Raw genomic sequence first — 57671 nt, 5'->3', positions numbered from 1 at the left:
TGGGGTCGGCGAGTTCGACGGACACCGCCTGCGGTCCCGTCGCGGCGATCCGTATCCGCACCGCCCGCGCGCCCTCGGCGTGGACCGAGAGGCCGCTCCAGGAGAACGGCAGCACGGTGGCGCCCAGCGTGTCGTCCTCGCGGATTCCGGCGAAGGCCATGATGTGCAGGGAGGCGTCGAGCAGGGCGGGGTCGACTCCGAGCCGGCTGACATCCTGGTGCGCGTCCTCGGGCAGCTCCACTTCGGCGAACAGGTCCTCGCCGCACCGCCAGGCGGCCTTGAGCCCCTGGAAGGCCGGACCGTAGCCGTAGCCGTAATCCGCCAGCCGCTCGTAGGCGCCGTCGACGTCGATGGTCGTGGCGTCGGCCGGCGGCCACTGGGTGAAGTCGTACGACGGTGCCGCCGCGCCGGTGCCCAGGAACCCCTCGGCGTGCAGCGTCCAGGACTGGTCGTCGCCCTCGGGCCGCGAGTGGACGGTCAGTGACCTGCGGGCGTCGCCCGGGCCGGACTCCCCCGGCTCCCCGACGGACACCTGCACCTGGACCCCGCCCTCCTCCGGGAGGATCAGCGGAGCGTGCAGGACCAGTTCGTCCAGCACGTCGCAGCCGACCTGGTCGCCGGCCTGCACGGCGAGTTCGACGAAGCCGGTGCCGGGGAAGAGAATCGCGCCGCCGACGCGGTGGTCGGCGAGCCACGGGTGGGTCGCCACGGAGAGCCGGCCGGTGAGGAGGACGGCCTCGGACTCCGCGAGCGTGACGGCCGCGCCCAGGAGGGCGTGATCGGGGGTGTCCAGGCCCGCGGAGGCCACGTCGGCGTGGTCCTCCGGGAGCAGCCAGTAGTGCTGGCGTTGGAAGGCGTAGGTGGGCAGGTCCAGGGCGTGGCGGGGCGCGGGGCCGGTGAAGGTCTTGCGCCAGTCCAGGACCATGCCCGAGGTCCACAAACGGCCCACCCCGGTAAGGAGTTCCGCCGCCTCGGGGCGATCACGGCGCACCAGCGGCACGATGACCGTCGAACTGGCCGCGCTGGTAGCTGTGTTGGTGGCTGCGTCGGCGTTTGCGTTGTCCGCTTCGGTGGCGGATTCGAGGCAGGGGGTGAGCATTCCGGACAACACCGTGTCCGGGCCGATCTCGACCCAGCGCGACACCCCCTCACCCGCCAGCCAGCCGACGCCGTCGGCGAAGCGCACCGCCTCCCGCACGTGGCGAACCCAATACTCCGGGCTGCACAGGTCCTCGGCTTGCGCGAGGGCACCCGTCACGTTCGACACGACAGGAATCTGCGGCGCCGCATACGACAGCCCCGCTAGTACCTCCCCGAACTCGGCCAACATCGGCTCCATCAACGCCGAATGGAACGCGTGGCTCACCCGCAGCCGACTCGTACGGCACCCCCGCCCCGCGAACACCTCCGCCAGCTCGGCCACGGCGTCCTCGACCCCGGACACCACCACCGACGACGGACCGTTCACCGCCGCAATGGACACGCCCTCCGGCAGTTCCGCACACACCTCGGCCTCCGAGGCCCCGATCGCCACCATCGCCCCACCCGCCGGCAGTGCCTGCATCAACCGACCCCGCGCCGCCACCACCCGCGCCGCATCCTCCACCGACCACACCCCCGCCACACACGCAGCCGCCACCTCACCGATCGAATGCCCCACCACGAAGTCCGGCCGCACCCCCCACGACTCCACCAACCGGAACAACGCCACCTCGAACGCGAACAACCCCGCCTGCGCCACCACCGTGTCATTCACCCGGCCCGTGTCAGACCCCCACAACACCTCCCGCAACGAGAACCCGAGATGACGGTCCAACTCCGCCACCACCTCGTCGAAGGCCGCCGCGAACACCGGAAACGCCCCACACAACTCCCGACCCATCCCCAACCGCTGCGCACCCTGCCCCGTGAACACGAACGCCGAACGACCCGAACCCACCGCCCCGCGACACACACCCGCCGCCCGCGCCTCACCGGCCGCCAACGCCTCCAACCCCCGCACCAGTTCGACGCGGTCCTGCCCGACGACCACCGCACGGTGCTCCCACGCGGCACGCCCCGCCAACGACCACCCCACATCCCCCACCGACACACCACTGCCAACCCCACCCACCCACTCACCCAACCGACCCGCCTGACCCACCACCGCCGACTCCGAACGACCCGACACCACCCACGCCACCAACCCCGAACCCGAACCCGACTCAGCCCCATCGGCCTCCACCGCTCCCTCCAGCGGCGGCAATTCCGAGCTCACCACCGGTGCCGGCTCAGGCTCGTCGGGGGCTTGTTCGATGATCACGTGCGCGTTGGTCCCGCTGATCCCAAACGACGACACCCCCGCCCGCCGCACACGACCCACCCGCGGCCACTCCCGCGACTCCACCAACAACTCCACGGCACCCGAGGCCCAGTCCACCTCACTCGACGCCGCGCCCGCATACAACGACCGGGGCAACACCCCCCGCCGCAACGCCTCCACCATCTTGATCACACCACCGACACCGGCAGCCGCCTGCGTATGACCGATGTTCGACTTCAACGAGCCCAGCCACAAAGGCGAGTTCTCCGCGCGACCACGCCCATACGTCGCCAACAACGCCTGCGCCTCGATCGGATCACCCAACGACGTCCCCGTCCCATGCCCCTCCACCACATCCACATCCGGCGCCGACAACCCCGCCGCACCCAACGCCGCACGAATCACCCGCTGCTGCGCCGGACCATTCGGCGCCGTCAAACCGTTACTCGCCCCGTCCTGGTTCACCGCAGAACCCCGCACCACCGCCAACACCGAATGCCCACCCCGCCGAGCATCCGACAACCGCTCCACCACCAGCATTCCCGCGCCCTCACCCCACCCAGTGCCGTCCGCCCCCTCCGAGAAGGACTTCGAACGGCCGTCGGGAGCAAGGCCGCGCTGGCGGCTGAACTCGATGAAGACGTCCGGGGTCGCCATCACGGCGACACCGCCGACCAGCGCGAGTGAGCACTCGCCCGAGCGCAGCGCCTGCACAGCGGAGTGAAGGGCGACCAAGGACGACGAGCACGCCGTGTCGATGGTGATGGCGGGCCCTTCCAGGCCGAAGGTGTAGGAGATCCGACCCGAGGCGATGGAACCGGTGTTGTTGTTGTTCGCGTAGTCGTGGTACATCATCCCGGCGAACACACCCGTAGCGCTCCCACGCAACGACGCCGGATCAATACCCGACCGCTCCAACGCCTCCCACGAAACCTCCAACAACAACCTCTGCTGCGGGTCCATCACCAACGCCTCATTCGGACTGATCCCGAAGAACGCCGGATCGAACTCCCCCGCATCATGCAGAAAACCACCGTGCCGAGTGTAGGTGGTGTTCGGCCGCTCACCCGTCGGGTCGAAGATGCGTTCCGTGTTCCAACCGCGGTTGGTCGGAAACTCGGAGATCGCGTCCACCCCGTCCGCCACCAGCCGCCACAGATCCTCCGGCGACTCCACACCGCCCGGATACCGGCACGCCATCCCCACGATCACGATCGGGTCGTCACCGTCCACCTGCGTGCGGAACGCCACCGGCGCCAACGCCTGTGCAGCGCCGGTCAGTTCGTCGACGAGGTGGGCCGTGACGGCCTCGGCGCTCGGGTAGTCGAAGACCAGGGTGGCCGGCAGGTGGATTCCGGTCGCCGTGTTGAGGCTGTTGCGCAGTTCGACGGCGGCCAGCGAGTCGAAGCCGAGGTCGCTGAAGGCACGGTCCGGCTCGATCGCGTCGGAGGACGCGTGCCCGAGCACGTCGGCGACGTGCTGCCGGACGAGGGTGAGCACCAACGCGTGCCGCTCGGCGGGCGCCAGGCCCGTCACCCTTCCGGCCAGGCCGGAAGCGGCGGCGCTCACCACGCTCTGCCGGGCGGGCACGCGCACGAGGTCGCGCAGCACCGGCAGGACGAAGCCGGAGGACACCGCCTGGGCGCGCAGGGCGGCGGGGTCCAGCCGGAGCAGCACGGTCAGCGCCTGTCCGGACCGCGTGACGGCGTCCGACCGCATGACCTCGTCGAACAGGGCCAGGCCCTCGGCGTCGGACAGCGGCGGGAAGCCCTGCCGGCCGAGGCGCCGCACCTCCACCTGCGTCAACTGGCCGCCCATGCCGGTCGCCCACAGGCCCCACGCCATGGACACCGCGGGCAGCCCGGCGGCCTTGCGCCGTTGGGCCAGGGCGTCGAGGAAGACGTTCGCCGCCGCGTAGTTGGCCTGGCCGATGCCGCCGAACGTGCCGGCCATCGACGAGAACAGCACGAACGCGGACAGGTCGAGATCGCGGGTGAGCTCGTGCAGGTGCCAGGCGGCCACGGCCTTCGGCAGCAGCACGGTGTCGAGCCGTTCGGGCGTGAGGGCGGAGACGACGCCGTCGTCCAGCACGCCCGCGGTGTGGATCACGCCGGTGAGCGGATGCGCAGCGGGGATGCCGTCGATGACGGCCGCGATCTGCGCGCGGTCCGCCACGTCGCAGGCGGCGATCACCACGCCCGCGCCCAACTCGACCAGCTCGTCGCGCAGTTCAGCGGCACCGGGGGCCTCGGCACCCCGGCGGCTGACCAGGAGCAGCCGTCGCACCCCGTGGGCCGTCACCAGGTGACGGGCCGTCAGCGCGCCCAGGCCGCCGGTGCCGCCGGTGATCAGCACGGTCCCGTGCGCGTCCCAGACCGGTTCGGCGTCGCTGGGCACGGCGCTCGACCTGACCAGTCGAGGCGTCCGCATGACGCCGTCCCGTATCGCGATCTCCGCCTCGCCGGTGGCGAGGGCGGTGGGCAGCGCGGTCCACGGATCGGTGGCGGCGTCGACATCCACGAGGACGAAGCGACCCGGGTTCTCGCTGTGGGCCGCCCGGACCAGGCCCCACACCGCCGATGCAGACAGCACGGCCTCGGACAGGGCTTCGGCCTCGGGTACGGCTTCGGGCACGGTTTCGGGCCGGGCCTCGGACTCGGGCTCGCCGTCCTCCGGCAGGCGGATCGCCCCGTCCGTCAGCAGCACCAGGCGGGACGGCGCGAAACGCTCGTCCGCGAGCCAGGACTGCACGACCTCAAGGGCACGGTGGGCGATGACGGTCAGGCCGGGGCCGTCTGCGCCGTCAGTGCCTTCGGCGCCGTCGAGAAGGGTGGCGTACGGCAGGACGACCACGTCGGGGAGCGGCTGTCCGGCTTCCAGCGCCGCGCCCAGCGCCTCAAGACCGGTGAACGAGGGGGGTTCGGCCGCTCCGGACCGGGCAGTCGCCGGTTCGGCCGCTCCGGCGGGCCGGATGACCGCCCAACTCGGCGCGTCGGCCGTGCCCGTGGGCGCGGGCAGCGTGGCCCAGCTCAGGTGGTACGGGACCTGCTCCGTACGGCGTGCCGCCGCGAGCTGTTCCGGGGAGACCTCGCGGGCGACGAGCGAGGAGACGCTGAACACGGGCTGACCGTCGGCGGTCGCGGCGACGATGGACATCCCGGCCGGGGCCGGACCGCCATCGGCCGTCCGTCCGGCTTCCTGCGGTGTCAGCCGCACCCGCAGCGCCGTGGCCCCGCGCGCGTGGAGCGCCAGGCCGTTCCAGGCGAACGGGACCACGGTGCGATCCTCGTCGTCGGTGTCCCCCGCGGCGACCAGATTGACGTGCAGGGCGGCGTCGAGCAGGGCGGGGTGCAGCCCGAACCGGAGGGCGTCGGCGTGGGACTCCTCCGGCAACTCCACTTCGGCGAAGAGGTCGTCGCCGCGCCGCCAGGCGGCCTTGAGCCCCTGGAAGGCCGGGCCGTAGACGTAGCCGGCGCCGAGCAGCCGCTCGTAGGCACGCGCCACCTCGACGGGCACCGCACCGGGCGGCGGCCACGCGGCGAGGTCGAACGCCGGGGCCTCCTGCTCAGGGGTGAGGACGCCCTCGGCATGCAGGGTCCAGACGGCCTCTTCACTGTCCTCCTCCGGCCGCGCGTGGATCGCGAGGGCCCGCAGACCCGCGGCGTCGGGCGCGCGCACCACCACCTGGACGGCTACGCCGCCGCGCTCCGGGAGGACCAGCGGGGCGTGCAGGGCGAGTTCCCGCAGGCCCCCGCAGCCCACCTCCAGCCCTGCGCGCAACGCGAGTTCGACGAAGGCGGTACCGGGCAGCAGGACGGCCCCGAGGATGTCGTGGTCGGCCAGCCAACGGTGGGTTTCCGTCGAGAGGCGCCCGGTCAGCACGACGGAGTCACCGTCGGGCGACGGCAGGACGGCGCTGAGCAGCGGGTGGTCGACGGCCTCAAGTCCCACCGCGCCCACGTCCGTTCCGCCGCGTGACGCGTCCAGCCAGTAGCGCTTCCGCTGGAAGGCGTAGGTGGGCAGGTCCACGACGTGGCGAGGCGCCAGGCCGGTGACGGTCTTACGCCAGTCCACGGTGACGCCCGAGGTCCACAACCAGCCCATGCCGGTGAGGACTTCGACCGCCTCGGGGCGATCGCGGCGTACCAGCGGGACGATGACCGCCGAACTGGCCGCATGCGTCTCGTCAGTTATGGTGACAGTTTCGAGGCATGGGGTGAGCATCCCGGAAAGCACCGCGTCCGGGCCGATCTCGACCCAGCGCGACACCCCCTCACTCGCCAGCCAGCTGACGCCGTCGGCGAAGCGCACCGCCTCTCGAACGTGCCGCACCCAGTAGTCGGGGGCGCACAGGTCCTCGGCTTGCGCGAGGACGCCCGTCACGTTCGACACCACCGGAATCGTCGGCGCCGCATACGACACCCCGTCCAGCACCTCGCCGAACTCCGCCAACATCGGCTCCATCAACGCCGAATGGAACGCGTGGCTCACCCGCAGCCGACTCGTACGGCACCCCCGCCCCGCGAACACCTCCGCCAGCTCGGCCACGGCGTCCTCGACCCCGGACACCACCACCGACGACGGACCGTTCACCGCCGCAATGGACACGCCCTCCGACAGTTCCTCGCGTATCGCTGCCTCCGAGGCCCCGATCGCCACCATCGCCCCACCCGCCGGCAGTCCCTGCATCAACCGACCCCGCGCCGCCACCACCCGCGCCGCGTCCTCCACCGACCACACCCCCGCCACACACGCAGCCGCCACCTCACCGATCGAATGCCCCACCACGAAGTCCGGCCGCACCCCCCACGATTCGACCAGCCGGAACAACGCCACCTCGAACGCGAACAACCCCGCCTGAGCAATGACGGTGTCGTTCACCCGGGCCGCATCCGAACCCCACAGCACCTCCCGCAACGAGAACCCGAGATGGCGGTCCAACTCCGCCACCGCCTCGTCGAAGGCCGCCGCGAACACCGGGAACGCCCCGCACAACTCCCGACCCATCCCCAACCGCTGCGCACCCTGCCCCGTGAACACGAACGCCGAACGACCCGAACCCACCGCCCCGCGACACACACCCGCCGCCCGCGCCTCACCGGTCGCCAACGCCTCACCGGTCGCCAACGCCTCCAACCCCCGCACCAGTTCAGCACGATCCTGCCCAACCACCACCGCACGCTGTTCCCACGCGGCACGCCCCGCCAACGACCACCCCACATCCCCCACCGACACACCGCTGCCAACCTCACCCACCCACTCACCCAACCGAACCGCCTGACCCACCACCGCCGACTCCGAACGACCCGACACCACCCACGCCACCAACCCCGAACCCGAACCCGACTCAGACTCGGACTCCGCGGCAATCTCCACCGGCGCCGGTCCAACCGCCGCCGACACCGTTCGAGCCTCTTCCCCCTCTGGCGCCTGCTCGATGATCACGTGCGCGTTCGTCCCGCTGATCCCGAAGGACGACACCCCCGCCCGGCGCGCACGACCCACCGGCGGCCACTCCCGAGCCTCCGCCAACAACTCCACCGCACCCGACGCCCAATCCACCTCACCCGACGCCGTTCCCACGTGCAACGACCGCGGCAACACCCCCCGCCGCAACGCCTCCACCATCTTGATCACACCACCGACACCCGCAGCCGCCTGCGTATGACCCACATTCGACTTCAACGAGCCCAGCCACAAAGGCGAGTTCTCCGCGCGACCACGCCCATACGTCGCCAACACCGCCTGCGCCTCGATCGGATCACCCAACGACGTCCCGGTCCCATGCCCCTCCACCACATCCACATCCGGCGCCGACAACCCCGCCGCACCCAACGCCGCACGAATCACCCGCTGCTGCGCCGGACCGTTCGGCGCGAAGAAGCCGTTGCTGGCGCCGTCCTGGTTGACGGCGGAGCCCCGCACCACCGCGAGGACGGGGTGCCCGTTCCTGCGGGCGTCGGAGAGCCGTTCGACCAGCAGCAGGCCGAGGCCCTCGCCCCAGCCGGTGCCGTCCGCCGCGTCCGAGAAGGACTTCGAACGGCCGTCGGGAGCAAGGCCGCGCTGGCGGCTGAACTCGATCAGCATCTCCGGCGTGGCCATCACCGCGACCCCGCCGGCCAGCGCGAGCGAGCACTCGCCCGAACGCAGCGCCTGCACCGCCAGATGCAGCGCCACCAGTGAGGAGGAGCATGCCGTGTCCACCGTCACCGCCGGCCCCTCCAGACCGAAGGTGTAGGCGATCCGGCCCGAGACGAGGCTTCCGCCGCTGGTGCTGGCGCCGCCGTTGCCCTGGCCGTAGTCGTGGTACATCAGGCCGGCGAAGACACCGGTCGAACTGCCGCGCAGCGCGGTGGGGTCCATCCCGGCCCGCTCGAACACCTCCCAGGACGCCTCCAGCAGCAGCCGCTGCTGCGGGTCCATGGAAAGCGCCTCGCTGGGGCTGATGCCGAAGAAGTCGGCGTCGAAGTCGGCCGCGTCGTAAAGGAATCCGCCCTCCGACGCATACGACTTCCCCGCCTTGCCGGGCTCGGGGTCGTAGACGTCCGGGTCCCAGCCGCGGTCGGTCGGGAAGGGCGCGATCGCGTCCACCTCGTCGGCCACCAGCCGCCACAGCTCCTCGGGCGAGGAGACGCCGCCCGGGTAGCGGCAGGTCATGGCGACGATCGCGATCGGCTCGGCGTCCTGACGGGTGACCATCAGCGGGGTCACCGGCACGTTCGCCACCGCTCCGGCGATCTCGTCGTCGAGGTACCGTGCGACGTCGGCCGCGGTCGGGTAGTCGAAGACGAGGGTGGCCGGCAGGCGCAGACCGGTCTCCGTGTTGAGGACGTTGCGCAGCTCGACCGACGTGAGCGAGTCGAAGCCGAGTTCCTGGAAGGCGCGGTCCGGCTCGATCGCGTCGGAGGACCCGTGCCCGAGCAGAGCGGCCACGCGGTCGCGGACCAGATCCAGCAGGACGCCGCGGCGCTCGTCCGCGGGCAGGCCGGCCAGCCGCTGGGCCAGGGCGGTGCCCTGGGACGGTCCGCCGGAGCCGGACACCTGACGGCTCCTGACCAGCCCGCGCAGCAGCGCGGGGACCTCGCCACGGGCACGCAGGGCCGCGGTGTCCACGCGCAACGGCACCAGCACAGCCGGTGCGGAGGACGGCGGCGTGCTCTCTGGCCCGGCTCCGCGCAGGGCGACGTCGAGCGCCGCGAGTCCTTCCTCCGCGGACAGCGGAGGGAAGCCCTGCCGCTTCATACGGTGCAGGTCGGCGTCGCCCAGAGCGGCGCCGAGGCCCGCTTCGACACCCCACAGGCCGTAGACGAGGGAGGTCGCCGGCAGGCCGTGGGCCCGGCGGTGTGCGGCCAGCGCGTCGAGGAAGACGTTCGCGGTGGCGTAGGCGCTCTGTCCGGCGGCGAAGAGCAGGCCGCCGGCGGACGAGAAGAGCACGAACGCCGACAGGTCGAGGTCGCCGGTCAGCTCGTGCAGGTGGTGGGCGGCGTCCGCCTTGGGCCCGAGAACGGCTTCCAGCCGCTCGTCCGTCAGCGCCGTCACCAGTCCGTTGTGGGCCACACCGGCGGCGTGCACGACGGCGGTCAGCGGATGCGCGGGGTCGATTCCGGCGAGCAGGGCGGCCAGCGCGTCCCGGTCGCTCACGTCGCACGCGGCGACCGTGACAGAGGCGCCCGCCGCGACGAGTTCCGCCCGCAGGTCCTCGGCGCCCGGTGCCTGGAGGCCGCGGCGGCTGGTCAGGAGGAGGTGCCGTGCGCCGTGGGCCGCCACCAGATGGCGTGCCACGAGGGCGCCGAGGCCGCCGGTGCCGCCGGTGACCAGCACCGTCCGCTCGGGGTCGAGTCGCGGGGTGTCCGCGCCGGTGACCATGTCGGGGTCGGGGTCGGTGTCGGTGACCGCGGCGGTGACCGCGCCGGTGATCTCGTCGGGTGCGACCCGGGCGAGCCTCGGCACCCGCGCCTGGCCGTCGCGCAGCGCGATCTCGGGTTCGCCGGCGGCCACGGCGGCACGCAGCAGCTCCGGCGCGTGGTCGCCGTCGAGGTCCACCAGTACGAACCTGCCCGGCTGTTCGGCCTGCGCGGCCCGCACCAGTCCCCAGACGGGGGCGAGCGCCAGGTCGATGTCGTCACCGTCGACCGTGGCGACCGCGCCGCGGGTCACGACCACGAGCCGCGAGCCGGCGAAGCGGTCGTCGTCGAGCCAGCCCTGCACGGCCGCCATGACGGTCGCCGCGCGAGCCCGTACGGCGGCGGGGACCGGACCCGCGGTCTCGTCCGGCGGCAGGGCGAGAAGCGCGACCGGGGGGACGGCGGCTCCGTCGTCATCGAGCGCGGCCCGCAGCGCCGCGACATCGCGGTACGCGAATCGCCCGGTCATGCCGAGCCGTTCGGCCGTCTCCGGGCCTTCCGTGTCCGTGTCCGCGGTGAGCAGTACCCACTCCGACGTCTCCGGCTGAGCCTGGGAGACGGGAGTCGCGGTCCACTCCACCCGGAACAGCGCCTGGTTCTGCGCCGCGCCCGCCGCCCGGGCCGCGCCCAGTTGCTCCGACGAGACCGCCCGGGACACCAACGACCGGACGCACAGGACCGGTTGGCCGTACGCGTCGGCCATCTCCATGGACACGCTGTCCTGGCCCTCGGCACGCATCCGCATCCGCAGCCCGGTGGCACCCGACGCGAAGAGGGAGACGCCGTTCCACGAGAAGGGCAGCAGCGTCTCCTCGCCGGTCTCCTCCTCCTGGAGCAGGGCCGCGTGCATGGCCGCGTCGAAGAGGGCCGGGTGCAGGCCGAACCGGGCGGCGTCGGGGTGTGCCGCGTCGGGCAGTTCGACCTCGGCGAACAGTTCGTCGCCGCGCTCCCAGGCGGAGGTGAGTCCCTGGAAGGCCGGGCCGTAGCCGTACCCGCGGTCCAGCAGGCGCTCGTAGCCGCCGGTGACGTCGATGGGCGTGGCGTCGGCCGGCGGCCACTGGGTGAAGTCGTACGAGGGCGCCGCCACACCCACGCGCAGGAGTCCTTCGGCGTGCGGTGTCCAGGGCTGGTCGGCGCCTTCGGGACGCGAGTGGATGGTCAGCGACCTGGCACCGGAGCCGTCCGCGCCGCCGACGGTGACCCGGAGCAGGACGCCGCCGCTGTCGGGCATGACCAGGGGCGCCTGGAGCGTCAGCTCCTCCACGACGTCGCACCCGAAGTGGTCGCCCGCGTGGATCGCGAGTTCGACGAAGGCGGTGCCGGGCAGGAGGACGGCCCCGAGGACGTCGTGGTCCGCGACCCACTCCTGCGTGTCGAGCGCGAGCCGGCCGGTGAAGACGGCCCCGTCGGTCTCCGGCAGGGCCACGACGGCGCCGAGCAGCGGGTGTTCGACCGCGCTCAGCCCCATCGCCTCGGGCCTGCCGCCCAGTTCGGCCGCGAGCCAGGACTCGGCGAGGAACTCCAGGGGGTGCAGCCAGTAGTGCTGGCGTTGGAAGGCGTAGGTGGGCAGGTCCAGGACGTGGCGGGGCGCGGGACTCGTGAAGGTCTTGCGCCAGTCCACGGCGACGCCCGAGGTCCACAACCAGCCCATGCCGGTGAGGACTTCGACCGCCTCGGGGCGATCACGGCGTACCAGCGGCACGATGACCGCCGAACTGGCCGCGCTAGTAGCCGTTGGTGGCTGCGTCAGCGTTATGCGTTGACAGCTTCGGTGGCGGATTCGAGCGGGTGAGCATCCCGGAAAGCACCGCGTCCGGGCCGATCTCGACCCACCGTGACACCCCCTGATCCGCCAGCCAACTGACGCCGTCGGCGAAGCGCACCGCCTCTCGAACGTGCCGCACCCAGTAGTCGGGGGTGCACAGGTCCTCGGCTTGCGCGAGGACGCCCGTCACGTTCGACACCACCGGAATCGTCGGCGCCGCGTACGACACCCCGTCCAGCACCTCGCCGAACTCGGCCAACATCGGTTCCATCAACGCCGAATGGAACGCGTGGCTCACCCGCAGGCGGCTCGTGCGGCTGCCGCGCCCAGCGAACGCCTCCGCCAGCTCGGCCACGGCGTCCTCGACGCCGGACACCACCACCGACGACGGACCGTTCACCGCCGCAACCGACACGCCTTCCGGCAACTCCCCGGACACCTCGGCCTCCGAGGCCCCGATCGCCACCATCGCCCCACCCGCCGGCAGTCCCTGCATCAACCGACCCCGCGCCGCCACCACCCGCGCCGCATCCTCCACCGACCACACCCCCGCCACACACGCAGCCGCCACCTCACCGATCGAATGACCCACCACGAAGTCCGGCCGCACCCCCCACGACTCCACCAACCGGAACAACGCCACCTCGAACGCGAACAACCCCGCCTGCGCCACCACCGTGTCATTCACCCGGGCCGCATCCGAACCCCACAACACCTCCCGCAACGACAAACCGAGATGACGGTCCAACTCCGCCACCACCTCGTCGAAGGCCGCCGCGAACACCGGAAACGCCCCACACAACTCCCGCCCCATCCCCAACCGCTGCGCACCCTGCCCCGTGAACACGAACGCCGAACGACCCGAAGCCGTCACCCCGCGACACACACCCGCCGCCCGCGCCTCACCGGCCGCCAACGCCTCCAACCCCCGCACCAGTTCGGCGCGGTCCTGCCCAACGACCACCGCACGGTGCTCCCATTCGGAGCGGCCCGCCAACAACCACCCCACATCACCCACCGACACACCACTGCCAACCCCACCCACCCACTCACCCAACCGAACCGCCTGACCCACCACCGCCGACTCCGAACGACCCGACACCACCCACGCCACCAACCCCGAACCAGCCCCAGACCCAACTTCCAGCGGCGCCAACTCGGCCTCGTCGGGGGCCTGCTCGATGATCACGTGCGCGTTCGTCCCACTGATCCCGAACGACGACACCCCCGCCCGCCGTGCACGACCCACCGGCGGCCACTCCCGCGACTCCACCAACAACTCCACGGCACCTGACGCCCAATCCACCTCACCCGACGCCGTTCCCGCATGCAGCGACCGCGGCAACACCCCCCGCCGCAACGCCTCCACCATCTTGATCACACCACCGACACCGGCAGCCGCCTGCGTATGACCGATGTTCGACTTCAACGAGCCCAGCCACAAAGGCAAACCCTCCACCCGACCACGCCCATACGTCGCCAACAACGCCTGCGCCTCGATCGGATCACCCAACGACGTCCCCGTCCCGTGACCCTCCACCACATCCACATCCAGCGCCGACAACCCCGCCGCACCCAACGCCGCACGAATCACCCGCTGCTGCGCCGGACCATTCGGCGCCGTCAAACCGTTACTCGCCCCATCCTGATTCACCGCGATTCCACGAATCACACCCAGGACAGGGTGGCCGCTCCGCCGAGCGTCGGAAAGCCGCTCGACCACAAGCATTCCCGCGCCCTCACCCCACACCGTGCCGTCCGCCGCGTCGGAGAAGGACTTCGCCCGAGCATCACGCGCGAGGCCGCGCTGACGGCTGAACTCCACGAACGCTTCAGGGGTCGCCATCACCGCCACACCGCCGACCAGCGCGAGCGAGCACTCACCCGAACGCAGCGCCTGCACCGCCCAGTGGAGTGCCACCAGTGAGGAGGAGCACGCCGTGTCCACCGTCACCGCCGGCCCCTCCAGGCCGAACACGTAGGAAATCCGACCGGAGGCAATCGCGCCGGTGCCGCTGTTCGCGGCGTAGTCGTGGTACATCATCCCGGCGAACACACCCGTCGCGCTCCCGCGCAACGACGCCGGATCAATACCCGACCGCTCCAACGCCTCCCACGACACCTCCAACAGCAACCGCTGCTGCGGGTCCATCACCAACGCCTCATTCGGACTGATCCCGAAGAACGCCGGATCGAACTCCCCCGCATCGTGCAGGAATCCACCCTCACGGACATAGCTCGTGTTCGGCCGCTCACCTGTCGGGTCGTACAACTCCTCGGTATTCCAGCCGCGGTTGGCGGGAAATTCCGAGATCGCGTCCACGCCGTCCGCCACCAGCCGCCACAGATCCTCCGGCGAGGAGACCCCACCCGGATACCGGCACGCCATTCCGACGATCACGATCGGGTCGTCGGCGGCCGGGGCGGCGGCCGCGGTGGGCGCGGCAGCGTCGACGGAGTGGTGGCCGGCGAGTTCCTCGCACAGGTAGCGGGCCAGGACGGTGGCGGTCGGGTAGTCGAAGACGAGAGTGGCCGGCAGGCGCAGACCGGTGTCGGTGCCGAGGCCGTTGCGGAGTTCGACCGCGGCCAGCGAGTCGAAGCCGAGGTCGCGGAAGGCGCGGTCGGGCTCGACGGCTCCGGTGGAGCCGAAGCCGAGGACGAGCGCGACGCGTTGGAGGACGACGTCGAGCAAGGCGGCGGGCCAGTCTGCTGCCGGGAGGGCGGCCAACTGCCGGCGCAGCGCGGCGGCGGCGTCTTGGGCGCCGTCGGCACGGCGTCGCCGAGCCGGCGGGACCAGGCCGCGCAGGACCGCCGGAACGTCGTCCGCCTGGCGCCGCATCGCGGCCAGGTCGAACCGGACCGGGACCAGGGCCGGCAGGTCGGTGGCGACGGCGGCGTCGAAGAGGGCGAGGCCGTGGTCGGCGGTGAGCGGCAGGACGCCGCCTCGTGACATACGGGACCGTTGGCCGGCGTCGAGAGCGGCCGCCATCCCGGCGGGGCCGGCGGCGGACGCGTCGGCCCAGGGGCCCCAGGCGAGGGAGTGCGCCGGCAGGCCCTGGGCGTGGCGGTGCTCGGCGAGGGCGTCGAGGAAGGCGTTGGCGGCGGCGTAGTTGGCCTGGCCGGGGGCGCCGAGGACGCCGGCTCCGGAGGAGAACATGACGAACGCGGTGAGGCCGAGTCCGGCGGTGAGCTCATGCAGGTGGAGTGCGGCGTCCGCCTTGGGGCGCAGCACGGTGTCGATCCGGTCGGGGGTGAGTTCGGTGACGACGCCGTCGTCGAGGACACCGGCCACGTGCACGACCGCGGTGGGCGCCGTCCGGCGCAGTTGCTCGGCGAGGGCCTGGCGGTCGGCCGCGTCACACGCCACGAGGTCCACATCGGCACCCATGGTGGCGAGTTCGTCGCGCAGCGCGTCGGCGCCGGGAGCGGCGGGACCGCGGCGGCTGGTGAGCAGCAGGCGGCGCACGCCGTACCGGTGCACGAGGTGGCGGGCGAGGAGCCCGCCGAGGGAACCGGTCGCCCCGGTGATCAGGACGGTGCTGTCGGGGCCGAACGCGGGCGCGGTGCCGGTCGGTTGGGCGCCCGTCGGTTCGGCGTCCGTCGGTTCGGTGCCGGTCGGTTCGGAAGGGGCGGGGGCCTGCGGAAGCCGGGTGAGGCGGGGCACGTGGACGACGCCGTCACGCATCGCGACCTGCGGCTCGCCGCTGGCGAGGGCGACGGCGACCCCTTCGTCGTCGGGTTCGCCGGCCAGGTCGACGAGAACGATACGGTCGGGGTGCTCGGACTGTGCGGCCCTGACCAGGCCCCACACCGCGGCGCCGGCGAGGTCCGTGACGCCCTCCCCGCGAGGTCCGGCCGCGCCGCGGGTCACGACGGCCAACCGGCCCGCGCCGCCGACCCGTTCGGCACTGATCCCTTCGGTGCCGATCCCTTCGGTGTCGTCCTCCTCCCGCGCCACGTCCTGGGCAGCGGCTCCCGCCCCCGCCCCCTCCGCGTCCCCGTCCCGCGTGGGGGGCTGTGCGCCGAGCAGCGTCCTGAGCGCCTCCAGTACGGCGTGGGTGGCCCGTCGTACCGCGTCGGCGTCGTCGCCGGGGACGCTGTGCAGCACCTGGACGTCCTGCGGCAGAACGGTCGGAGCGGTCGCGGCGCCCGGGGCACCCAGGACGGCCGGGGCCGCCTGCGGCGTCCACTCCAGCCGGAACAGCGCGCCGTCGCCCGCCGAGCGGGCCGCCGCGATGGCGTCGCGGGACGGCGGGCGGACGGTGAGCTGCTGGACGGACGCCACCGGTCGGCCGGCGGTGTCGGCCGCTTCCAGGGAGACGGAGTCGGGTCCGGTGCGCCGCAGCCGGACCCGCAGACCGGACGCGCCGGAAGCGTGCAGCACGACTCCGTTCCATGAGAAGGGCACCGCGGCCTGGCCGTCGGCCGCGCCGGTGAAGGCGATCGCGTGCAGGGCGGCGTCGAGGGCGGCGGGGTGCAGTCCGAGGCGCTCGGCGTCGGCGTGGGCCTGCTGCGGGAGGGTGACCTCCGCGAGCACGGCGCCGTCGTGGCGCCAGGCCGAGGTGAGGCCCTGGAAGACGGGGCCGTACTCCAGCCCGGCGGCCGCGAGGTCCTGGTAGATGTCGTCGAGCGCAAGCTCCTCGGCACCGAGTGGCGGCCACTGCGGCAGGTCCTCGGGGTCGGCGGCAGGTGCGGCGATGGAGAGCGTTCCGGTGGCGTGGCGCTGCCAGGGCGCGTCCGGCGCGGCCTCCTCCGCCCGGGAGTGGACGCCCAGCGGCCGTACGCCCGTGGCGTCCGGTGCGCCGACGGTGACCTGGATCTGCACGCCGCCCTGCTCCGGCAGCACCAGCGGCGCTTCGATGACGAGTTCGTCGAGCGTTCCGCAGCCGACCTGTTCGCCTGCGCGCAGGGCGAGTTCGACGAAGCCGGTGCCGGGGAAGAGGATCGCGCCACCGATCCGGTGGTCGGCGAGCCACGGGTGGGTGGCAAGGGACAGCCGGCCGGTGAGCAGGGTGCCCTCGGAGTCGGCCAGCGTCACGGACGCGCCGAGCAGCGCGTGGTCGGCCGAGCTGAGCCCGGCGGCGGCGACGTCGCCCGCGGTGTGCCGCGGAGCCACCCAGTAGTGCCGGCGCTGGAAGGCATACGTAGGCAGGTCCACGACCTGGCGCGGCGCCGGGCCGGTGAAGGTCTCGCGCCAGTCCACGGCCACGCCCGAGGTCCACAACCGCCCCACCCCGGTGAGGACTTCCACTTCCTCAGGGCGATCACGGCGCACCAGCGGCACGATGACCGCCGAACTGGCGGCGCTGGTAGCTGCGTTGTCCGCTTCGGCGCCGGCTTCGAGGCAGGGGGTGAGCATCCCGGACAACACCGCATCCGGACCGATCTCGACCCACCGGGACACCCCCTCACCCGCCAACCAACTCACACCATCGGCAAAGCGCACCGCCTCCCGCACATGCCGCACCCAATAACCGGGATCGCACAACTCCTCGGCCGTCGCGAGGCCACCCGTCACGTTCGACACCACCGGAATCGTCGGCGCCGCGTACGACACCCCGTCCAGCACCTCGCCGAACTCCGCCAACATCGGTTCCATCAGGGCGGAATGGAACGCGTGGCTCACCCGCAGCCGACTCGTACGGCACCCCCGCCCCGCGAACACCTCCGCCAGCTCGGCCACGGCGTCCTCGACCCCGGACACCACCACCGACGACGGACCGTTCACCGCCGCAACCGACACGCCCTCCGGCAGTTCCGCACACACCTCGGCCTCCGAGGCCCCGATCGCCACCATCGCCCCACCCGCCGGCAACGCCTGCATCAACCGACCCCGCGCCGCCACCACCCGCGCCGCATCCTCCACCGACCACACCCCCGCCACACACGCAGCCGCCACCTCACCGATCGAATGACCCACCACGAAGTCCGGCCGCACCCCCCACGACTCCACCAACCGGAACAACGCCACCTCGAACGCGAACAACCCCGCCTGAGCAATGACGGTGTCGTTCACCCGGGCCGCATCCGAACCCCACAACACCTCCCGCAACGACAAACCGAGATGACGGTCCAACTCCGCCACCACCTCGTCGAAGGCCGCCGCGAACACCGGAAACGCCCCACACAACTCCCGACCCATCCCCAACCGCTGCGCACCCTGCCCCGTGAACACCAACGCGGTCAGGCCGTCGGCGACGACGCCTCGCACGATGCCGGGGGTGCTCCGGCCCTCCGCGAGAGCGGCGAGCGCGGTCCGTGCGGTGACGCCGTCGGGGGCGACGACGACCGCCCGGTGTTCGAGTGCGGCGCGGCCGGTGGCCAGGGCGTGCGCGGTGCCGAGCGGGTCCGCGGTGCCGACGTGGGCGGCGAGCCGGGCGGCCTGCGCGGCCAGCGCGTCGGAGCCGCGGGCGGAGACGGTGAAGGCGAGCGGCAGCCCGGCGGGGCGGTCCAGGGCCGTGGCCGTGGAGAGAGCCGGGTCCGCGGACTCCTCGGCGTGCTCGTCGTCCTGCTCCGGCGCCTGTTCCAGGATGACGTGGGCGTTGGTGCCGCTCAGGCCGAAGGCGGAGACGCCGGCGCGGCGCGGGTGCCCGGTCGAGGGCCACGCGACGGGCTCGGTGAGCAGCCTGACGTTGCCGGCGGTCCAGTCGACGTGGTGTGAGGGCTCGGTGACGTGCAGGGTCCGGGGCATGGTGCCGTGCCGCATGGCCATGACGGCCTTGATGATGCCGCCGACGCCGGCGGCGGCCTGGGCGTGCCCGATGTTCGACTTGAGGGAGCCGAGCCACAGCGGCCGGTCCTGGGGGCGCCCGCGGCCGTAGGTGGCCAGCAGGGCCTGGGCCTCGATCGGGTCGCCGAGGGTGGTGCCGGTGCCGTGCGCCTCCACGAGGTCGATGTCGGCGGTGGTGAGTTCGGCCGCCTCCAGGGCCTGCCGGATCACCCGCTGCTGGGAGGGGCCGTTGGGCGCCGACATGCCGTTGCTGGCGCCGTCCTGGTTAACCGCGGAGCCCCGGATCAGGCCGAGTACGGGGTGGCCGTTGCGGCGGGCGTCGCTGAGCCGTTCCAGCAGCAGGATTCCGGCGCCCTCGGCCCATCCGGTGCCGTCGGCACTGTCGGAGAAGGACTTGCAGCGGCCGTCGGCGGCGAGGCCGCCCTGCTTGCTGAAGGCGACGAACGGGCCGGGGGTGGACATGATCATCACACCGCCGGCGAGGGCGAGGGTGCACTCGCGCTGCCGCAGCGCCTTGGCGGCCAGGTGCACGGCGACGAGGGAGGAGGAGCAGGCGGTGTCGACGGTCAGGGCGGGGCCTTCGAGGCCCAGCGTGTAGGAGATGCGGCCGGAGATGACGGCGGCCACGGCGGCGGTGCCGAGGTACGCCTCGGCGACCTCGGGGGCGGCGTCGAGCAGGTCGCCGTAGTCCTGGAAGCCGGAGCCGACGAAGACGCCGACGGGCGCGCCGCGCAGCGCGTCGGGGGCGATGCCGGCGCGCTCCAGGGTCTCCCAGGAGATCTCCAGCATGAGCCGCTGCTGCGGGTCCATGGCCAGCGCCTCGCGGGGGGCGATGCCGAACAGGCCGGGGTCGAAGTCGCCGGCGCCGTCGACGAATCCGCCCTCGTGCACGTAGCTGGTGCCGGCGTCGCCGTCACCGCCGAGGCGCGCCAGGTCCCAGCCGCGGTCGGTGGGGAACGGTGCGATGCCGTCGCCGTCGCCGGCCACCAGCCGCCACAGGTCCTCGGGTGAGGAGACGCTTCCGGGGAAGCGGCAGCCCATGGCGACGATCGCGATCGGCTCGTGGTCGGCCGCCTCCGCGTGGCGCAGCCGCTGCCGGGTCTGGGCGAGATCGGCGGTGACACGTTTGAGGTAGTCCAGCAGCTTGGCGTCGTCAGCCATCCCTGTTTCACAACACCTTTCGGTCCCGGTGGGGACTGGATTCCGGCTCCGGTCGGGGCGCTTGCGCGGTCGGTCAGGACAGCCCCAGCTCCTGGTCGATGAAGGCGAGGACGTCGTCGGCGGACGCCTCGTCGAGGCGCGCGCCGACGTCCGGCCCGCCGGGCGCGGCCGGGTCGGTGCCGCCGGTGTCGGCGCCGGGCGGGTCACCGGCCAGCCGGGCCGTCAGCGCGCGCAGCCGGGCGGCGATGCCGTGCTCCTCGACTTCCCGCGGGGTGAGTTCGGCGGCTGCCTGCTCCAGGCGTTCGACCTCGGCGAGGACGGCGGTGGCGCGGGCCTGCTCGTCCAGGCCGAGTCGGGCGAGGAGGTGGTCGGCGAGGGCGGTGGGGGTGGCGTGGTCGAAGACCACGGTGGCCGCGAGCGGGACGCCGCCGGCCGTGGCGAGGCGGGTGCGCAGGTCGGTAGCGGCGACCGAGTCGAATCCGAGGTCGGTGAAGGGCCGGGCGGTGTCGAGTTCGCCCGGGTCGTCGTAGTGGAGCAGGGCCGCGACGTGGTTGCGGACCAGGTCGACCACGGTGTGCCTGCGGCGGGCGGGCGACATCGTGGCGAGCTTGTCCCGCAGGGCCGCGCCGGCGGCAGGGTCCTGCGCGGGTGCCGCGGTGAGAGCGCCGCGGGTCTCGGGCAGGCCGTCGAGCAGCGGCCGGGGCCGGGCCATGGTGTAGACGGGGGCGAAGCGGGCCCAGTCGATGTCGGCGACCACGAGGTGGTGCTCGTCGTGGTCCAGGGCGGTCCGCAGCGCGCCGACGGCGAGCCGGGGCGGCATGGGGGGTGCGCCCAACCGCCGCATGGTGGCGGCGAGTTCGGCGTCGACCATGCCGCCGTCCCACGAGCCCCAGGCGATCGAGGTGGCGGTCCGGCCCTGGGCGCGGCGGCGGTGGGCGAGGGCGTCGAGGAACGCGTTGGCGGCGGCGTAGCCGGCCTGGCCGGTGCTGCCCCAGACGGCGGCGCCGGAGGAGAACAGGACGAACGTCGCCGGCTCGCGGTCGGCGAGGAGTTCGTCGAGCAGGGCGGCGCCGACCACCTTGGCATGGGCGGCCCGGTTCACCTCCTCGACGGTCAACTCCGTGACGGACGCGAGTCGTTGGAGTTCCCCGGCGGCGTGCACGACGTGCAGGGGCGCGTCGGCGGGCAGGGAGTCCAGCAGCGCGGCGAGGGAGGTGCGGTCGGCGACGTCGCAGGCGACGACGGTGGTGCGGGTGCCGCGGGCGGCGAGTTCCGCGCGCAGGGCGTCGGCGCCCTCGGCCGCCGGGCCGCGGCGGCTGGTGAGCACCAGGTGTGCGGCGCCGAGGTCGGCGAGCATCCGGGCGACGTGCGCGCCGAGGCCGCCGGTCCCGCCGGTGATCAGGGTGGTCCCCTCGGGCCGCCAGGTGCGCGGCGCGACGGCGCCGTCCCGTGGGGCGCGCAGCATGCGGCGGGCCAGGAGGGCGCCGGGGCGTACGGCGAGCTGGTCCTCGCCACCGTCTGCGGCGAGGACGGCGCACAGGGTGCGGGCGGCGGCCGCGTCGACGGTCTCCGGCAGGTCCACCAGGCCACCCCAGGCGTCGGGGCGGTCCAGGGAGAGGCCGATGCCGAGGCCCCACAGCAGCGCCTGGTAGGGGTCGGCGGGTTCGGTGGCGGTGGCCGCGACGGCCTGCCGGGTGACGCACCACAGGCGGGCGTCGGGCGCGGCGTCCGCGAGTGCCTGGGCGAGCAGGAGCGTTTCCGCGCAGCCGCGGGTGAGGGCGGGGTGGCGCGGATGCCCGGTGGTGTCGAAGGCGAGCAGGGAGACGACGGTACCGAGCGGGCCGTCGGCGGCCTGCTCGGTCAGCCGTACGGCCAGGCCGGCGCGGTCGTCGTCGGCGTCGACGCGGATCAGGGCGAGGCGGTCGGCGCCGTGCGCGGTGAGGGCGTCCAGGACGGTGCGGACGGTTGCGTCGTCGTCGAGTCCGGCGGGGACGGCGACCGTCCAGGTTCCCTGCGGGCCGGTGGGAGCGGGGGTGGTGACGGGCCGCCAGCCGACCTGGTAGCGCCACGTGTCGGTGGTCGCGGCCTCGCGCCGGCCGCGGCGCCACTCGGTCATCGCCGGCACCACCTGGCCGAGGGCGTCGACGCCGACCTTCAGATGCGCGGCGAGTTCGGGCAGTCCGGTGCGTTCGAGGCTGTCCCACAGCGCGCTGTCGGTGGGGTCGCCGCCGGTCGCGCCGGGTGCCGCGCCCCCGTCGGCTGCCTGCCACCAGTACCACTTGCGCTGGAAGGCGTACGTGGGCAGGTCGTCCACCGCGCGGGCGTCGCGGCCGGCGTAGAAGGCGGACCATTCGACGGGGACGCCTCGGACGTGGAGGAGCGCGAGGGCGCTGACCGCCTCCCGTTCCTCGCCGCGGTCGCGGCGCTGGAGCGGTACGCAGGCGTGGTCGCCGTCGTCGGGCAGGCAGTCGGGGACGACCGGGGTGAGTGCGGCGTCGGGGCCGACTTCGAGGAAGGTGGTGACTCCCTTCTGCCCGAGGTGGCGGATGCCGGCGAGGAAGCGGACCGGTTCGTGCACGTGCCGCACCCAGTAGTCGGGGCTGCACAGGTCCTCGGCCGTCGCCAGGCCGCCCGTCACGTTCGACACCACCGGAATCGTCGGCGCCGCATACGACACCCCGTCCAGTACCTCGCCGAACTCCGCCAACATCGGCTCCATCAACGCCGAATGGAACGCGTGGCTCACCCGCAGCCGACTCGTACGGCACCCCCGCCCCGCGAACACCTCCGCCAGCTCGGCCACGGCGTCCTCCACACCGGACACCACCACCGACGACGGACCGTTCACCGCAGCGATGGACACGCCTTGCGGCAACTCCCCGGACACCTCGGCCTCGGAGGCTCCGATCGCCACCATCGCCCCACCCGCCGGCAACGCCTGCATCAACCGACCCCGCGCCGCCACCACCCGCGCCGCATCCTCCACCGACCACACCCCCGCCACACACGCAGCCGCCACCTCACCGATCGAATGCCCCACCACGAAGTCCGGCCGCACCCCCCACGACTCCACCAACCGGAACAACGCCACCTCGAACGCGAACAACCCCGCCTGAGCAATGACGGTGTCGTTCACCCGGGCCGCATCCGAACCCCACAACACCTCCCGCAACGAGAACCCGAGATGGTGGTCCAACTCCGCCACCGCCTCGTCGAAGGCCGCCGCGAACACCGGAAACGCCCCACACAACTCCCGACCCATCCCCAACCGCTGCGCACCCTGCCCGGTGAACACGAACGCGGTCAGGCCCTCCGCCACCGCGCCCTGGAAGACATCGGCCCGCACCTCGCCGGCCGCCAACGCCTCCAGGCCGCGCAGGTATTCCGCGCGGTCCTGCGCGACGACCACCGCGCGGTGGCGTAGCGCGGAGCGGGTGGTGGCCAGGGAGTAGCCGAGGTCCATGACGCTGTGGCTGCCGGTGGCGGCGTGGTCGAGCAGCCGGCGGGCCTGGGCGGACAGTGCCGTGCCGCTGTGCGCGGAGAGGGGCAACGGCACGGCGGGGGCGGACGGTTTCGGGTGCGTGCGGCCGCGCTGGGTGGGGGCCCAGATCTCGTCCATGCTGCGGCCGACGACCGGGATGACGACGGAGGAGGCGAGTTCCTCGACCTGCGAGCGCAGGCGCTGCGCCTGGGTGCGCAGGACGTCCGGGAGCGTGCCCTGCTGGTCGGCCTCGGCCGGGTCGTCGTCGGGGGCCTCCTCGATGATGACGTGCGCGTTGGTGCCGCTCAGGCCGAACGCGGAGACTCCCGCGCGGCGCGGGTGGTCGGCGCGGGTCCAGGGGCGGGCCTCGGTGAGGAGGCGGATGTGACCGGAGGTCCAGTCGACCTCCGACACGGGTTCCTTGATGTTCAAGGAGCGCGGCAGGGTGTCGTGACGCATCGCCTGGACCATCTTGATGATCCCGGAGACCCCGGCCGCGGCCTGGGCGTGCCCGATGTTGGACTTGATCGAGCCGAGCCACAGCGGCCGGCCGGGGTCGCGCTGCTGCCCGTAGGTGGCCAGCAGTGCCTGGAGTTCGATGGGGTCGCCCAGCCGCGTGCCGGTGCCGTGCCCCTCGACGGCGTCGACGTCCTGCGGGGAGAGTTGCGCGTTGGCGAGCGCCTGGAGGATGACCCGTTGCTGGGAGGGGCCGTTGGGCGCCGACATGCCGTTGCTGGCGCCGTCCTGGTTGACCGCCGAGCCGCGGACCAGGGCGAGGACGGGGTGGCCGTTGCGGCGGGCGTCGGCGAGCCGTTCCAGCAGCAGCAGCCCGACGCCCTCGCCCCAGCCGGTGCCGTCGGCGTCGGAGGAGAAGGACTTGCAGCGGCCGTCGGGGGCGAGCCCGCGCTCCTGGCTGAAGCCGACGAAGGACGTCGGGGTGGTCATCACCGTGGCGCCGCCGGCCAGGGCGAGGGAGCACTCGCCGGACCTGAGCGCCTGCATGGCCAGGTGCACGGAGACCAGCGACGCGGAACAGGCGGTGTCGACGGTGATGGCCGGCCCTTCCAGGCCGAGGCAGTACGAGATACGGCCGGACGCGACGCTGGCGAGGCTGCCGACCCCGGCAGCGGCGTAGTCGTGGTAGACGACGCCCGCGAAGACCCCGGTGGGGCTGCCCTTGAGCGAGTCGGGCGGGATGTTCGCCCGCTCCAGCAGTTCCCAGGCGGCCTCCAGCAGCAGCCGCTGCTGCGGGTCGGTCTCCGCGGCCTCGCGGGGGCTGGTCCGGAAGAAGTCGGCGTCGAACTCGCCGGCGTCGTGCAGGAATCCGCCCTCGCGGGCGTAGGTCTTCCCGGGGGTGGCCGGCTCCGGGTCGTACAGCGCCGCCAGGTCCCAGCCGCGGTTGTCGGGGAAGGCGGAGATGCCGTCGCGGCCCTCGGCCACCAGCTCCCACAACTGCTCCGGGGTGTGCACGTCGCCGGGGAACCGGCAGCTCATCGACACGATGGCGATGGGCTCGTGCTCCTTGGCCTCGACCTCGCGAAGATGGCGCCGCACCTGGTGCAGGTCGGCCATCGCGCGCTTGAGGTAGTCGCGGAGCTTCTCCTCGTTCGCCATCGCCATCAACCAATCTCGAGGTCGTCGAGTGCCTGGAACAGCTCTTCGTCCGAGGCCGACTCGTAGGCCCCTTCCGCCTCGGCCGCGACGCCGTCCCGCCGGTCGCGCCACCTGCGCAGCAGGCTCTCCAGCCGGGCCGTGATCCGGGCCGCCTCCGCGTCGTCCGGGGTCGCCTCGGCCAGGGCTTCCTCCAGCCGCCGGAATTCCGCGAACACCGGCTGCCGCGGGCCCGTCCCGCCGTCGAGGGCCGCGCCGAGCCGCTCGGTGACCGCTCGCGAGGTGGGGTGGTCGAAGACCAGGGTGGCGGGCAGCCACACCCCGGCAGCGGCGCTCAGCCGTTTGCGCAGTTCCACGGCGGCGAGGGAGTCGAAGCCCATCTCCTGGAAGGCCCGGTCGGGGTCGACGGCCGCGGCCGAGGCGTGGCCGAGAACGGCGGCGACGTGCTCGCGGACGGCGGCCAGCAGGGTCCGGTCGCGTTCCTCGGGGGCCAGGCCGGCGAGCCGGCGGATCAGCGGCGCGTCCTCCTCGAGGCGGGCGCGGCGGACCGGGGCGTGCACCACCGCCCGCAGCACGTGCGGGAGTTCGCCGGCCCGGGCGCGCAGCGCCGCGTGGTCGAGGCGCGCCAGCACGCAGTGCGTCGCGCCGAGGGCCAGCGCCGCGTCGAACTGCGCGAGCCCTTCCTCGGCGGTGAGGGTCGGGAAACCCGGGCGGTCGGGGTGCTCGGGGTGCTCGGTGCCGGCGGGGTGGTCCGGGGCGCCGGGCTGGTCCGGGGCGGCGGTGCGCCACGGCCCGTGCGCGAGGGAGACCGCGGGCAGTCCGCGCGCGCGGCGGTGCGCGGCCAGCAACTCGAAGGACGCGTGGGCCATGGCCGCGTCCGTGGTGCCGATCTCCGCTAGGAGGGCGTCGGCCGCCGACACCAGGACGAAGGCGGCGGGAGCGGCGTCGCGGACGGCCTCGTGCAGGTGCCACGCGTCATCGGCCCGCCGGGCCGCGGCGACCTGGGTCCCGGTCGCGGCTTCGGCCCCGATCCCGGATTCCGTCCCGGAGTCGAGGCCGCTCACCGTGGTGGCCTGCGGGCCGTCGGCCGCGATGTGCACCACCGCGGTCAGCGGATGCGCCTCGGGAATCGCGTCCAGCAGCGCCGCCAGCGCCGTACGGTCGGCCAGGTCGCAGGTGGTGACGGTCACCGCCGCGTCCGGCACGGCCGTCTCCGGGTCACCGGGGGCGCGTACCAGCGTCAGGCGCCGAAGGCCGTGCGTGGCGGCGAGGTGGCGGGCGAGCAGCGTGCCCGCGGCCGTGTCCCCTGTGACGAGCACGGTGCCGTCCGGGTCCCAGCCGGCCGGACCCCGCGGGGGGAGGGCGGCGCCGTCCGGGGCGGTGAGCCGCGGCAGCAGCACCTCACCGCCACGGACGGCCGTCTCGGGTTCGCCGCAGGCCAGCGCGGCGGCGAGCGCGCGGTCCGGGTCGGCGGCCGGGTCGAGGTCCACCACGACCGGCCGGCCCAGGCCCTCCGCGCGGGCGGCCCGCACCAGCCCCCAGGCGCGGGCGCCTTCGGGGTCGGGGGCCGGGTCCTGCCCGGGTTCCGTACCGGCGGCCACCGCGCCGCTGGTGGCGACGACGAGCCGCACCGCGGCGAGCCGCGGGTCGTCCGCCCAGCGCCGCAGCAGCGCGGGCAGTTCCGGGTCGGGGGCGGCGGTCCCGCACACGTGGACCACGGTGGCCGGGGCCTGCTCGTCGGCGTCGATCGCCGCGAGCAGCGCGTCGAGGTCGGCGTGGCCCGGCGACGCCGGGTCGAACAGCGGCTCGGGGCGGCCGAGGAACGTCCATCCGGCGACCGCCGTCCCGGCGGGAGCGGGCGGGGCCGGCGTCCAGCGCAGGGTGTGGAGCACCGGGTGGTCGGTCCGGTCGGCGGCGGCGAGTTCGCCGGGGGTGACCGCGCGGGAGGCCACCGAGTCGGCGGTGAGCACGAGCCGGCCGGCGCTGTCGGTGACCACCAGTGCGCTGCCCTCCGGGCCGGGGGTGATCCGTGCCCGCAGCGCGTCGGCGCCCGCGGCGGCGCGCAGCCGGACACCCCGCCACGTACCCGGGACGACCGGTTCCGCATCGCCCTCCCCGGCCAGCCGTTCGGCGTGGAACACGGCGTCGAGCAGGGCCGGGTGCACGTTGAAGCCTTCCGCCCGCGGCTCGGCGTCCCGTACCGGCTCGACCTCGGCGAACAGGTCGTCGCCGAGCCGCCAGGCGGCCCGCAGGCACTGGAACGCCGGACCGTAGCCGTATCCGGCGGCCAGCAGGCGCTCGTAGGCGTCGCCGAGGCCGAGCGGGACGGCGCCGACGGGTGGCCATTCCGCCTCCGGCCGCGGCGCGGGCGGCTCCGGAGCCTGCGGTCCCTCGACGACACCGGAGGCGTGCCGGGTCCAGGGGGCGTCCGGGTCGGCGTCGGGACGCGAGTGGACGGAGACGGGGCGGCTGCCGTCGGGCCGCGGGCCGCCCAGCACGACGCGCAGCGCGGTGGAGCCGTCGCCGGTGACCGCCAAGGGCAGTTCGACGGCCAGTTCGCGCAGGGTGTCGCAGCCGGCGTGCCCGGCGGCGTGCAGGGCGAGGTCGACCAGAGCGGTGGCGGGCAGGACCGGGGTGCCGAGCAGGTCGTGGTCGGCCAGCCACGGCGCACCCGCGGCGGTGAGCCGGCCGGTGAGCACCAGCGCGCCGGAGTCCGGGACGGTGACCAGCGCGCCCAGCAGCGGGTGCCGGGCCGGCGCCTGACCGACCCGGGCCGGGTCGCCGCCGAGCGAGGCCGACTCCAGCCAGAAGTGCCGGCGCTGGAAGGGGTAGACGGGCAGGTCGACCCGGCGGGCCGCGGTGCCGTCGAAGAACGCCGCCCAGTCCACCGGCACACCGCGGGAGTGCGCCCGCGCGACGGCGGTGACGAGTTCCCGCGCCTCGGGGCGGTCGCGGCGCATCGCGGGGACGAAGGCGACGTCGCGCTCACCGGTGAGGCAGTCGGGTCCCATCGTGGCGAGCACCGCGTCGGGGCCGAGTTCGAGGTGCGTGGACACCCCGCGCTCGTCGAGGTGGCGCACCACGTCGTGGAAGCGCACGGTCTCGCGCACGTGCCGCACCCAGTACTCCGGGTCGCACAGCAGCTCCTCCCCCGCCTGCCGGCCGGTCACCGCGGAGACCACCGGGAGCGCGGGCGGCCGGTAGGACAGCGCGGACACCACCGCGCGGAACTCCGCCACCATCGGTTCCATCAGCGGCGAGTGGAAGGCGTGGCTGACCCGCAGCCGGGCCGTACGGCGGCCCTCCGCGGCGAAGCGGGCAGCGATCTCCTCGGCCGCGCCGGCCGCGCCGGAGATGACGACCGAGGTCGGGCCGTTGACCGCGGCGAGGCTCACCCGGTCGGAGAGCAGTGGCACGACCTCGTCCTCCGCGGCCTGCACGGCGATCATCGCGCCGCCGGCCGGCAGCGCCTGCATCAGCCGCCCGCGGGCGGCCACCAGCACGGCGGCGTCCGGCAGGCCGAGCACTCCCGCCGCGCGCGCGGCCACCAGCTCGCCGACGGAGTGGCCGGCGAGGTAGTCGGGCCGCACGCCCCACGACTCGACCAGCCGGTAGAGGGAGATCCCGACGGTGAACAGCGCCGGCTGCGCGTAGCAGGTCAGCTCCAGCGCCGCCGGATCGGTTCCCCACATCACGTCGCGCAGCGGCCGGTCCAGGTGCGGGTCGAACGCCTCCAGCGCGGCGTCGAACGCCCGGCGGAAGTGCGGGTGGGCGTCATACAGTTCGCGTCCCATGCCGAGGCGCTGCGCGCCCTGGCCGGTGAAGAGGAAGGCGGTGCCGCCGGTGGTGCGCCGCCCGGCCGGCTCGTCGTCCGCGGCGAGCGCCGCCAGTGCCGCGACCAGCTCGTCGCGGTCGTCACCGACGACGAGGGCCCGGTGGTCCAGCGGCGACCGGGCCGTGGCGAGCGTGAACGCCACGTCGGCCGGGTTCGACCCGGGGTCGTCCGCGAGGTGGGCGGCCAGGCGCCGGGCGTGCTGCCGGAGGGCGTCCGGGCTCGCCGCGGAGACCAGCCAGGGCACCACGGGCCGGGGCGCCGGCCCGGGAGCCGACTCGGACTCCGGTCCGTCCACCGGATGTTGCGGCTCCGCGGAACCTCCGGCGGGCTCCGCGGGGGTCTGCCCGGTGGTGGCCTCGGAGGTGGCGTCCGCGGGCGCCTGCTCGACGATCACATGCGCGTTGGTGCCGCTGATGCCGAACGAGGAGACGCCGGCCCGCCGCGGCCGGCCGGGCTCGGGCCACGGCTGCGCCTCGGTGAGCAGCCGTACCGCGCCCGAGGCCCAGTCGACCTGCTGCGAGGGCTCGTCGACGTGCAGCGTCCGGGGCAGCACGCCGTGCCGCATCGACTCCACGGCCTTGATCACCCCGGCGACGCCCGCGGCGGCCTGGGCGTGCCCGATGTTCGACTTGATCGAGCCGAGCCACAACGGGCGCTCAGGGGAGCGGTCCTGGCCGTAGGTGGCGAGCAGCGCCTGGGCCTCGATCGGGTCGCCGAGCGTGGTGCCGGTGCCGTGGCCCTCGACCGTGTCGACGTCGCCGGTGCCGAGGCCGGCCGCGGCCAGCGCCTGGCGGATGACCCGCTGCTGCGCCGGGCCGTTGGGCGCCGTCAGTCCGTTGCTGGCACCGTCCTGGTTGACCGCGGAGCCGCGGACCAGGGCGAGGACGGGGTGGCCGTTGCGGCGGGCGTCGGCGAGCCGTTCCACCAGCAGCAGCCCGACGCCCTCGGAGAACCCGGTGCCGTCGGCGGCGTCGGCGTACGACTTGCACCGTCCGTCGGCGGCCAGGCCGCGCTGGGTGCCGAACTCGACGAGCACCCCGGCGGTGGCCATCACCGTGACGCCGCCGGCGAGCGCGAGATCGCACTCGCCGGCGCGCAGCGACTGGATCGCCAGGTGGAGGGCGACCAGGGAGGAGGAGCAGGCGGTGTCGACGGTGATCGCCGGGCCCTCGAAGCCGTAGTGGTACGACAGCCGGCCGGAGGCGATGGAGCCGGTGGCGCTGTTGTCGGCGTAGTCGTGGTACATCACGCCGGCGAACACCCCGGTGGGGGTGGCCCGCAGGGTTCCCGGGTCGATCCCGGCCCGCTCGAACAGGTGCCAGGAGGTCTCCAGCAGCAGCCGCTGCTGCGGGTCCATGGCCAGCGCCTCGTTGGGGCTGATCCCGAAGAAATCCGGGTCGAAGTCGGCGGCGCCGTCGAGGAATCCGCCGGAGCGGGTGTAGGTCCTGCCGGGCTTGCCGGGCTCGGGGTCGTACAGCTCCTCCAGGTCCCAGCCGCGGTCGGCGGGGAACGCGGAGACCGCGTCCGTGCCGTCGGCGACCAGCCGCCACAGGTCCTCCGGGGACTCCACGCCACCCGGGAAGCGGCAGGCCATCGCCACCAGGGCGACGGGTTCGTCCGGTGCCGCCGCCCGGGTCCGCGCCGACTGGGGGCGCTGCCCGGTGAGTTCGCGGTCCATGTGCCGGACGACCGCCCGGGCCGAGGGGTGGTCGAAGACCAGGGTGGCCGGCAGCCGCAGGCCGGTCGCGGCGGCCAGCCGGTTGCGCAGTTCGACGGCGGTCAGCGAGTCGAAGCCCAGTTCCTTGAAGGCGCGGTCCGCCTCCACGGCGTCCGGGGAGGCGTGCCCGAGGACATCGGCGACCTGGGTGCGCACCAGCTCCAGCAGGGCGCGTTCGCGCTCGCCGGGGGCCATGGCGGACAGCCGCTCGCCCAGCGGGGCGTCGCCGCCGGAGCGGGCCGCGCGCCGCGGCGGTGTCCGCACCAGGCCGCGGAGCATGGCCGGGAGGGTGCCGTGCGCGGCCTGCGCGCGCAGCGCGGTGGTGTCGAGCTTCAGCAGCAGCCGGTGAGCGGAGGCCGGGTCGCCGGAGGTGACGGGGACGGGTGCGTCGCCAGGTGCGCTGCCGGATGCGCTGCCGGGCGGCGAGCTGTGCGGCGCGTCGGCGGGTACGGATACGGGCACGGGTGCGGATACGGACTCGGGTGCGCGTACGGACGCGAGGGCGGCGTCGAGGAGGTCGAGCGCCTCCGCGGTCTCCAGGGGCGGGAAGCCCTGGCGGCGCAGCCGGGAGATGTCGCGCTCGTCGAGCGCGCCGGTCATCCCGCTGCCGTCGGCCCACAGCCCCCAGGCGAGCGCGACCGCGGGGAGGCCGGCGGCCCGGCGGTGGGCGGCCAGGGCGTCGAGGAAGGCGTTGGCAGCGGCGTAGTTGCCCTGTCCGGGCGCGCCAAGAGTGCCCGCCGCGGAGGAGAACAGCACGAAGCCGGCGAGGTCGCGCTCCCGGGTGAGTTCGTGCAGGTGCCAGGCCGCGTCGGCCTTGGCGCGCAGCACCTCGTCGAGGCGCTTCGGGGTGAGCGCGTCGATGACGCCGTCGTCCAGGACGCCCGCGGTGTGCACCACGGCGCGCAGCGGTCGGTCGGCGGGGATCTCGGCGAGCACCGCGGCCAGGGCCGCCCGATCGGCGACGTCGCAGGCGACGACCTTCGCCTCGGCGCCCGACTCCGCCAGTTGCGCGACCAGTTCGGCCGCGCCGGGGGCGGATTCGCCGCGCCGGCTGAGCAGCAGCAACCGGCGTACCCCGTGCGCGGACGCGAGGTGGCGGGCGACGTGGGCGCCGAGCACCCCGGTGCCGCCGGTGACCAGGACGGTGCCGTCGGCCGGCCACGCCGGGCGCGGGCCGTCCTGCGGCGCCGCCGCGGCGGCCAGCCGGGGGGTGAGGACGGCTCCCCCGCGCACCACGGCCTCGGGTTCGCCGTCGGACAGGACGCGGGCCAGCGCCTCGGGGTCGAGGTCACCGTCGGGGCCGGTGTCCACCAGCACGAAGCGGCCGGGGTGTTCGGCCTGCGCGGACCGCACCAGCCCCCACAGCGGGGCCTGTTCGAGGTCCGGCGACTCCCCGCCGCCGGCCGCCACCGCCGAGGTGGTGACGAGGACCATCGCGCTGTCCTGGAAGCGCGGGTCGGCCAGGAACGACTGCACCTCGTGGAGGACGTGTCCGGTACGGCGGCGGACGGCGTCGAGGACCGTAGCGCCGCTCCCGCCGCCCGCGCCGGGCGCCGCCGGTTCCGCCGCGGCGCAGAGCACCACGACACCGGGCGGTGTCCCGGTGCCGAGGCCGGACGCCAGCGCGGCGAGGTCGGCGTGGCGGGCGGTGCCGGTCGCGGCGGCGAACGCCTCCGCCGCGCGGCCGTCGCCGACGACCGCGCACGCGGGGAGCGCGGCCGCCTCCTCGGCGCGCGGCGCCGCGGTCCACCGGACCGCGTGGGGCGCCGGGCCCCGCGTCGCGCCCGCGGACGCCAACTGCCGGGCGGAGACCGCCTTGGCGACCAGCGACTCCACCGCGAGCACCGGCCGCCCGGTGCCGTCGAACACGTCGATCCGAACCGCGTCGGGGCCGGCCGGCCGCAGTACGGCGCGCGCGGTGGTGGCGCCGGAGGCGTGCAGCGACACCCCGTTCCAGGCGAACGGCAGGACAGCGCCGCGCGAGGCGTCCGGGTCGCCGCCGCCGGCGACGAGGTCGGCGTGGAGCACGGCGTCGAGCAGCGCCGGGTGGACGCCGAAGTGCGCGGCGGCGGCGCTCTCCTCCTCGGCGAGGGCGACCTCGGCGTAGATCTCCTCGCCTTGCCGCCAGGCGGACTTCAGGCCCTGGAAGGCCGGCCCGTAGGCGTGGCCGCGCTCCAGCAGGCGCGGATAGGCGCCGTCGAGCGGGATCGGCTCCGCGCCGGGCGGCGGCCATTCGGGGATCGCGGCGAGCGCGGCGGCCGGGCCCGGGTCGAGCACGCCCGCGGCGTGCCGGGTCCAGGGGCCGTCGGCGTCCTCGGCGCGGGAGTGGACGGTGACCGCGCGTTCGCCGTCCGGCCCCTCAGCGCCCACGGTCACCTGGAGCTGGACCCAGCCCTCGTCGGGCAGCACGAGCGGTGCCTGCAGGGTCAGTTCGCGCAGCAGCTCGCAGCCGGTCCGCGCGCCGGCGTGCAGCGCGAGGTCCACGAACGCCGCGCCGGGCAGCAGGACGGCGCCGAGGGCCTCGTGGTCGGCGAGCCACGGGTGCGCCGGCAGCGACAGCCGGCCGGTGAAGACGGTCTCGCCGGAGGTGGAGGAGGTGACCACGGCGCCCAGCAGCGGGTGGCCGGCCGGATCGAGGCCCGCGGCGGCGAAGCTCGTCGCGTCCTGGTCCGGGCGCGCCCAGTAGCGCCGGTGCTGGAAGGCGTAGGTGGGCAGGTCCACGACGCGTGCGCCGGTGCCGGTGAAGGACGCGCGCCACTGCACCGGGGCACCGGCCAGCGACGCCTCGGCCAGCGAGGTGGTCAGGCGGACCAGGCCGCCCTCGCCGCGCCGCAGCGAGCCGACCACGCGGGCCTCGGCGCCGGTCGCGTCCACGGTCTCCTGCAGGCCCAGCCGCAGCACCGGGTGCGGGCTGGACTCCACGAACAGGCCGTGCCCGTCGGCGAGCAGCGCCCGGGTGGCCTCCTCGAAGCGCACGGTGCTGCGCAGGTTGGTGAACCAGTACCCGGCGTCCAGGGCGGCGGTGTCCAGTGCGGCGCCGGTCACGGTGGAGTAGAACGGCACGGCCGAGGAGCGCGGGGCGACCGGCGCCAGCACCGCGAGCAGCTTGTCCTTGAGCTGCTCCACGTAGTGCGAGTGGGAGGCGTAGTCCACCGGAATCCTGCGGACGCGGACGTCCTGCGCGGTGAGCTGGTCGAAGATCTCGTCCAGTGCCGCGGTGTCGCCGCAGACCACGACGGAGCCGGGCCCGTTGACGGCGGCGAGCTGGACGCGGCCCTGCCAGGCGCGCAGCCGCTCCTCGGTCTCGGCGGCGGGCAGCGGGACCGACATCATCCCGCCGAGACCGGCGAGTTCCTCGGCGATCAGGCGGCTGCGCAGGGCGACGATCCGGGCGCCGTCGGACAGCGAGAGCGCCCCCGCCACGCAGGCGGCGGCGATCTCGCCCTGCGAGTGGCCGACGACGGCGTCCGGTTCCACCCCGTAGGAGCGCCACAAGGCCGCGAGCGACACCATCATCGCCCACAGCAGCGGCTGCACCACGTCGACCCGCTCCAGTGACGGGGCGCCGGGCCGCTCGCGCAGCACGTCCATCGGTTCCCAGTCCACGAAGGGCTCCAGCGCCCGCGCGCACTCCGCCATGCGCTCGGCGAACGCCGGTGCGGTGCCGAGGAGTTCACCGGCCATCGCGGGCCACTGCGAGCCCTGTCCGGGGAAGACGAACGCCACCCGGGTACTGCCCGCGGGCCGCACCGGGCCGCTGACGACGGTGCCGCCCAGCCCGTGGCCGGCCAGGGCGGCCACGCCGGCGAGCAGGTCGGCGCGGTCCGTGCCGACCGCCACCCCGCGGTGGCCGAGCACGGACCGGGTGGTCACCAGCGACAGGCCGATGTCGGGCGCGGACCCGCCGGCCTCCGCCTCGGGCCCGGTGAGCCAGGACAGCAGCCGGCCGGCCTGGGCCCGCAGCGCTTGCTCGTCGCGTCCGTGCAGGACCCAGGGGACGGCCCGGGACGCCCGCGCGTCACCGGACGGCAGGCCGCCGTCCACCGGCTCTGCGGTGGTTCCGGGAAGTCGTTGCTCGCCGCTCATGCGGGGCACCCCCTTGACTGGTACCGAGTGACATGTCGCTCCCCCGAGCGGCGGCCGCTGGTGCTGTGACCGCGAGGGGCTTTCGCCGGTCGGCGTGCGGTGCCCGGCGCGCCGGGACCGCCCGGTGCGGCACCGTCCTGGTGACGGGCTCGCACGGGCGGTCCCGCCGGCGCCGCGGGCACTCCCCCCGGCTTCGCCGCGGGCGCCCCCACCCGCCGAAGGCGGAGGCAGAGCGCCCCTACGGGCACCGCGAGCAGGTGGACCCTCGCGGTCACGGCACTACCGGGGGTCGGTGACGGGTTCCGGTGCGAGCAGGTCACCGAACTCCGGGAACTGCTCGATCGCCTGCTGTGCGGTGAGCGGCGGACGGCGCGGCCCGCGGATCACCGGCCACATGAAGGCGCGGGAGAACATCCGGCTGGGTGGCGCGCAGAACGTGCCCACGGTGAAGGCGATGTCGGACACCGTCCGGTCGCGGGCCGCCACGTGTGCCACCCGAGCCGCCATCCAGGTCTGGAAGGCGGCGCCGCGCACCGGCACGGTGGAGGTGACGCCGGGGAAGAACAGGTCGTTGCTGACCGCGTTCTGCCAGGCGAACGCGTTCGCCTTGGCGACGCCCCGCTGCACCCGGCGGCCCAGGCCCGGCCCGAGTCCGGTGCGCCGCAGCTCCGCGCGGAGCGCCAGGGCGGAGCGGGCGGCCACCGACATGCCGGTGCCGTAGGTCGGGTTGAGCGCCGAGGCGGCGTCGCCGATCACGAAGTACCCCTCGGGCAGGGGCAGCTTCTCGTAGTGGCGCCGCCAGTTGGGCATCCGCCGGTAGGAGCGGATGTCGCTGAGCGGCTTGGCCCGGGACAGCAGCCGCGACACCAGCGGGTCCTCCCAGTCACCGCAGTCGGAGACGAACTCCTTCTCGTCGGTGGGGGGTTCGCCACCGCGGCTGCCGAACCTGGTGACGATCCAGCGCCCGTTGTCGTTCGGCAGGATCGCGATCCCGCGGCCCGGCTCGCCCGTGCCGGGCTGCACCTGGATCATCACGCCGGGGAAGTCCTCCGTCCCCTCGGGCGCCTGGTACCAGCGGCTGGCGTAGGCGAACCCGGCGTCGACCAAGTCCTCCCGGGGCGCCGCCACGCCGAGCTCCGCCAGCCAGCGCGGGCCGTCGGAGCGGCGGCCGGTGGCGTCGACGACCAGGTCCGCGGCGATCGTCTCCTCCCGCGCGTCCTGGCCCGATTCGAGCGGCTTGATCCGCACGCCGGTGACGCGCTGGGCGTCCCCGGTCAGCGCCACGGCCTTGACGCCCTGCCGCAGCGTCAGGCGGGCGGCGCCCAGCACCTGGCCGCGCACCACGTGGTCGAGCGTGTCGCGGCCGCACAGCAGCAGGTAGGCGTCCGTACGGTGCCGCTGGAACCAGTCGCGCGGACCGCGGGTCAGCGTGCCGCCGGGCAGGCCGCGCCGCTTGGCGCCGGCCGCCATCAGCAACTCGGTGGTGCCCGGCAGCAGTTCGTCGAACGCCTCGGCGCCGCCCCGCATCAGGATGTGGTTGTGCCGGCCCTGCGGCAGGCCGTTGCGGGGGGCCGGCGTCGTGGGCAGGACATCGCTCTCGACCACCACGACCTCGTCGGCGTGGTCGGCGAGGACGGTCGCGGCGAACAGGCCCGCCAGGCCACCGCCGAGAACGACAGCGGTCGTCACTGCGCTATCCCGTAGGTGGCGAGGTAGGTCTTCATGCGCTGCTCGGCCAGCGCCGGGTCGGCGAACAGGCCCAGGCCGTCGGCGAGCCGGTAGGCGGTGGCCAGGTGGGGCACGGAGCGCGCCGACTGCTCGCCCCACACCATGCGGGTGTGCGCGCTGTGACCGCCCAGCCAGCCGAGGAAGACCAGGCCGGTCTTGAAGAAGAACGTGCTGCGGCCCGGGCCCTCGAAGAGGTGGGCGCACAACGGCACGGTGGAGTCCAGCAGCTGGCGGCCGTGCGCGGTGTCACCGCGGTCCAGGGCGCGCAGGGCCTCGGCCGCCAGCGGCGCGATCGGGTCGAAGACCGGGGTCAGGCCGTCGCTGAAGCCCTGCTCGTCGCCGGCGAACAGCTCCGGGTAGCGGTCGGTGTCGCTGGTGTAGAAGCGCACGCCCTCCGGCAGCAGCCGGCGCATCTGCACCTGCTGCTCCGCCGGCAGCAGCGCCACCTTCACACCGTCGACCTTGTCGATGTTGTCGCGGACGATCGCCAGCAGCGCACCGTAGGCGCTGTCCACGTCCATCTGGCCCCAGTAGCCGGTGTGGCGCGGGTCCCACACGGAGGTGATCCAGTGCAGGATCGCCGGCTTCGAGCACTGCCGCAGCAGCGCGCCGTACAACTCGGCGTAGTCGGCGGGGTCCTGGGTGGCGGCCGCCAGCTGCGGGCTGCACATGATGATCGCGGTGGCGCCGGCGCTCTCCACGACCTCCAGCTGCTGCTCGTACGCGAGCCGGACGTCCTTGACGCTGGCCGGCGAGAACGGGTCGAGCTGGTCGGTGGTGATCGCGACGGCCATCCGGCCGCCCACCGCGCGGGCTTCGGCGGCGGAGTGGCGGATCAGCTCCACCGACGTGGGCCAGTCCAGGCCCATGCCGCGGTGCGCGGTGTCGAGCGCCTCGGCGAGGGTGTAGCCGTGCGCCCACAGGTGGCGCCGGTAGGCCATGGACGCCTCCCAGTCGATCGGCTGGGGCGGCGGCGGGCCCATCGGCGGCCCGAACGGCTCGTTGGCCGCGAGCGGGTCGCCCAGCACGTGCGCGGTGGCCAGTGGGCTCCGCTTGGCGAACGGCGAGTCGTCGGGCGTGAAGACGCGCGGCGAGGCGTTCGGCTCGTACGACGTCAATGTTCCGTCGGCCTCGGGAAGTTTGATCACTTTCGGCTCCCAGTCTCTGCTCGACCACCACGGGCGCTTCATTGAATCGACTCCGCGAGTGGCCGAACCAGATCAACCGCCCCCTAAAGGACCTGGGTGACCCCCCTACCTGCGAGCGGCCCGACACCACCCCAAGTGCCCTGCCCAGAGCCCTTGTAGGGGCTGCCGGACGGTACTTCTGGGGGTCCCCGCTCTGGAGGGCCGCCGGGCCGCGATGCGTTGATGGCGGGGACGGCGATATCGCGGCCGCGCGGCCGCGGGGACGGAGAGGCTGGACACATGTGGAACTGTGAGTACGGGGTCGAGGTCGGCGTCACCGGTGCGGAGGTCTGGGCCCGGTACACCGATCTCGACACATGGCCGGAGTGGTACGGCTCGCTGAGCTCGATCCGCCTCGACGGGCCGTTCGCGGCGGGCTCGGAAGGGGTGATCGAGCAGTCCATGGAGTCCGGCAACCGGACGGCCCCGGTGGCGTTCACCCTCACCGACGTCACCGACGGCAGCGGCTTCACGCTGCTGACCCGGATCGGCGAGCAGGTCGAGATGCGGTCGGTGTGCGCGATCGCGCCGGCCGGCGACGGCGTACGGATCACCCACCGGGCGGAGCTGGACGGGCCCGGCAGCGAGCAGATGGGCGCCCAGATCGGCGCGCAACTGGAAGAGGCGCTCCGCACGGGTGTCGACCGCCTGGCCAAGGTCCTGACGTCCTGACGGGCCCGCCCCGGCCGCGGCGCCCCACCCGGGCGCCGCGGCCACCCCACCGCGGCCACGTCACCGCAGCCGCTCCCGCGACCACCGGCGGCCCGACGGCCGTCGGACCGCCGGTCTCCGGCCGCCCCACCCGGTGCGGCGGCCACAACGCGGCGCGCCCCCCAACGCGGCACGGCCGCACCACGCACGGCGAAGGCTCCCGCCGGTAGGACCGGCGGGAGCCTTCTGGGTGAGCCGTTCGTCCGCGACGGGGGCGCGTGGGCGAACGGCGGTCAAGGGGGTCAGCCGTGCGACGGACGGGGCGCCTGCGACGGGCCCCGGTCCTCCTCCATGGCAGCGGGCGCGCCCGCCGGAGCGGCGCCGCGGGACTTCTCGCGCGCCTTCGGCGCGGCGCCGGCCTGTTCCGCCTCCTGGGGCCGGACCCGCCGCAGGAAGAGCGCGGACAGCAGCGCGGACAGGGCCATCAGGACGGCGGCGGTGACGGCCGCGACGTGGATGCCCGCGGTGAAGGAGTCCCGGGCGGCAGCCAGCACGGCGGCGCCGGCCCGGCCGGGGACGGACTGGGCGACGACGGTCGCCCCGCCGAGCGTCTGCCGGGCGGCGTGCACCTTGTCGGCGTCCACGGAGGCGGGCAGCCTGCCGGTGATGTGGCGCCGGTAGACGGCGGTGGTGATGGTGCCCAGGACGGCCATGCCCATCGCGCCGCCGAACTGGGTGCCGGTGGCCAGGATCGCCGAGGCGGTGCCGGCGCGTTCGCGCGGGGCGGCGCCGATCAGCAGTTCGGTGCCGAGCGTCATCACCACGACCATGCCACCGGCCAGCAGCGTGGAGGCGAGCAGCACGACCCACAGCTGCGAGTCGCTCTGCACCTGGGTCATCACCCCGAAGGCGGCGACCCCGAGCACGAACGCGCCGCTGATCAGGTGGCTGCGATCGACCCCGCGCTTGAGGAGGATGGTGCTCACCGGCGTGGTGACGCCCACCCCGATCGACGGCACCAGGCTCCACAGGCCGGCCGCCAGCGGGCTGAGGCCGTGCACCAGTTGGAGGTACTGGGCGGTGAGGATCGCCGTGCCGGACATGGTCAGGTTGGCGATGAACTTGGTGAGGATCGGGCCCTTGACCGCTCGGCTGCGGAGCAGGTTGAGGTCGATCATCGGGTCGGGCCGGCGCTGCCGCAGCACGAACAGCACGCCGAAGACCAGACCGACCACGAGGCTGGCCACCCGCAGCGTGTTCACTCCCGAAGTGGCCATCTCCTTGGCGCCGTAGATGATCGGCAGGATGGCCAGCAGGGACAGGACGGAGCTGACGAAGTCCATCCCGCCGGTCTTCCGCGGCCGCGCCTCCGGGACCAGGAGCGGCGCCGCGACCAGGAGCAGCACCATGAACGGGATGTTGATCAGGAAGACCGAGCCCCACCAGAAGTGCGCGAGCAGCAGGCCGCTGATCACCGGCCCGAACGAGACGCCGGTGGCCAGGCCGCCGGCCCAGATGGCGATGGCCGTCTGCCGCTGCTTCTCGTCGTTGAACATGTTGCGGATCAGCCCGGCCGTGGTCGGCGTCAGCGTGGCGCCGGCGATGCCGAGGATGCCGCGGGCCGCGATCAGCATGCCGGCGCTGGAGGCGTAGGCGGCCATGAACGACGCCGCGCTGAACGCCACCGCGCCGGTCAGCAGCAGCCGCCGCTGACCGATCCGGTCCCCGAGGGAGCCCATCGTGATCAGCATGCCGGCCAGCACGAAGCCGTAGATGTCGAAGATCCACAGCTGCTGGGCGCTGCTCGGCTGGAGTTGGCGGGTGATGTAGGGCACTGCGAAGAACAGCACCGAGACGTCCATGGAGACCAGCAGGAGCGGCAGCAGGAGCACGACGAGCGCGGTCCACTCCCGGCCCCCGGCTCGCGAGCGGGGTTCTGTCATGCCGTCAATCATACGTCCGTGTAAGTCGCTTGTACAGGACGGACGAGCGACCAATACATACGGCCGTCTAGAACGACGCACGGACCTCCCGGCCTGCCGCCCGGCTCCCGACAGGGGAACCGCGGGCGCGCCCGGGAGGTCCGTGGGTGGTGCTGGTAGTGCTGGTGGTTCCGGTAGTGCCGGCGGTACTGGTGGTGCGGCGGCGGCCGTCAGGAAGCCGGGTAGATCCTGTCCGCGATCTTCGCCTTGGCCACGCGCAGGCCCTCCAGCTCGACCGGGGTGAACCCGCCCTGCGTGGGCCGCTCCGGCACTCCCTCCAGCTTCTCCACCAGCGTCCAGCGCGAGCCGCACTCCAGCAGGGAGCGGTGCTTGACCCCCAGGTAGTCCGGCGCGATGCTGACCGCCACACCCGAGGCGCCCCGCGCCGCGGCGAACAGGTGCGGGTGGAAGCGGGTGGCGATCCAGGTCTGCCCGGGGCCGGCCGGCAGGCCGGACTCCAGCAGCTCGTCCATCGTGTAGCGGCGGGCCACCGGCATCCGCTGCTCGGCGAGTTCCATCACCTCCTTGTCGAAGTCGGGCGAGGACTCGATCAGCCCGACCCGGTCGACTCCCCACGCCTTGACCATGCCGGCCACGTAGTCGACCAGGTCGGAGGTGTCGACCTCGGAGAACTTCGTCTGCAGGCTGACCATCACCTCGGGGGCGTCAGCGTCGGCGCGGAACAGGTCCGGCGAGATGTTCAGGAACATGTCGTCCGGGCTCTGCACGGCGGCGTCGATGCCCTTGAGGAAGTCGTAGGTCACCGAGTCGCGCACGTCCGCGATGCCGAACCGGGAGATGAGCCGCCGGGCCAGGTCCTCGGTGCCCGGGGCCAGCGGCCACAGGCCCTGGCCGGTGAAGGCGGTGAGCGCCCCGGAGTGGGCGGCGGCCGCGGGCGCGGCGGCGAGCATGCTCAGCAGCCGGGCGAAGTGGCTGTTGATGAAGCCGCCGCCGACGATGTGGATGGTGTCGGCCCGCCGCAGTTCCTCGATGCCCTCGGTCAGGTCGGGGACCGAGGCGGGGTCGGCGACGGAGCGCTCGACGAAGGCGACGGACTCCTCGACGTTCTTGTCCATGCACATGAAGGCGCACAGCCGCCACAGGGTGGCCACGAAGCGGACCCTCGGGTGGATGCCCTGCAGCCGTCGGGCGACCACGTCGGGGCCGGCGCAGTCGATGACGACCTCCGCGTCGGGGGCGACCTTGGCGAGGTGGCGCAGCCACATCTTGGCGATCAGCTCGTCGCCGTAGTTCCCGACTCCGGCGGGAGTGACGAGGTAGTGCCGGGTGCGTGCAGTCACGCGGGGCTCCTATGGTTTCGCGCACACCCAGGTGCGCTGCGGTGGTTGACTGGCCGGGCGGGTGGACGAGCCGGCGACATCACTCGGCGACGGTGATGGCGCCCACCGGGCAGCGGAAGGCCGCGTCCCGGACGGACTGCCGGCGATCGGGGTCCACGTGCGGATCGATCAGAAGGACGACACGGCCGTCCTCGTCGTCCTGGCTGAAGACGGACGGATCGCTGAAGACACAGGACCCGGAGCCGACACAGCGTTCGTGGTCGACGTGCACGCGCATCTGTCGGTCTCCCGTCACCAGGTGACCGGCACTTCGTAGATGCCGTAGATGTGCGCGTCGTGCTTGAAGGGCAACTGCTCGACGGGCTCGGCCAGCCGCAGGCCGGGGATGCGGGTGAGCAGCGAGGTGAAGACGATCTCCAGCTCGACCCGGGCGAGGTTGGCGCCCAGGCACTGGTGCATGCCGTAGCCGAAGGCGAGGTGGCCCCTGGTCTCGCGGTGGATGTCGAAGGCGCCCGGGTCGGGGAAGACCTTCTCGTCCCAGTTGGCGGCGCCGTTGAGGGCGACCATGCCCTCGCCCTCGCGGATGACGACGCCGCCGAACTCCAGGTCCCTGGTGGCCACCCGGACGGTGGCCGCGTCCTCGATGCTGAGGAAGCGCAGCAGTTCCTCGACGGCGTTCCCGGTCAGCTCCGGGTTCTCGCGGATCTCGGCGAGCTGCTCGGGGTGCTGGAGGAGCACGACCGTGCCGAGCGAGATCATGTTGGCGGTGGTGTCGAAGCCGCCGTAGACCAGCATCTTCGCCACGGTGACGAGGCTGCTGTGCTTCAGGCGCTTGGCCTCGTCGGTCTCCTCGGCGTTCTTCCGGATCACCCGGCTGAGCAGGTCGTCGCCGGGGTTCTTGGTCTTCTCGGTGACCACGCGCTCCAGGTAGGCGTCCATCTCCAGGTGCAGGGCGCCGGCCTCTTCGGGGGTGGCGTTGCGGTTGGTGGTGGCCTCGGCGAACCGGCGGAAGAAGTCGGCGTCGGCGCCGGGCACGCCGAGCAGTTCGCAGAACAGCCCGCACGGCAGCGGGACCGCCAGCTCCTGGACCAGGTCGACCGGGCCGCCCTTCTCCAGCATCGCGGTGATCCGCTCGTCGACCAGCTGCTGGATGCGCGGGCGCAGCGACTGTATCCGCTTCGCGGTGAACTCGGGGATCAGCAGCCGGCGCTGCACGGTGTGCCCGGGCGGGTCCATCGCCACCAGCGGGAGTTCGACGATGTCGATGAACTCCTCCGGGATGGGGAAGACGATCGGGTACGCCGGGTGCTTGCCGTTGGAGCTGAGCGTGGCGTCGCTGAGCACCTGCTGCACGTGCTCGTGCTCGGACAGCGCCCACACCTTGCGGCCGCCCTGGCGCATCACCCCCCGTACGGGGCAGCCGCCGCCGACCAAGCCGGCGTACTCGGGCGGCATGGCCAGCGGGTCCTTGCGGGGCAGCGGGAAGAGCAGCGGCTCGGCCGCCGGGTCCACCTCGGGTTCGACGTCGGTCATGGGGCGTTGTCCCTCTCGGATCGCGTGATGCGCGCGGCTATCAGTTCCGTCACCGCGGTCGCGTGGGTGGTCAGGAAGAAGTGGCCGCCGGGGTACACCCGCACCTCGTACGGGCCGGTGGTGTGCTCCCGCCATGCCTCGGCCTCGTCGGCGGTGACGTGTGGGTCGTCCGCGCCGGTGAGGACGAGCAGCGGGCAGTCCAGCGCGGGGCCGGGCCGGTACCGGTAGGTCTCCGCGGCCTTGTAGTCGCTGCGGACCGCGGGCAGCAGCGACGCGAGCAGCTCCCGGTCGGCCAGCACCCTGGCGTCGGTGCCGCTCAGCCGGCTGATCTCGTCGAGCACCTGCGCGTCGGTGCCGCGGTGCACCCGCTCGTCGCGGAACCGGGACGGGGCGCGCCGGCCGGAGGCGATCAGGCCGTCGGCGGGGTGTCCGGCGTCCTGGAGCCGCCGGGCCACCTCGAACGCCACGGTGGCGCCCAGGCTGTGGCCGAAGAGCGTCAACGGCCGGTCGTCCCACGGGTCCAGGGCGGCCGTGATCCGGTCGGCGAGCCGCCCGACGTCGTCGATGAGCGGGTCGGTACGGCGGTCCTGCCGGCCCGGGTACTGCACGGCCAGCACCTCGACGCGGGGCGCGAGCGCCCGCGAGACCGGGAAGAAGTACGACGCCGATCCGCCCGCGTGCGGGAAGCACACCAGGCGCGGTGCCGGCTCCGGCGCCGGGTGGAACCGGCGGATCCAGGTGCCGCTGTCGACCGGGGTCACGGGCATGTCGGGTCGGCCTCCGTTTCGGGACGAGGCTGGGGCAAAGGGGGGTTGACGTGTCGACGTCGCGTCAGGACGTGGACAGCTCGTTTCCGATGACGTAGTCGGAGACGTCGACGGAGGCCGGCTCGACCCGGGCGAGGGCCTCCTTGACCGGGACGGACAGCCGCTCGCGCTTGGCCGCCTCGCGCTCCTCGCGGCCCTCGACGAACCGCGGCAGCACCTCGTCGGCGAAGAGCTGCAGCGACTCCATGACGTGCTCGTGCTTGGTCTTGCCGAGCTGCACCTGGAAGACGACCTGGTCCACGCCGGCCGCCTCGTACTCGGTGAGCATGGCGGTGATCTGGTCCGGGGTGCCGATCCCCCGGCGCAGCGCGGTGAGCTGGTCGATCATCTGCTGGGCCATCGGGTCCGGCTCGGCGGAGGGGTCGATCGGCGCCGGGTCGCGGGTGAAGCCCATCGCCTCCTTCGTCTGCTGGAACGTCTGCCAGATGTCGGTGGTGCCGGGGTGGTGCTGGCCGAAGACGAAGTAGTGCATCAGCGTGTAGGCGAAGAAGTGGGCGCCTTCCAGGCCCCGGTCGACGGCCGTCTCCTCGTCGTGGTGGCACATCAGCGGCATGACGACGGCGAAGTTGGGGTTGACGCTCAGTCCGGCCGGCACGCACTCCTCGGAGTTGATGATGGCGTAGTAGGCGTCCGCGCGTTCCTTGGCCTGCTCGGGGGAGGCGAAGGAGAACGACAGCGCGCCGAGCCCGTTGCGGGCGGCCGTCTCGATGGTCTCGCGGACGCTGCAGGCCACCCACAGCGGCGGGTGCGGCTTCTGCTTGGGCTTGGGCACCAGGTTGCGCGGCGGCATGTCGATCCACTGGCCCTTGTGGCCGGTGAACGGCGTCTCGGTGAGCAGCCTGACGATGACGCCCAGCGCCTCGCGCCACTGCTCGCGCTTGGTCGCCCGGTCGACGTTGAACGCGCCGAGCTCCAGCTGCGAACTGCCCTGCCCCGAGCCGAACTCGACCCGGCCGCCGGAGATCAGGTCCAAGGTGGCCAGCCGCTCCGCGACGCGGGCCGGCGGGTTCACCGCCGGGGGCAGCGAGACGATGCCGTGGCCGAGCCGGATGTTCTTCGTCCGCGCCGCGGCGGCGGCGAGGAACACCTCGGGGGCCGAGCCGTGCGAGTACTCCTCCAGGAAGTGGTGCTCGGTCGCCCAGACGCAGTCGATACCGATCCGGTCGGCCAGTTCGATCTGTTCCAGGGACTCCTTGAGCAGCCGTTCCTCGCTGTCCTCGGCCCAGGGCCTGGGGAGTTGGTGGTGATAGCTGAGACCGAATCGCATGTCCATTCCTCTCGTCGGCGTTGACACGGTAGGGGGGTCCGCACCGGCTCCGGCCGGACCCGGCGGCGCTCTGGGGTGGCCGCGGCCGCATCAGGGGGGTGCCGGGGTGACCCCTGGTCCGCTAGGGGCCATACCGCGGAAGGCGGAGCGGTAGAAGAGCAGGGGTTCCACGGGCGAGTCGGCGATGTCCAGGGCCCGTACCCCGCCCACCACGATGCTGTGGTCGCCGCCCGGGTGGACGGCCTCGATGACGCACTCCACCCAGGCCACCGACCCGGCGATCCGGGGCGAGCCGGTGGCCGGGCCCGGGCTCCACTCGACGCCGGCGAACTTGTCGGCGCCGCTCACGGCGAAGGCCCGGCACAGCGCCTCCTGGTCCCTGCCGAGGACGTTGACGCAGAAGGCGCCGGAGGAGCGGATACGCGACCAGGAGGTGGAGTCGCGCGAGGCGGAGAAGACCACCAGGGGCGGGTCCAGGGAGAGCGATCCGAAGGACTGGCAGGTGAACCCGACCGGTTCGACGGCCGGCCGACCGACCGGGGCCGGCCGGCCCCGGTCAGCGGCGGTGATGACGGTGACGCCGGTGCAGAAGAAGCCCAGGACCTGCCGGAACACGGCGGGGTCCGGCTGCGCCGCGGTCGTCGGCCCGGGGCGCTGCACGGGGGTGCGCGCTGTCGTCACCGCGGCACCTCCGCGCTGCCGGCGGGCGGCTGTTCCACGGTCAGATCGGCGCCGCCGGCGGGCGGTTGCTCCACGATCAGGTGGGCGTTGGTGCCGCTGATGCCGAACGAGGAGACGGCGGCGCGGCGCGGCCGGCCGGTCTCGGGCCACGGCTCGGGCCGGGTCAGCAGCCGTACCGCGCCGGCGCCCCAGTCGACCTGCGGGGTGGGCTCGTCGACGTGCAGCGTCATCGGCAGCAGGCCGTGCCGGATCGCCTGGGTCATCTTGATGATGCCGGCGACCCCGGCGGCGGCCTGGGTGTGCCCGATGTTGGACTTGACCGAGCCGAGCCACAGCGGCCGGTCGTCGGGCCGGTCGCGGCCGTAGGTGGCCAGCAGGGCCTGCGCCTCGATCGGGTCGCCCAGCCGGGTGCCGGTGCCGTGCGCCTCGACGGCGTCCACGTCGTCGGGCCGCAGGCCGGCGGCGGTCAGGGTCTGCCGGATCAGGCGCTGCTGCGACGGGCCGTTGGGGACGGTGATGCCGCTGGAGGCGCCGTCCTGGTTGGTCGCCGAGGCGCGGATCACCGACAGTATCCGCCGGTTGTTGCGCAGCGCGTCCGACAGCCGCTCCAACACCAGGACGCCGGCGCCCTCGCCCCAGCCGGTGCCGTCCGCGGACGCGGCGAAGGACTTGCAGCGCCCGTCCGGGGACAGCCCGCGCTGCTTGCTGAAGTAGACGAAGGTCTCCGGCGTCGACATCACCGTCACGCCGCCCGCCAGCGCCAGCGAGCACTCCCCGGTGCGCAGCGCGTGGCCGGCCAGGTGCGCGGTGACCAGCGAGGAGGAGCAGGCGGTGTCCACGGTGACGGCCGGCCCCTCCAGGCCGAGAGTGAACGCGACCCGGCCGCTGACCAGGCTGCCGCTGCCGTCGGCGCCGTCGTAGTCGTGGTACATCAGGCCGGCGAAGACCCCCGTCCGGCTGCCCTTGAGCGACAGCGGGTCGATCCGGGCGTTCTCGACGGCCTCCCAGGTCACTTCCAGCAGCACCCGTTGCTGCGGGTCCATCTCCTGGGCCTCGCGCGGGGAGATGCCGAACAGGTCGGCGTCGAAGTCGCCCGCCTGGTGCAGGAACCCGCCCTCGCGGGTGACGCTCTTGCCCGGCGCCCCGGGCTCGGGGTCGTAGATGCCGGCGGTGTCCCAGCCGCGGTCGCCCGGGAAGAGGGTGACGGCGTCCCGGCCTTCGGCGACCAGCCGCCACAGCTCCTCGGGGGAGTCGGCGCCGCCCGGGTAGCGGCAGGCCATGCCGATGACCGCGATCGGTTCGGCGGCGGCCTTCGCCAGTTCCTCGTTGTGCTCGCGCAGGCGCTCGTTGTCGATCAGCGACTTGCGCAGCGCTTCGACTATCCGGTCCACTTCCATCTGGGTCAGCCTCCGGCTCGGTTCGACTCGGCTGCGGCGAGTGCGGTGCGGACCAGGTCGTCGACCGCCATGGTCTTGAGGGCGTCGGCGTCCGGCGCGGCGCCGGCGCCGTCTCCCGGCGCGGCCTCGGCCGCAGCCCCGGGCTGCGGCGGCCCGGTGAGGGTGAGCAGCCGCTCCAGCAGCCCGGACTCGCGCAGCCGTCCCACCGGGATGGCGAGCAGGGCCGTACGGACCGCCTCGTCGTCGAGGGCGGACGGGGCCGGGACCTGCGGGATGTCGGGGAGGAGTTCGGCGAGCAGGAACTCGGCCAGCTCCGTCGGTGTCGGGTAGTCGAACATCAAGGTGGCCGGCAGCCGCAGGCCGGTCGCGGTGGCGAGACGGTTGCGCAGTTCGATCGCGGCGAGCGAGTCCAGGCCCATCTCGGTGAAGCCCTTGCCGGGTTCGACCGCGGCGGGCTCGTCGTGCCGCACCACGGCGACGTGCTCGCGGACCAGGTCCAGCAGGTGGCGCTGCCGCTCCGCGTCGGTGGCGCCGGCCAGCCGCTCCGGCAGCGAGGGCCCCTCGGCGGCCGGCTCGCCCGCGGCCGGCGATGCCGCGGTGGTCCGGACACCGTCCGCGGACGGCAGCGCACGGGCCGGCGCGGGAAGGACGGCACGCAGCGCGCGGGGCACGTCGTCGGGCGAGAGGCCGGTGCCGGCCCGGGCCACCGGCAGTGGCACCAGCACCGGTTCGGCCAGCCGCATCGCCGCGTCGAACAGGGCCAGGCCCTCGGCGGGGCGGATCGGCGGCATGCCCATCCGCAGCAGGCGGCGGCCGACGGACTCGTCCGTGCGGGCCGCCATGCCGCCGCCGTCGGACTCCCACAGGTTCCACACCAGGGACGTCGCCGGGAGCCGTGCGGCCCTGCGGCGCCGGGCCAGCGCGTCGAGGAAGAGGTTGCCGACGGCGTAGTTGCCCTGGCCCGCGGAGTCCAGGAAGCCGGCCGCGGAGGAGAACAGCACGAACGCCGACAGGGGCAGGTCGCGGGTCAGCTCGTGCAGGTTCCAGGCCGCGTCGACCTTCGGCCGCAGCACGGCCGCGAGCTTCCGCGGCGTCATCGAGCCGAGCAGGGCGTCGTCCAGGACGCCGGCCGCGTGGACCACGGCCGTCAGCGGGTGGTCGGCGGGCACCGCCGCCAGCAGCGCCGCGAGCGCGTCGCGGTCGGCGGCGTCGCACGCGGTCACCGTCACGTCGGCTCCCAGCGCGGCCAGTTCGGCCCGCAGGGCGTCCGCGCCGGGGGCGTCGGGCCCGCGCCGGCTGGTCAGCAGCAGGTGCCGCACGCCGTGCTCGGCGACCAGATGCCGGGCGAAGAGCGGCCCCAGGCCGCCGGTCGCGCCGGTGACCAGCACGGTCCCGTCCGCGTCCCACGGCGACCCGGCTCCCGTCGGGGGCGCCGGCACCGGCTCCAGCCGCGGCACGAACACCCGGCTGCCGCGCACCGCCACCTCGGGTTCGGCGCCGGCGACGGCCCCGACCAGCGCCCGAACCGCCCGGTGCGAGCCGTCGAGGTCGGCGAGGACGACCCGGCCGGGGTGCTCCGCCTGCGCGGCGCGTACCAGGCCGCCCAGCGACGCCTGCGCCGGATCGACGGCGCCGCCGTCGAACGCGGCCGCGTGCCGGGTGGCGACCACCAGGACCGCGTCGGCCAGGACCGCGTGCCCGAACCACTCCTGAAGGAGGGTCAGGGTGCCTTCGGCCGCCTCCCGCACCGCCTGCGGGGTGTCGCCGGCGGACGCGGCACACGGCGCGACCACGGCCCGGGGCAGCGGCGCACCCGCCGCCACGGCGGCGGCCAGCGCGGACACGTCGGCGTACGCGGTCACTGCCGCGCCGAGCGCGTCCGTCCACGTCCCGTCGCCGCCGAGCACCGCCCAACGGCCGGACGGCTCGGACCCGGTGGCCGGCTCCGTCTCCGCCCAGCCGGGCCGGAAGACCTGGTCGGCCGGGCCGGGTTCGGCCACACCCGAGGCGGCGGCGACCTGCTCCGCGGTCACCGCGCGGACGGCCAGCGACTCCACCGTGGCCACCGGCCGGCCGGCGCCGTCGGCCAGCCGCAGCGCGACCGACTCCGAGCCGGCCGCCTCGTCCGAGGAGAGCCAGGTCAGGCGGACCCGCAGCCGGTCCGTGCCGTGCGCCCGAAGGCCGACCCCGCTCCAGGCGAAGGGCAGCGGGGAGCCGCCGGTGTCCCACGGGGTGCGTCCGGCGAGGAAGTCCGTGGCGCCCAGCGCGGCGTCCAGCAGCGCCGGGTGCAGGCCGAACCCGGCCGCGTCCGCGGCGGCTTCGGCCGGCAGCGCGACCTCGGCGTAGACCTCCTTGTCCTGTCGCCACACCGCGCGCAGGCAGCGGAACATCGGCCCGTAGCGGTAGCCGCGTTCGGCCAGCGCGGGGTAGAGGCGGGCGATGTCGACCGGTTGGGCGCCGACCGGCGGCCACACCGCGAGGTCCGGATCGCCGCCCGTCGCGTCGCGTGCCGACAGCCGTCCCTGGGCGTGCCGGGTCCAGCCGCTGCCCGGGGCGGCGCTCTCGGCGAGGGAGTGGACCGTCAGCCGGCGCGTGCCGTCCTCCTCGGCCGCGCCGACCGCGACCTGTACGGCCACGCCGCCGCTCGCCGGCAGCGGGAGCAGCCGCTCGACGACGAGTTCGTCCAGCGTCGCGCAGCCCACCGCGCGCCCGGCCCGCAACGCCATCTCCACGAAGGCGGTGCCCGGCATCAGGGGCGTGCCCAGCACGTCGTGGTCGGCGAGCCAGGCGTGCGAGGCGAGCGAGACCCGGCCGGTGAGGACCGCTCCCCCGTCCTCCGGCGTCTCCAGCACCGCGCTGAGCAGCGGATGCCCGCCGGCGGCCTGCCCGAGCCGTGCCGGGTCGGCGGTCTCCGGGCCGCCGGTCGCCGGGGGCGCGGTCTGCGGTCCGGCGTCGAGCCAGAAGCGCCGGGAGTGGAAGGCGTACGTGGGCAGGTCGACCCGGCGGGCGCCGGAACCGGCGTAGAAGGAGCGCCAGTCGACGGGGGTGCCGGCCGCGTGCAGCCGGGCGAGCGCGGCGACGAGACTGTGCGCCTCGTCGGTGTCCTTGCGCAGCGCCGCCACGACGACCGGCTCCGGGTCGGTGCCGGTGCCGGTGCGGATACCGGTGTCCGCGCCGTCCGCGAGGGTGGCCGCGGCCATCGCCGACAGCACCCCGCGCGGGCCCAGTTCGAGGTATCGGTCCACGCCCTGGGCGCGCAGGCAGCGCACCCCGTCGGCGAAGCGCACCGGCTCCCGTACATGGCGCACCCAGTACGCGGGGGTGTCCAGGGAGGTGGCGAGTTCCCCGGTCACGTTCGAGACGACCGGAACGGCCGGGGCGGCGTAGGTCAGGCCGGCGGCGACGGCGCCGAACTCGGCCAGCATGGGCTCCATCAGCGGCGAGTGGAAGGCGTGGCTGACGCGCAGGCGGCTCGTCCTGCGCCCGGCGGCCGCGAAGTGGCCGACGACGTCGGCGACCGCCTGCTCCGGCCCGGACACGACCACCGACGCCGGGTCGTTGACGGCGGCGATGCCGACCGGGCCGGACAGGACCGCCGCCACCTCCTCCTCGGTGGCCTGGATCGCGGCCATCGCCCCGCCGGGCGGCAGCGCCTGCATGAGCCGCCCGCGGGCGGCGACCAGCGTCGCCGCGTCGGCGAGGGACAGCACCCCGGCGACGTGGGCGGCGGCCAGTTCGCCGACGGAGTGGCCGGCCAGGAAGTCCGGGCGCACCCCCCACGACTCCCACAGCCGGAACAGCGCCACCTCGACGGCGAACAGCGCGGGCTGGGCGTGGCCGGTCGCGTGCAGCGCCTCCTCGTCGTCGCCCCACATCACCTCGCGCAGCGGCCGGTCCAGGTGCCGGTCCAGTTCCGCGCAGACCTCGTCGAGCGCCGCCGCGAACGCGGGGAACGCCTGGTGGGCGCCGCGGCCCATGCCGAGGTGCTGGGCGCCCTGGCCGGTGAAGAGGAAGGCGGTGGCGCCCGCGGTCCGCACCGCGCCGGTGATCGCCTCGGCCGGCGCCTCGCCCGCGGCGACGGCGGCGAGCGCGCGCAGCGCCGCGTCCGGGTCGGTGGCGGGCAGCAGCAGCCGGTGGTCCAGCGCGGCCCTCGACGTGGCGAGGGAGAAGCCCGCGTCCAGCAGCGAGGGGGCGGCGGGGTCCGCGAGGTGCGCGGCGAGGCGGCGGGCCTGGCCCGGCAGGGCGTCGGCGGTCCTGGCGGACAGCAGCAGCGGGACCGGCGCGGTCCACGGCCGCGCGGAGCCCTCGCCGGGCGGCGGGGCGTCCCGGTCGGCCGGGTCGGCCTGGTCCTCCGGTGCGATGGCGGCGGCCGTGTCGGTGGCGGCGGCCTCTTCGAGGATGACGTGCGCGTTGGTGCCGCTCAGCCCGAAGGAGGAGACGGCGGCGCGGCGCGGGCGGTCCGTCCCGGGCCACGCGCGGGCCTCGGTCAGCAGCTCGACGCCGCCGGCCCAGTCCACCTGCGGGGTGGACCGGTCGACGTGCAGGGTCCTGGGCATCACGCGGTGCCGCAGCGCCATCACCGACTTGATGACGCCGCTGACGCCGGCGGCGGCCTGGGCGTGCCCGATGTTGGACTTGACGGAGCCGAGCCACGCCGGGCGGTCCGCGGCGCGGTCCTTGCCGTAGGTGGCCAGCAGGGCCTGCGCCTCGATCGGGTCGCCCAGCCGGGTGCCTGTGCCGTGACCCTCGATCAGGTCCACGTCGGCGGCGGCCACACCGGACGCGGCCAGCGCCTGCCGGATCACCCGCTGCTGCGACGGTCCGCTCGGCGCGGTCAGGCCGTTGCTCGCGCCGTCCTGGTTGACCGCGGAGCCGCGGATCACGGCCAGGACGGGGTGGCCGTGGCGCCGCGCGTCGGAGAGGCGCTCGACCAGCAGCAGGCCGAGGCCCTCGGACCACGCGGTGCCGTCGGCGGCGGCGGCGAACGCCTTGCAGCGGCCGTCGGCGGCGAGCCCGCGCTGGCGGCTGAACTCCACGAAGACCTCCGGCGTGGGCAGCACGGTGACCCCGCCGACCAGCGCCATGCCCACCTCGCCCTGGCGCAGCGCCTGGCAGGCGGTGTGCAGGGCGACGAGGGAGGAGGAGCACGCCGTGTCGACGGTGACCGCCGGCCCCTCCAGGCCGAGCGCGTAGGCGATCCGGCCGGAGGCGACACTGCCGGCGCTGCCGTTGCCCAGGTACGGGAAGAGGTCGTCGGGCACGTCGCGCAGCCGGCTGGCGTACTCGTGGTACATCACGCCGACGTAGACCCCGGTGCGGCTGCCGCGTACGGACGACGGGTCGATGCCGGCCCGTTCGAACGCCTCCCACGCGCCGTGCAGCAGCAGGCGCTGCTGCGGGTCCATCGCGACGGCCTCGCGGGGCATGATGCCGAAGAGCTCGGGGTCGAACCCGGTCGCGTCGCGCAGGAAGCCGCCGCGCCGCACGTAGGTCTTCCCGGGCAGCCCGGGTTCGGGGTCGTAGATCGCGTCGGTGTCCCAGCCGCGGTCGGACGGGAAGTCGCCGATCGCGTCCACGCCGTCGGCGACCAGCCGCCACAGGTCCTCCGGGGTCTCCACGCCGCCGGGGAAGCGGCACGCCATCGAGACGATCGCGATCGGCTCGTCGCCGGGCCGGTCCGCCCCGTCCGCGGCCACGGGTTCGGCGTCGGTGCCGGTTCCGGTGCCGGTCAGCCGGGCGAGCAGGTGGTCCGCGAGGGCCCGCACGTTGGGGTGGTCGAAGACGAGGGTGGCGGGCAGGGCGAGCCCGGTGCGCGTGCCGAGGCGGTTGCGCAGTTCCACCGCGGCCAGCGAGTCGAAGCCCAACTCGGTGAAGGCCCGGGACGGTTCGACCGCCGCCGCGGAGTCGTGCCCGAGCACGTCGGCGACCTCCGCGCGCACCAGGCCGAGCACGAAGCGGGCGCGGGCCTCGGCCGGCATGGCGGCGATCCGGTCGGCGGGCGCCGCGGCGCCCGCCGGGGCGTCGCCGGCGGCGCGCCTCGCCGGTCCCCGGACCAGGCCGCGCAGCAGGTGCGGTACGGAACCGGTGGGCGCCGCGGCGCGGGCCCGCAGCGCGGGCAGGTCCAGGCGCACCAGCAGCGGGCCCGGGTCGCCGACCCGCAGGGCACGGTCGAAGAGGTCCAGGCCGTCGGTGTCGGCGAGCGGCGGGAAGCCCTCCCTGCGCATCCGCCGGACCTCGGCCTCGGCCAGCCGCCCGCCCATCCCGGCCGCGTGGGCCCACAGGCCCCAGGCCATCGACACGGCGGGCAGGCCCGCGACGGCGCGCTGCCGGGCGAGCGCGTCCAGGAAGACGTTGGCGGCTGCGTAGTTGGCCTGGCCGGCGGCGCCGAGGGTGCCGGCGGCGGAGGAGAACAGGACGAACGCGCGCAGCGGGGCGTCCCGGGTCAGCTCGTGCAGGTGCCAGGCGGCGTCGGCCTTCGCGGCGAGCACCCGGTCGAGGCGCGCGGGCGTCAGCGTGCCGACCAGGCCGTCGTCGAGCACCCCGGCGGCGTGCACCACGGCGGTCAGCGGGTGCTCGGCGGGGACGGCGGCGAGCAGACCGGCCAGGGCCCGGCGGTCCGACACGTCGCAGGCGGCGACGGTGACGTGCGCGCCCAGCCCGGCCAGTTCCTCGTGCAGCGCGGTGGCTCCGGGGGCGGCGGCGCCACGCCGGCCGGCCAGCAGCAGGTGGCGCACGCCGTGTTCGGCGACCAGGTGCCGGGCGACGAGGGCGCCGAGCCCGCCGGTGCCGCCGGTGACCAGGACGGTCCCCTGCGGGTCGAGGACCATGCCGGCGGTCTCGTCGCCCTCGGCGGCGCCGGCCGCGGCCCGGGCGAGCCGCGGCACGTGGACGGCGCCGTCGCGCAGCGCCGTTTCGGGTTCGCCCGAGACGGCCGCGGCGGCGAGCGCCCGGTCCGAGGCCGCCGTGCCGTCGGTGTCCACCAGGACGAACCGGCCCGGGTGTTCGGCCTGCGCGGCCCGCACCAGGCCCCACACCGGCGCCTGGACGAGGTCGCCGGGGGCGTCGCCCGCGCCGGTGGTCACCGCCGCGGAGGTCGTCACGGCCAGTCGTGTCGAGGTGAGCCGGTCGTCGGCGAGCCAGGCGTTCACCGCGTCCAGTGCGATCCCGCAGGTCGCCCGCAGTGCCTCGGTCACCGCCACCGGCCCGGGGTCGGCCGGCACCGGTATCGACGCCTGCGTCGGCAGCACGGCGAGGTCCGGCGCGGGCGCCCCCGCGTCGAGTGCGGCCAGCAGCGCCGCGATGTCGGCGTACCGCTCGGCCGTGGCGGCGAACGGCGCGTCACCGAGGAGCGCGACGCGGGGGGCGGTCGGGCCCGCCGCGACCGTGAGCGGTGTCCACTCCACGCGCAGCACGGGGTCCGGCGCGTCCGTGCCGCGGGCGCCGAGCCGGTCCGCGGTGACCGGCCGGGCCACCAGGGACTCGACCGTGGCGACCGGCTGCCCGGCGGCGTCCGCGAGGTCCAGGGCCGTGGCGTCCGCGCCGCCTGCCGGGCGCAGCCGCACCCTCAGCGCGCGGGCACCCGAGGCGTGCAGGGTGACACCGCGCCAGGAGAACGGCATGAGGGTGCCGTCGCCGTCCGCCTCGCCGTCGCGGGGCAGGAAGTCCACGTGCGAGGCGGCGTCCAGCAGGGCCGGGTGGAGGCCGAAGCGGGCGGCGTCGGGCAGCGCGTCCTGGGGCGGTTCCACCTCGGCGTACCACGTGTCGTCCGCGCGCCAGGCGGCCTTGAGCCCCTGGAAGGCGGGGCCGTAGGCGTAACCGCGGTCCACGAGGCGTTCGTAGAGGCCGGCGACGTCCACCGGCACGGCTCCGGCGGGCGGCCACGGCCCGGCCTCGGGGGCCGGGGCGGGCAGCGCCGGTACGACGGTCCCCTCGGCGTGCAGCACCCACGGCGCGTCGCCGTCCGGGCCCTCGGGGCGGGCGTGGACCCGCACCGGCCGGCCGCCGGAGTCCTGGCGGGCGCCGACGACCACCTGGACGGCGACGCCGCCGCTTTCCGGCAGGAGCAGCGCGGCGTGCAGCGTCAGTTCCTCGACGCGGCCGCAGCCGAACTCGTCGCCGGCGCGTACCGCCATCTCCACGAAGGCGGTGCCCGGCAACAGGCAGCCGCCCAGCACTCCGTGGTCGGCCAGCCAGGGGTGGGTGGCGGTCGACAGCCGGCCGGTGAGCACCGCGCCGTCCCCGTCGGGGGCGGTGAGCACCGCGCCCAGCAGCGGGTGGTCCACCGTGCCGAGCCCGACCGACGACACGTCGCCGGCGGGCCGGCCGGCGTCCAGCCAGAAGCGGCGCCGCTGGAAGGCGTAGGTGGGCAGGTCGAGCGGGCGGTCCTGGACCCCGGCGAAGAAGGCGTGCCAGTCGACCGCCGTGCCGCGGGAGTGGAGGCGGCCGACTCCGAGGGCCAGTTCGGCGGCCTCGGGACGGCCGCGGTGCAGGAGCGGCACGAAGTCGGTGTCGGGGTCGTCGCCGGTGTTCTGCGGGCCGAGGACGCTGAGCACCGCGTCCGGGCCGATCTCGACGAACGTCGTCACCCCGCGGGACCGCAGGTGGCGCACCGCGTCGGCGAACCGTACGGTCTCGCGGACGTGGCGCACCCAGTACCCGGGCGTGGCGAGGTCGTCGGTGGGGGTGCCGGTGACGGTGGAGACGATCGGCACCGCGGCGGGGGCGTACGCCAGGCTGCCGGCGATCCGGGCGAACTCCGCCACCACCGGTTCCATCAGCGGCGAGTGGAAGGCGTGGCTGACGTGCAGCCTGGTGATCCTGCGGCCGTCGGCGGCCAGGCGGGCGGTGATGGCCGCGACCTCCTGCTCGACGCCGGAGAGCACCACCGAGGCCGGAGCGTTCACCGCGGCGAGCCCGACGCCCGGCGTGAGCAGCGGGCGCACGTCCCGCTCGCCGGCCTGTACGGCGACCATCACCCCGCCGACCGGCAGGGCCTGCATCAGCCGGCCGCGCGCCGCGACCAGCCGGGCGGCGTCGGCCGGCGTCCACACGCCGGCGACGTAGGCGGCGGCCAGCTCGCCGACGGAGTGCCCGGCGAGGTAGTCCGGGCGCACCCCCCAGGACACCAGCAGCCGGAAGAGGGCCACCTCAACGGCGAACAGGGCGGGTTGGGCGTACGCGGTCGTGTTCAGGTCGGTGGCGTCGGTGTCCCGGAGGACCTCCGCCAGCGGGCGTTCCAGGTGCTCGTCGAGTGCGGCGGCGATCTCGTCGAAGGCGGCGGCGAAGACGGGGTGGCGCTCGTACAACTCCCGTCCCATACCCGCGTGTTGGGCGCCCTGGCCGGTGAACAGGAAAGCGACCTTGCCGGTGACGGGTGTGGCGGTGGCCGTGTGCGGCGCCGTGGCGCCGTCGGCCACGGCGCGCAGGCCGCTGACGATCTGCGCGCGGTCCGCGCCGACGACCGCGGCGCGGTGTTCCAGGGCGGCGCGGCCGGTGGCCAGGGTGCGGGCGACCGGGCCGAGCAGGTCGTCGGCGCCGGTGTCCGGGGCCTCGCCCGCGTTCGTGTCCTGGGCCTGGCCCGTGTTCGGGTCCTCGCCCGCCCCGGTGTTCGCGTCGAGCCAGGAGAGCAGGTGGGCGGCCTGCGCCCGCAGCGCCTGCGGGGTGTGGCCGGACAGCAGCCAGGGAAGTGCGCCGCCCGCGGCACGGGATGTGCCGTCCGCGTCGGCGCCGCCGTCGGGAGCCGCGACAGGGTCGGCCAGGTCCTCGGCCGCCGGAACGTGTTCGAGGATCACGTGCGCGTTGGTGCCGCTGATGCCGAAGGAGGAGACGCCGGCCCGGCGGGGCCGGCGGTGTTCCGGCCACGGGCGGGGCTCGGTGAGCAGTTCCACGGTGCCGGCCGACCAGTCGACCTGCGGCGAGGGCGCGTCGACGTGCAGGGTCCTGGGCAGTTCGGCGTGGCGCATCGCCATCACCGTCTTGATGACGCCGGCCACGCCCGCGGCGGCCTGCGTGTGGCCGAGGTTGGACTTCACCGAGCCGACCAGCAGCGGCGTGCCGTCCTCGGGACGCTGCTCGCCGTAGGTGGCGATCAGCGCCTGGGCCTCGATCGGGTCGCCGAGGGTGGTGCCGGTGCCGTGCGCCTCCACGGCGTCGATGTCGGCCGGCGACAGTCCGGCCTTGGCAAGCGCCTGGTGGATGACGCGCTGCTGCGAGGGGCCGTTGGGGGCGGTCAGACCGTTGCTGGCGCCGTCCTGGTTGACCGCCGAGCCACGGACGACTGCCAGCACCCGGTGCCCGTTGGCCCGCGCGTCCGACAGCCGTTCCAGCAGGAGCACGCCGGCGCCCTCGCCCCACCCGGTGCCGTCGGCCGCGGCGGCGAAGGACTTGCAGCGGCCGTCGGGCGCCAGGCCGCGCTGCCGGTTCATGTCGACGAAGGTGTCCGGTGTCGACATCACGGTGACCCCGCCGGCCAGGGCGAGGGTGCACTCGCCCTGGTGGAGCGCCTGGGCCGCCCAGTGCAGTGCCA

General features: G+C 74.5%; 14 protein-coding genes and 2 pseudogenes (2 of these 16 only partly in view). 1 reads left to right on the top strand and 15 read right to left on the bottom strand.

All coding sequences use genetic code 11. From position 1 onward, the window contains the following. From OG370_RS37075 to OG370_RS37050, 6 genes and pseudogenes are all read right to left on the bottom strand, one after another. On the bottom strand, positions 1-11908 hold the 5' portion of the coding sequence (locus tag OG370_RS37075; RefSeq protein WP_328472173.1) for an SDR family NAD(P)-dependent oxidoreductase. It extends 2708 nt beyond the left edge of the window; the window shows 11908 of its 14616 coding nt (coding positions 1-11908); the start codon lies at positions 11906-11908; the stop codon falls past the left edge of the window. Between the two features lie 91 nt (positions 11909-11999). Further along, positions 12000-19862, bottom strand: a pseudogene (locus OG370_RS37070) (type I polyketide synthase); the annotation flags it as partial. A 73-nt stretch (positions 19863-19935) separates the two neighbouring features. Beyond that, positions 19936-24957, bottom strand: coding sequence for a type I polyketide synthase (locus OG370_RS37065; RefSeq protein ID WP_443060925.1), 5022 nt, complete (start codon positions 24955-24957; stop codon positions 19936-19938). A 5-nt stretch (positions 24958-24962) separates the two neighbouring features. Continuing rightward, a complete protein-coding gene (locus tag OG370_RS37060; RefSeq protein ID WP_328472167.1) occupies positions 24963-34592 on the bottom strand; it encodes an SDR family NAD(P)-dependent oxidoreductase in 9630 nt (3209 codons plus the stop codon). Between the two features lie 279 nt (positions 34593-34871). Next, positions 34872-36281, bottom strand: a complete 1410-nt coding sequence (locus OG370_RS37055) for an FAD-dependent monooxygenase (RefSeq protein ID WP_328472165.1) — start codon at positions 36279-36281, stop codon at positions 34872-34874. Further along, positions 36278-37510, bottom strand: coding sequence for a DUF993 family protein (locus OG370_RS37050; RefSeq protein WP_443060813.1), 1233 nt, complete (start codon positions 37508-37510; stop codon positions 36278-36280). Before OG370_RS37050 ends, OG370_RS37055 begins: the two co-directional genes overlap by 4 nt. 237 nt (positions 37511-37747) lie before the next feature. Between OG370_RS37050 and OG370_RS37045 the strand changes: the two genes are divergently transcribed. Then, the gene (locus OG370_RS37045) at positions 37748-38179 is read left to right on the top strand and encodes an SRPBCC family protein (RefSeq protein WP_328472161.1); all 432 of its coding nucleotides are present in this window, start codon (positions 37748-37750) and stop codon (positions 38177-38179) included. Positions 38180-38460: 281 nt separating this feature from the next. On the opposite strand, the gene OG370_RS37040 is transcribed toward OG370_RS37045, so the two are convergent. The 9 genes and pseudogenes from OG370_RS37040 to OG370_RS37000 all read right to left on the bottom strand — a co-directional run. Then, a complete protein-coding gene (locus OG370_RS37040) occupies positions 38461-40101 on the bottom strand; it encodes an MFS transporter (protein WP_328472159.1) in 1641 nt (546 codons plus the stop codon). 209 nt (positions 40102-40310) lie between these two features. Beyond that, positions 40311-41441, bottom strand: coding sequence for a polysaccharide pyruvyl transferase family protein (locus tag OG370_RS37035; RefSeq protein ID WP_328472157.1), 1131 nt, complete (start codon positions 41439-41441; stop codon positions 40311-40313). Positions 41442-41520: 79 nt separating this feature from the next. Continuing rightward, positions 41521-41718 carry a ferredoxin gene (locus tag OG370_RS37030; protein ID WP_328472155.1) on the bottom strand — a complete coding sequence of 66 codons (198 nt, stop codon included), beginning with the start codon at positions 41716-41718 and terminating at the stop codon, positions 41521-41523. Positions 41719-41732: 14 nt separating this feature from the next. Beyond that, on the bottom strand, positions 41733-42974 hold the full coding sequence (locus tag OG370_RS37025; RefSeq protein ID WP_328472153.1) for a cytochrome P450: 1242 nt from the start codon (positions 42972-42974) through the stop codon (positions 41733-41735). Beyond that, the gene (locus OG370_RS37020) at positions 42971-43741 is read right to left on the bottom strand and encodes a thioesterase II family protein (protein ID WP_328472151.1); all 771 of its coding nucleotides are present in this window, start codon (positions 43739-43741) and stop codon (positions 42971-42973) included. Before OG370_RS37020 ends, OG370_RS37025 begins: the two co-directional genes overlap by 4 nt. A gap of 64 nt (positions 43742-43805) precedes the next feature. Further along, the gene (locus tag OG370_RS37015) at positions 43806-45068 is read right to left on the bottom strand and encodes an LLM class flavin-dependent oxidoreductase (protein WP_328472149.1); all 1263 of its coding nucleotides are present in this window, start codon (positions 45066-45068) and stop codon (positions 43806-43808) included. Between the two features lie 90 nt (positions 45069-45158). Further along, positions 45159-45749 (bottom strand): flavin reductase family protein, encoded by a 591-nt coding sequence (locus OG370_RS37010; RefSeq protein WP_328472147.1) that lies wholly within the window; start codon positions 45747-45749, stop codon positions 45159-45161. A 23-nt stretch (positions 45750-45772) separates the two neighbouring features. Beyond that, positions 45773-47110 (bottom strand): annotated as a pseudogene (locus tag OG370_RS37005) (type I polyketide synthase); the annotation flags it as partial. A 41-nt stretch (positions 47111-47151) separates the two neighbouring features. Continuing rightward, positions 47152-57671, bottom strand: the 3' portion of a protein-coding gene (locus OG370_RS37000) for a type I polyketide synthase (RefSeq protein WP_443060924.1). It continues 6268 nt past the right edge of the window; the window shows 10520 of its 16788 coding nt (coding positions 6269-16788); its start codon lies off the right edge, out of view; it ends in the stop codon at positions 47152-47154.

This window comes from Streptomyces sp. NBC_00448 (assembly GCF_036014115.1).
Lineage (GTDB): Bacteria > Actinomycetota > Actinomycetes > Streptomycetales > Streptomycetaceae > Actinacidiphila.
Note: the sequence above shows the minus strand (reverse complement) of the source record. Positions and strands in the feature narration are given on the sequence as shown.

What these genes read in the sequence shown, in the direction of transcription:
- OG370_RS37050 (WP_443060813.1), bottom strand. Translation starts at nt 37,510, where the DNA reads ATGAAGCGCCCGTGGTGGTCGAGCAGAGACTGGGAGCCGAAAGTGATC.
- OG370_RS37025 (WP_328472153.1), bottom strand. Translation starts at nt 42,974, where the DNA reads ATGACCGACGTCGAACCCGAGGTGGACCCGGCGGCCGAGCCGCTGCTC.
- OG370_RS37040 (WP_328472159.1), bottom strand. Translation starts at nt 40,101, where the DNA reads ATGACAGAACCCCGCTCGCGAGCCGGGGGCCGGGAGTGGACCGCGCTC.
- OG370_RS37065 (WP_443060925.1), bottom strand. Translation starts at nt 24,957, where the DNA reads ATGGCGAACGAGGAGAAGCTCCGCGACTACCTCAAGCGCGCGATGGCC.
- OG370_RS37030 (WP_328472155.1), bottom strand. Translation starts at nt 41,718, where the DNA reads ATGCGCGTGCACGTCGACCACGAACGCTGTGTCGGCTCCGGGTCCTGT.
- OG370_RS37015 (WP_328472149.1), bottom strand. Translation starts at nt 45,068, where the DNA reads ATGCGATTCGGTCTCAGCTATCACCACCAACTCCCCAGGCCCTGGGCC.
- OG370_RS37020 (WP_328472151.1), bottom strand. Translation starts at nt 43,741, where the DNA reads ATGCCCGTGACCCCGGTCGACAGCGGCACCTGGATCCGCCGGTTCCAC.
- OG370_RS37045 (WP_328472161.1), top strand. Translation starts at nt 37,748, where the DNA reads ATGTGGAACTGTGAGTACGGGGTCGAGGTCGGCGTCACCGGTGCGGAG.
- OG370_RS37060 (WP_328472167.1), bottom strand. Translation starts at nt 34,592, where the DNA reads ATGAGCGGCGAGCAACGACTTCCCGGAACCACCGCAGAGCCGGTGGAC.